Genomic DNA, 57,085 nt, shown 5'->3' with positions numbered 1-57,085 from the left:
CGATGACGGCACGCTGATCCAGCTGCGCAACACCGGCGTGCGCCATGGCCCCAAGGAAGTGCTGGATCGCCTGCAGAATTATGAGCCGGTCGACCCCTCCGAATATTATATGCGGGTGACGCCGCAGTTCGATGCACCGGAAGGGCCGCATGGCTGGCTCAGCCGGACCGTGTTCATCGGCAAGACGGATCGGCAGAAGACCAAGTCCGTGTTCAACTATTGGGCGGTGCTCTGAACATGGCGGAGTCCTCTGCAGGGCTGTTTCCGGTGGATCGGGCGATCGCGCAGGGCGCGGTCGTCGATCCGGCACAGGCCGGGAGCGCCGATCATGTCGCGCTGACGGCGCGTAACCGGGCGTTGATGATCGACTTCGTGACGATCCTCTATGAACAGCGCGATCCCCGCCGAGCCTTTGAGCGATATGTCCATGAGGATTATATCCAGCACAACCCGATCATCGCCGACGGCCGCGAGAATGCGCTCAAATGGCTGGAGCCGGTCTTCTCCAAGGCGGGCACGGAGATTCAGGTCCGGCGGGTGCTGGTGGATGGCGATTATGCCACCGTGCAGATCATCGGACGGATGGGGCCGGAGGATGGCGGCAGCGCGGTCATGAACATCTTCCGCATCGAGGACGGGATGATCGTTGAGCATTGGGACGTGACGCAAGCGATGCCGGCGGAAACGGCAAGTGGGCGGCCTTTGGGTTGAGGGCAGCGCCAATAACTTGAGCCGTCATTCCCGCGAACGCGGGAATCCAGAACCCAGCCGCATTGCCATCGCGCCTCTGGATTCCCGCGTCCGCGGGAATGACGAGAGTGTGATGGTGTCAGCCGCTCGCCGACGCTAGGCTGGGCCGAACGAGAAACACAGGAGAGGCAAGCCATGGATCTGGGCATCAGGGGCCGCAAGGCGATCGTCAATGGCGCCAGCGCCGGCATGGGCAAGAGCGCGGCGATGGCGCTGGCCCGCGAGGGCGTGGACGTGTTCATCTCGGCGCGGGGCGAGGACCGGCTGATGCGCGCGGCGCAGGAGATTGCCGATGAGACCGGCGCGCGGGTCCTGCCAATCGTCGCCGATCATGCCAGCGCCGAGGGGCGCGAGCGCATTCTGGCGGCCTGCCCGGAGCCGGACATTCTCGTCGGCACCTGCGCCCCGCCGCCGATGACGCCGGACTATCGCGCGATCACCGGTGAGCAATGGCAGAGCGCCATCGAAATTTCGCTGCTCTCGCCCATCGAGTTCATGCGCCGCGTGCTCGATGGCATGGTGGAGCGCCGATGGGGCCGGGTGGTGAATATCGCTACGGTGGCGGCGAAATATCCTGGCGAAATCCGGGCGCTCTCGGGCAGCACGCGGGCGGCGCTGGTGAACTACAGCGTCGCCGTCTCGAAGGTGGTCGCCAAGCACAATGTCGTCATCAACAACCTGCTGCCGGGCATGCACCACACCGCGACAGTCGAGGACCAGTTCAATGCCCGCGCGAAGGCCAAGGGCACGACCTATGAGGATGAGGTCGCCGAGTTCGTGCGGGACTGGCGGATCGCCAGCGGGCGCTTCGGCAATGCGGAGGATGTCGGGGCGTTCGTGGCGATGTTCTGCAGCGAGTTTGCCAACTACACCACGGGGCAGAGCCTCACTATCGACGGCGGTGCCACGACCTCGACCTTTTAGAGGAAGGTCGGTCGGTCGGGCGGATTAGGAGACATAAGATCTCCGTTCGTCCGAGCCCGTCCAAGGGCGGTCCTTCTCTGCTCAGCCTCGAGGGTAGAAGAACGGGGCTTCGACAAGCTCAGCCCGAACGGCGTGGGGGAAGGCCGAACCGTGATCGGGGTTAAGGCATAGATCAGTCCGCTCGCCCACCGCACAGCGGGTGACGCGCGCCCGGCGATCTGCTATGGGCGCGCGCCATGACGAACCCCAATAGCCTCGATTACGAACGCCCGGTCATCACGCCGCCCGATGGCGAGAAGAAGGTGCTGCTGCACAGCTGTTGCGCGCCCTGCTCGGGCGAGGTGATGGAAGCGATGACCGCGAGCGGCATCGATTACACCATCTTCTTCTACAATCCGAACATCCACCCCAAGGAGGAATATCTGCTGCGCAAGGAGGAGAATATCCGCTTTGCCGAGCAGCACAATATTCCCTTCGTGGATGCCGACTATGACACGGTGAACTGGTTCAAGCGCGCCAAGGGCATGGAGAATGAGCCCGAGCGCGGCGCGCGCTGCACCATGTGCTTCGACATGCGGTTCGAGCGCACGGCGCTTTACGCGCATGAGCATGGCTTTCCGGTCATCACCTCCTCGCTCGGCATTTCGCGCTGGAAGAACATGAACCAGATCAACGATTGCGGGGAGCGCGCGGCGGCGCATTATCCCGGCATCAAATATTGGACGTTCAACTGGCGCAAGGGTGGCGGCGCGGCGCGGATGATCGAGATCAGCAAGCGCGAGCGCTTCTATCAGCAGGAATATTGCGGCTGCGTCTTCTCGCTGCGCGACACCAACGCGCACCGGGTCGCCCAAGGCCGTGAGGAAATCCGCATCGGCGAGCTGTATTATGGGGACGAGCCTTCCGCGCAGGACTGAGCCGCGCGGGAGGGGTTTGACCACAAGAAACGGGACGCGTCCGTTCGGCCTTCCGTCTAGCTGACCGGCTCCACTTATGGAGCTGGATCATGACATTACTGGATCGCAAAGTCGCCATCATCACTGGCGCGAGTTCGGGGATCGGGCGCGCCGCTGCGCTGCTGTTCGCGCAACAGGGCGCGGCCCTCGTGCTGGTTTCCCGACGCGAGGCGGCGCTTGAGAGCGTGGCCGAGTCCATCAGAGCGCAGGGTGGTCGGGCGGCCATCGTCGCGGGCGACGTGTGCGAGGAGGGGACGCACCGCCGAGCCGTCGCGGTCGCCTGTGAGACCTTCGGGGGGCTGCATATCGCGTTCAACAATGCCGGGCTTGTCGGGACGATGCAGCCGCTGGCAGACCTCACGCCGCAGGATTGGTCGCAGGCGCTGGCGGTCAACCTGACGGCGGCTTTCCTCGGCGCCCGCGCGCAGATTCCGGCCATGCTCGAACAAGGCGGCGGCGCGCTTGTCTTCACCGGCAGCTTCGTGGGCAACAGCGCCGGCTTGCCGGGCATGTCGGCCTATGGGACGGCGAAGGCGGGGCTGCTTGGTCTCGTGCGTGGCATTACGGCCGATTATGGCGCGCAGAGGATCCGCGCTAATGCCTTATTGCCGGGCGGGACAGCGACCGGGATGGCAGGCGATGGCGATCAGCAGGCCTGGGCGGCAAGTCTTCACGCGATGAAGCGGATCGCCCAACCGGAAGAAATCGCGCAGGCGGCGCTATTTCTGGCCAGCGACATGGCGAGCTTTGTGACTGGCTCGGCGCTGTGGGCGGATGGGGGCAATGCCGCCGTCAAATTGTGATGCTGGGGACGTTGATAGTCGGCGGGCGGGCTCTTGAAGGATCGGGCGGCCGTATCAAGGCCGCCCGTGTCACTCTCGCTTAGTTGCCGTCGATCACTTCCTGCCCGGCCTGACCAACCGATTCAATGTCCTTGCCGGCGCCTTTGACAGTCGCGCAAGCCTGGAGTGCGAGGGCCGCGCCGAGCAGCAGAATCAATGTGCCGCGCTGTTTCATGATCGTCTTCCTTCTGTTTGTTCCGGGCGATGAAATGCTTGAGCAACGGTTCGGTTGCGATTCCTGATCGGCAGGCGCAGCTTGCAGGGAAGGTGTCAGGGAACGCGTGCCTCGTCGGGCCGTTCAGGAAGGTGAGACGGCTGCGCCTTGGCCGCGCCGGATGGCAACCAGATGAAAGGGTCAGTGATGAGCGGGAAGATCGATGTCGCGGTAATCGTGGGCAGTCTGCGCAAGGACTCGTATAACCGCAAGGCAGCGCTGGAGCTGGCACGCCTCGCCGATGGCGATATGGCGCTGCGGATCGTCGAGATCGGCGATTTGCCGCATTATGATGAAGATGCGGAGACCGACAGCCCGCCCGGGGCGTGGACGCGCTTTCGCAAGGAGATCGCCCCGGCCGACGCGCTGCTGTTCGTCACGCCCGAATATAACCGCTCGGTGCCGGGCGTGCTCAAAAACGCTATCGACGTTGGCTCGCGGCCCTACGGCCAGAGCGTGTGGATGGGTAAGCCGGCGGCGATCATGACCGTCTCGCCCGGAGCGCTCGGCGGGTTCGGCGCCAATCATCATCTGCGCCAGATGCTGGTGTTTCAGGATACGCCGATCCTCCAGCAGCCCGAGGCTTATGTCGGCAATGCGGCCAAGCTATTCGAGAATGACGGCCGGCTGACGGACAAGAAGACGGAGGATTTTTTCCGCAGCTTCCTCGACGCATTTCGCAAGCTGATCGACCGGGCGGGCTGACCGCCGCTCAGTTCACGATCGACTTGAGGCGTCGCCAGATTCGCGTGCGCAGCGGCGTGCGCGATTCGATGCTGAGGCCACGCGCACGAGCTGCCCGCATGAGATCGCGGGTCAGCGCGCGCAACTGGCGGTCGTTGAGTGCCGTCGAGACCCGGTGATGGCCGCCGCGCATGCCGCTTTCGGCGATATGCAGCGTCAGGATGACGCCATGGTCCGCGCCGCGCCGCTCCCAATCGATAAGCGCCCCGGAAATATACTCCTGCCGCCTGAAATCCTGTTCCGCCATGCCTTCCTCTGTTGCGCCCAGCTTGCGCGCCGTCCTGCTCGTGCAATCCCTGACCGCCGTTTCTTAACGTTTTGGAAAGGCCGGGCCGAGCCGTTGGCGCACCGGGCGTGCATTGTCTATTGCGCATTGCACAATATTCGCATTCACTGCGCGGATGCTCAAAGCTGCAGTCTATCATCGCACGGCCTATCACTACAGCAGGCCGATCCGTCTCGGGCCGCAGATCATCCGGCTTCGACCCGCGCCGCACAGCCGCACCAAGGTGCCGAACTATGCCCTGCGGATCGAACCCGAGGGCCATTTCATCAACTGGCAGCAGGACCCACACGGCAATTGGCAGGCGCGGCTGGTCTTTCCCGATCCGGTCGACCGTTTCGTGGTGGAAGTGGATCTGCTCGCCGATCTCGACGTCATCAATCCGTTCGATTTCTTCGTCGAGCCTTATGCCGAGGAGTATCCGTTCGCCTATGACGAGGCGCTGAAGACGGATCTGGCTGCCTATTTCGAGGTCGAGGCGCAGGGGCCTCTGTTCGAGGCGCTGGTGGCGCAGCATGCGGGCCATCAGGGCCGCACCATCGATTTTCTGGTGGAGATCAATCGCCAGCTCGAACAGCGTATCGGCTATGTCATCCGCATGGAAACCGGGGTGCAGACCCCGGAAGAGACATTGCAGATCGGCACCGGTTCCTGCCGGGATAGCGCCTGGCTGCTGGTGCAACTGGTGCGGCGGCTGGGTTTCGCGGCGCGGTTCGTCTCGGGCTATTCGATCCAGCTCGTTGCGGATGTCGAGCCAGTGGAAGGCCCCAAGGGCGTGACGCGCGACGTGGTCGATCTCCACGCCTGGGCGGAAGTTTATGTGCCGGGCGCTGGCTGGATCGCGCTGGATGCCACTTCCGGCATGTTCGCCGGCGAGGGGCATATCCCGCTCTGTGCATCGCCCCATTATCGCTCGGCTTCGCCCATTGAGGGACTGGCCGAGCCGGCGGAAGTGGACTTCCGCTTCGAGATGCGCGTCTCGCGCATTGCCGAGGCGGTGCGGATCACCAAGCCGTTCACCGATGAGCGCTGGGCCGCCGTGCAGGCGCTGGGCGAACAGGTCGACGCCGACCTCGTCGCGCAGGATGTGCGGCTGACCACCGGCGGTGAACCGACCTTCGTGGCCGAGAATGGCGGGCAGGAGGATGAGTGGAACGGCGGCGCCGTCGGCCCGACCAAGCAGGGCTATGCGGACAAGCTCGTGCGAGCGCTGCGGGAGAAATTCGCGCCCGGCGGGATGCTCCACCACGGTCAGGGCAAATGGTATCCGGGCGAGAGCCTGCCGCGCTGGGCCTATGCGGTCTACTGGCGCAAGGATGGCGTGCCGGTGTGGCGCGACCCGATGCTGATCGCGCGGGAAGAGGCCGAGGGCAAGCCGCTCGCGACGCCGGCGCTTGCCGCGCGCTTTCTGGCGACTATCGCCGCAGGCCTTGAGGTTCAGCCCGATTATGTCGCGCCGGTCTATGAGGATGAGCAGGAGTGGGCGCGCAAGGCGGAAGATTTGCCCGTCAATGTGACGCCAGACGATAACAAGCTCAGCGATGTCGAGGCGCGCGAGCGGATGAAGAAGGCGTTTGCGATGGGGCTGGTCGAGCCCGTCGGCTATGCCTTGCCCATCCAGCGCTGGCAGGCCGCGCAGACTAAGCCCCGCTGGCAGAGCGAGGTCTGGGCGGTGCGCCGAGGCAAGCTCCATGCCGTGCCGGGTGACAGCTCGCTAGGCTATCGCTTGCCGCTGGGCTCGCTGCCCTTCGTGCCGCCGGCCGACTTCCCCTATATCCACCCGCGCGACACGAGCGAACCGCGCGAGCCGCTGGCGGATTATCATGTCCAGCGCGCGGAGCGGGCGCGCCGGCCGGATGTGCGCGAGCAGATGGTTGCCTCCCGCGCGGAGGCCGGCGGCGCGGCAGCGCAGGAGCGGGTGGAGCAGGAGATCATCGAGGGCGCGGTGCGCACCGCGATCACCGTCGAGCCCAAGGCGCATTATCTCTCCGTCTTCCTGCCGCCGGTGCGCGAGTTGGAGGATTATCTAGAGCTGATCGCGCAGGTGGAGGCCGCAGCCTGCGCCATGCGCGTCGAAGTGCGGATCGAGGGCTATGCCCCGCCGCCCGACCCGCGCCTGCAGGTGCTCAAGATCACGCCCGACCCGGGCGTCATCGAGGTCAATGTGCAGCCGGTCGCGACATGGGGCGAGACGGACGAACTGACCGAAACGCTCTACGATGTCGCGCGGTCGCTCAAGCTCACGGCCGACAAGTTCATGGTCGATGGGCGCGCGGTGGGCACGGGCGGCGGCAATCATCTCGTGCTCGGCGGGCCGAGCCTCACCGATTCGCCGTTCATCCGCCGGCCAGACCTGCTCAAGAGCTTCGTGCTCTACTGGCAGCGCCATCCCTCGCTCAGCTATCTCTTCTCGGGCCTGTTCATCGGCCCCACCAGCCAGGCACCCCGCATCGACGAGGCGCGGCATGACGGGCTGTACGAGCTGGAGGTGGCGCTGGCGCAGGTGCCCCATCCCTTTAAATCAGGGCCGGGGGAAGGCGCCACGCCACCCCCCTGGCTGGTCGACCGGCTGTTCCGCAACCTGCTGGTTGACGTGACCGGCAACACGCACCGCACCGAGATCTGCATCGACAAGATGTTCTCGCCCGATGGGCCGACCGGGCGGCTGGGGCTGGTCGAGTTCCGAGGCTTCGAGATGCCGCCGGATGCGCGGATGAGCCTGGCCCAGCAATTGCTGCTGCGCGCGCTCACCGCCTGGTTTTGGCGCGCGCCGCAGGAGGGCAATCTCGTGCGCTGGGGCACGCGCCTGCACGATCGCTTCATGCTGTCCCATTTCGTCTGGGAGGATTTTCTCGACGTGCTCGGCGATCTGCGCCGGGCGGGCTATGATTTCGACCCCAACTGGTTCGAGGCGCAGAAGCAGTTCCGCTTTCCTGTCCATGGCGCGGTACGGGCCGGCGGGCTGGAACTGGAGATTTCCCATGCGCTGGAGCCTTGGCATGTGCTGGGTGAAACCGGCGCGATCGGCGGCACCGTGCGCTATGTGGACAGCTCAACCGAGCGGCTTCAGGTGCGCGTCTCCGGGCTGGTCGAGGGGCGGCATGTCGTCGCCTGCAACGGGCGTCGGGTGCCATTGGCAGCCACTGGCGTGGCGGGCGAGGCGGTGGCCGGCGTGCGGTACAAGGCGTGGGCGCCGTCAGACTGTCTCCATCCCCGCCTGCCGGTCAACGCACCGCTGACCTTCGATGTGTTCGACGCGTGGAGCGGCCGGTCGCTCGGCGGCTGCGTCTATCATGTGGCGCATCCGGGCGGACGCAATTATGACGACGTGCCGGTGAATGCCTATGAGGCGGAGGCGCGGCGCAAGGCTCGGTTCCAGGATCATGGCCATACGCCGGGCTCCATGGCGCTGCCGCCGGATGAGAAAACGGGGGAATTTCCATTGACGCTCGATCTGCGACGGCCCGCGACCCTTTGAATGCGTCGCTTGCCATGACTGCCGGGGAAGAGGACATCGGCCAGGCCCTCGCGCGCTATGCGCGGGAAGCCGGGCGCGGTGACCTCATGCTCGCGGCGCAGGGCGATCCTGCCATGGCGCATCGCTGGGAAGCGATGTTCGGTGCCATTGCCAGCGCCGCGCGGGGCGGCTTCGCCGGTCTGCAGGCCCGGGCCGATCAGCAGGTTGTCGATCTCGGCATGGCCTTTCGCCTGACCGGTGAGGTCGAGGAGCGCGTCTGGCCGCTCAGTCCCGTGCCGATGCTGATCCACGCGACGCAGTGGCAGGGCATCGAGGCGGGTCTGGCGCAGCGGGCCGATCTGCTCGAGCATGTGCTCGATGACCTCTATGGCGCGTGCAGCCTTGTCGCCAGCGGCGAACTGCCGGCGGCGATCGTGGCCGGGGCGCCGGATTATTGGCGGCAGATGCGCGGCCTGCCGCCGCCGCGCGGCCACCGGCTGCAATTCTACGCGGTCGATCTGGCGCGCGGGCCGGATGGCGAATGGCGGGTGCTGGCGGATTATGTGCGCACGCCCGTCGGCGCCGGCTATGCGCTGGAAAACCGCCTCGCGATGACGCGCGCGACGGACGATGCGCTCGGCATCGTCAATTTCGTGCGGCTGGCACCCTTCTTCTCCGATTTCCGGCAAGGCCTCGCCGCCATCTGTGCCCGGCCCGATCCGCGCATCGCGCTGCTGACGCAGGGGCGCTACAATCAGAGCTATGCCGAGCAGGCGCACCTCGCGCGCTATCTCGGCATCCTGCTGGTCGAGGGGCAGGATCTCACCGTGCGCGACGGGCAGCTTTACGTCCGCACCGTCGAGGGCGTGAAGCGGGTCGATGGGCTGTGGCGGCGGATGGGCACGGACCTGCTCGACCCGCTGGCATTCGATTCGCGCTCGACCATCGGCGTGCCAGATATTTTCGAGGCGATGCGCCACGGCGGCCTCGTCATCGCCAACTGGCCCGGCGCCGGGGTACTGGAGACGCCGGCGCTCGCCGCCTTCCTGCCGCGCCTCTGCCGCAAGTTGCTCGGCGAGCCTTTGCGCATTCCCAATGTCGCGACATGGTGGTGCGGGCAGGCGAAGGAGCGCGCCCATGTCCGCGAGCAGGCGGACCGGTTGGCCATCGGCTCTGCCTTCGGCTTGCCGGTGCCGGCGATCCCCCATGGCCGCGCGCGCCTGGCCTCGCGCCTCAGCCCTGCCGAGAATGCCGCGTTCCTCGCCGAGCTGGAGCAGCGCCCGATGGATTATATCGGGCAGGAGCTGGTGCAATTGTCCACCACGCCGGCGCTGGTCGATGGCGTGCTGCTGCCCCGCCCGTTCATCCTGCGCGCCTTCCTCGCCCGCGACGCGCATGGCCAGTGGCGGGCGATGCCGGGCGGGTTTGCGCGGCTCGCAGCGCATGATGACATGCGGGCGGTGCTGATGGGGCAGGGCGACATGTCCGCCGACGTCTGTATTGTCGCTGATGAACCGCAGACGGCAGTGGTCACGCTCGACAGCGGTGCGCCAGTCGCCATTCGCCGGGTCGCGGGCACGCTGCCCAGCAAGGCTGCGGATAATTTCTTCTGGCTCGCGCGCTATCTGGAGCGTGGCGAAATGGTGCTGCGGATGATCCGCGTGCTGATCGGCGGCAGTATCGAAGGCGAGGCAGCCTCCGCGCTCGACCGCCCGACGCTCGGCCGCGTGGCCGATACGCTGGTTGCCTGGGGCAGCGCCCGCAAGGACAAGCTGGGTGAAGGCACCGGCAAGCTTTGCGTCCATGCACTCAGCGATCCGGAGATGCCGGGTAGCGTCCAATCCCTGTTCGAGGCGGCCGAAGCGATCGGTCGCGGCCTTCGCGAGCGGCTGGCGGTGGACTTCTGGCGCCTGCTCAGCCGCCAGATCGACCGGGTGAGCGAAGCGCGCGAGTCGCAGCTCATGGCGCATGTCGCGCGGCTGCTGGATCGTTGCGCGGCGCTCTCCGGCCTGTCTGCCGAGAATATGGTGCGCGGTGCGGGCTGGCGTTTCCTGGAGCTGGGCCGGCGGCTCGAACGCGCGATCCATCTGTGCCGGCTGGCGCGCACCTTTGCCGGAGACGATGCCAATGGGCACGATCTCAATCTGTTTCTGGATCTGTGCGATTGCCAGATCAGCTATCGGACCCGCTACCTCTCCGGTCTGGCGCTGGCGCCGGTGCGCGACATGCTGCTGCTGGAGCCGGGCAATCCGCGGTCGCTGGCTTTTCAGGTCGATGCGATTCTCGATCATCTCCGCGCCCTGCCGACGCTGCGCGACGACGGGATGCCCGAGCCGCCGGTGCAACTCGCCCTGGCGCTCTCTGCCCGTCTGCATGCCGCCTCGGCCGAGATGCTCACGGCGCGCGATCTGGAGGTCATCGAGACGGCGCTGCTCGATCTCTCCGACCGGATCGATGATCGCTTCTTCCTCAAGGGCGAGGATGCGCCGCGCGCCTCCGGCATGACGCGGCTGGCATAGATGAGGCGGATGTATAACAGGCGATGAGATATCGGGTCAGCCACATCATCCGCGTCGATTATGATCCGCCCGTGCGGCTGGCGCATTTCAATTTGCGGCTCGCGCCCATCGCATGGCCGGGTCAGCAGGTGCGGGACTATCGCCTCATCGTCGATCCTGTGCCCGACGTGCGCCAGGAGCGCGTCGGTGCCTATCCGTTCAACCTCACCCGCATCGAGATGCTCAAGCCGGTGGCCTCGCTGGAAGTGCGCTCCACCTTCATTGCCGATGTGAGCGAGGCCGAGCTGGATCTGCTTGGCGCCCAGATGAGCGTGACGAAGGTGGCGCAGGCGGCGCTAGCCGTCATGGATGTCGGGCCGATGTCCCCCGTGACCTATATCTTCCCATCCCGCTTGCTACCACTCGTGCCGCAGATCGCCGCCTGGGCGCGGCCGCACCTGGCGCCCGATGCGGACTGCCTGAGCGCGGCACTGGCGCTGGCCCGGCACATTCAGGCGAGTTTCCATTACGACACCAAGGCGACCGAGGCCGATACGCCGGTGGCCGAGGCCTTCTCGATCCGGCGCGGCGTCTGCCAGGATTTCGCGCACATCCTCATCGTCGCCCTGCGCGCCGCCGGTTTGCCCGCGGGCTATGTGAGCGGCTATCTGCGCACCGATCCGCCGCCGGGGCAGGCGCGACTGGTCGGCGCGGATGCGATGCACGCCTGGGTGGCCTTGTGGTGTGGCCCGCTGCGCGGCTGGGTGGGGATCGATCCCACCAACGGCGTGCTCGCCAATGGCGATCATCTCGTTGTCGGCATGGGCCGGGATTATTCGGACATCTCGCCCATCGACGGCGTGTTCGTCGGCGGCCATTCCCAGAAGACCTTCAATTCGGTCGACGTGTCACCCATGGACAAACGTACCACCACCGCCTGACCGTTGCATGGTCCAAGGCCTCCCTCATGAGCGACCTTTCCCGATCGAGCGGACCTGATCCGATCGACGCATCGGCGCGGAACGTCGCCGCGCCCTGATCGTTAGCGTCGGTGAACAGGGAGATGCGCACATGGATACCGGAGCCAGACTGACGATGCTCGCGCGCGCCGGCTTCGCGACCCGTGGCGCGCTATACATCGTCATTGCCTTTCTCGTGTTGCGGGCCGGGCGGGCCGAGGACCCGTCGGGCGCGCTTGAATATCTCGGCGATGGTGGCGGCATGATACTCCTCGGCCTGATGGCGGCGGGATTGATCGGCTATGGGCTCTGGCGGCTGTCGGATGCCGCCTTCAACATCGAGCAGCATGATGACGATACCAAGGGCAAGATCAGCCGCGTGGGCGCGGCGGCGAGCGGCCTGATCCACCTGTTTCTGGCGTGGCAGGCGATCCGGTTGATGCAGGGCACCTCCGGTGGCTCGGGCGGCGGGACGGAGGAAGGCGCACAGAGCGCCCTCCAACTGCCCGGTGGCTTTATCCTGCTCATCATCGGCGGCCTGATCCTGATCTGTACGGGGCTGTATCAGCTCTTCAAGGCCGCCAAGTGCAGCTACTTGAAGCATCTGGAACCGCAGATCGCGCGCAAGGCCTGGGCACAATGGACCGGTCGACTGGGCTATGCGGCGCGTGGGGCGATCTTCCTGATCACCGGCGGCTTTCTGGTCTCTGCGGGGCTGGATTCTCAGGCGAGCGAGGCCGGGGGCATGTCGGACGCGCTCGCCTGGCTGACTAATCCGTGGGACATCCTGATTGCCATCGGCTTGCTCGGCTTTGGCATGTTCAGCCTGATAGAAGCGCGTTACCGACGCCTGCAGACCGTTTCGGCTGGCCCTTTGGCAAGCGGGGCATCGCGCTTCGGCTGGTGAGCGGAGCCCAACGGCACATTGCGCAGACACCGCGAGGCACTAAGCTGGCGGCGAACGATAAGGGGGATGTCATGACAGTTCAGCAGCGCGAGGCGGATCAGGCACCGCGCGAACGGCAAGGTCCGGGCGCGCGGATGGCCATGGCGACCGTGATCATTCTGGCGGTCGTGGGCACTGCGTGGCTGTTCGTCAAAATGTCCGGCCTGCTGCTGCTGGTCTTCGCGGCTTTGGTGTTGGCGGCCATTCTCGATGCCATAACCCGCGTCATCTGCCGCATCCCAAAGCTGCCGCGCGGACTGGGACTGGCACTCGCGGTGGTGACGCTGCTCGCGGTCATCACCGGCGCTTTCACGCTGTTCGGCACGCAGATCGTGGGCGAATTCGACACCATCCGGGACAGCATTCCGCCCGCCATCGATCAGGTGCAGGCGCTGCTGGAGCGGTTTGGCCTCGGCGACGCCACCCGCGACCTGATCGAGCAGGGGCAGGGCGACCTCTCCAATCTTCTCTCTCAGGCCGGCGGTTATGCGCTCACGGCGGGCAATGGCATCGCCAATCTGGTGCTGCTGTTCGTTGGCGCCATTTTCATCGCCAGCGATCCCGCCGTCTATCGGCGCGGTCTCATCTTGCTGATGCCCCGGCGAGCCGAAGGGCCGCTGGGGGAGGCACTCGATGATGCGGTGCGCGGCTTGCGGGGCTGGATGATGGGACAGGCCGTCTCGTCGGTGGTCGTGGCGGCGTTGACCTGGGCCGGGCTTGCGGCGCTGGGCGTGCCCGCAGCAGGCGGCCTTGGCATCATTGCGGGTCTGCTGGATGTGATCCCGATGATCGGCCCGATCATCGCGGGCGTGCCGGCCGTGTTGCTCGCCTTCACCGTGTCGCCGATGACTGCCCTGTGGACGACTCTGGTGTTCCTCATCATCCAGCAATTGCAGGGCAATTTCCTGCAGCCGATGATTCAGAAACAGGCCGTGGACGTGCCGCCCGCCGTGCTGCTCTTCGCGGTAGTGGCGGCCGGGCTTCTGTTCGGCTTCATGGGCATGCTGCTGGCTGCGCCGCTGACGGTGGTGGTCTTCGTGATGGTCCAGCGCATCTATGTGCGCACGCTGCTTGGGAAGAAGATCAAGATCGCCGGGCAGGACTGACGGGCGCGCGAGAACCGCGGCTGATCATGAGGGACGGGCGGGGCCAGCCGCTCGTCCGGACAACAAAAAAGGCGCCGGAAAGTCCGACGCCGTTCTTGTCTCGAAATCCGCGAGAGCGCTCAGGCCAGGCCGGCCACGCTCTTGGTCAGGCGGCTGAACTTGCGCGAGGCGGTGTTCTTGTGGAGCACGCCACGGGCCACGCCACGCGACAGCTCGGGCTGTGCGGCGGAAAGGGCTGCCTGCGCCGCCGACTTGTCACCCGCTGCGACCGCTGCTTCCACCTTCTTCACGAGGGTGCGGATGCGGCTCATGCGGCTACCGTTGATCTCGGCGCGACGTGCGTTGCGACGAATGCGCTTCTTTGCCTGCGGCGTATTGGCCATGAAATTCCTCGAACTCGAAACTGTTTTTGGGCGCGCGGCCCGACTCGCCAGGCGGAAGCCGCAGGCGCGCGAAGGCCGGGCCATTAGCCCTGATCCGGGACAGCGTCAACCGCCTTGTGGCGACGAAGCCGGCTTCTGCGTGCCTGCCGTATCCGTGCGCAAGCGCGCTTCCACCTCGCCGACCGGGACGGAAGCGGCATCCGGCAGGTCGTCTGGCTCCGTGATGGGGAGCGCGGCCTCATCCTGCCCGCGCATCCCGGCCACGATGTTCCAGGTGGCGATGAACAGGGCAGCGATGACCGGACCGATCACCAGCCCGCTGAAGCCGAACAGTTGCAGCCCGCCCAGCGTGGTGATGAGCACCAGATAGTCCGGCATCCTGGTATCCCGCCCGACGAGGATCGGCCGCAGCAGATTATCCACCATCCCGATCACGAAGATGCCGCAGAAGATGAGGATGAGCGCTTGGGCCAGCGCGCCGCTGACCAGCAGGTAGACCGCGACCGGCACCCAGACGATGCCGGTGCCCACGGCGGGCAACAGCGAGAAGAAGCCCATCATCACGCCCCACAGCAAGGCGCCTTCGACGCCCAGCAGCCAGAACACGACCCCGCCGATGAAGCCCTGCACGATGGCGACGATAATGCTGCCTTTCACGGTCGCGCGGATCACCAGTACGAACTGGCGGAGCAATTCCCGGCGCGGGCCATCGCGCAGCGGCGTCCGCTTGATCACGCTCTCCATCAGAGTCTCGCCATCGCGCAGCAGGAAATAAGTGAGATAGAGCATGACGGTGAACGCGATGAACAGGCTGAACGCACTCTGGCCGATGTTGACGGCCTGCGCTGCCACGAACTGGAAGCTGTCTGCCGCCGCTTCGCGCAGCCGCTCTTGCGCGGCATTGAAATTGTCGAGCCCGTAACGCTGGAGCCAGCTTTCGGACCAAGCGGGCATGCTGGCGCGCAGATCATCGAACAATTGCGCGAAGTTGATCTCGCCGGACTGGATGCGCGCGTAGAAAACGCTCGCTTCCTGAATCAGCGCGATGGTGAGCAGCAGCGCGGGCACGATCACCAGCGCGATAATGAGCAGCAATGTGAGGCCGGCAGCGGCGCTGGGCCAGCGCGGCATGATGTCGCGAATCTCGCGATGCACCGGCTGGAACAGGATAGCGATGATCACGCCCCACAGGATCGCCTGGAAATAAGGCTCCAGAATGAACGCGAAGGCGACCGTGATGAGGATGACCAGCGCGAGAAAGGCGTGATCCTCGATCTTGCGGGGTGGCGGGCTGGCATCCATGATGGGCGAATTCCGTTCAGTTCGTCTGGCGCGACCTCATCGCAAAAACAGCGCAAAGGCAATGTCGATCCGTTGAGGCCGCCAATTCCTCAGCGCGTGTCGACCCCGACGGCCTGGCTGATCGACGTGAACCCATCCCGGCGCAAGAGATCGGCGAGCCCGGCATTGATGCGCGCGGGCAGATACGGCCCCTCATAGACCATCGCCGAATAGAGCTGGATGAGGCTCGCGCCGGCGCGGATGCGGGCATAGGCCTGCTCGGCGGTACGGATGCCACCGGCGCCGATCAACGGCAGCCGGTCGCCCAGGCGCTGGCGGAAATCGCGCAGGCGGCCAAGGGCCATATCATGCAGCGGTGCGCCGGACAGGCCACCCGATTCCCCGGCATTGGCGGAGCGGAGGGAGGCCGGGCGGCTGATCGTGGTGTTCGTTACGATCAGTCCGTCGATGCGGTGCTGCAAAGCCAGTTCCGCGATGTCGTCGATGTCCGCCGGCTCGAGATCGGGTGCGATCTTGAGGAGCATCGGCGGTCCGTCCTCTGCACGCGCGGCCATCACGCGGCCGAGCAGGGCGTCGAGCGCGCCCCTGTCCTGCAGGGCGCGCAGGCCCGGCGTGTTGGGCGAGGACACATTGACGGTGAGGTAATGGCAATGGGGGCTCATGGCCCGCACGCCTTCCTCATAATCGGCAATGCGGTCCTCGGTATCCTTGTTGGCGCCGATGTTGATGCCGATGATCAGCCCCCGTGGCTTGCCGCGTCGACCGAGCCGGGCGCAGGCCGCCGGTTGCCCGCCATTGTTGAACCCCAGCCGGTTGATGATGCCGCCATCCTCGACCAGCCGGAAAATGCGCGGGCGTGGATTGCCGACCTGTGGGCGTGGGGTCAGCGTCCCCAGTTCTCCAAAGCCGAAGCCCAGCGCGCCGACCCGGTCAATCACGTCGCCATTCTTGTCGAACCCGGCAGCGAGGCCAACCGGACTGGCGAAGTCCAGTCCGAACAGGCGTTGGGCCAGAATTGGGTCCGGCTTCGGCGCAGGGGGGAGCGGCAGGCGCAGCGCGGCAAGGGCGAGGCCATGGGCGCGCTCCGCATCGAGCGCGAACAGGAGAGGGCGGAGCTTCTGGTACATGCCGCGCGCTATGCCAGCGCTCAGTCAAGCGGTCAAAGGGCAGCGCGACGGAGCCGTGGCGTGGAACCCCACCGGGCTGCGATTCGCATTATCATGACGATTCCGTCCAATCCAAGATGAACGAATCGCGTTACGGCGAGACTGCGACCCGAAGGGCTCTTTGTCATTTGGCTCAGAGACCTTGAACTTTAGCGGTCTGGCGGGTGATATTGCCTGCCGGGCCGCTTTTTTATTTGCCGCATCAGCGATTTGTGCGAAAGGTCGGTCAGGGTGGAGCACGCGATGGCGTGGCCTTGGCCCTGCCGAACTGCCAGTCCTTCCGATCGAACATTTCGGCTCGTCTTTCCCTGGAGAGTGGTCAGGGTCGCGCGTGCGTCACAGATTCTCCGTTGCCGATACTGCGGACATGGTAGCGCTCAGCTACTTCGTTCCGCCTGTCGATCTGGCCCACTATTTTGGCGCGATGTATCTGTTCACGGCGGACCAGCCGCGCGTGGCGGACCATACCCGTGCGGACTTCGCGCAAATTCGCTTCATGCTCGCTGGTTCGGGTGCCTATCGGTTCGTGGACGGGCACCGGGCGGAGACCCCTGAATGCTGCCTGCTCGGCGCGACCAGCGCGGCAACGCATTTCGATGTGCATGGGCCGCTACAGGTGTTTGGCGTTTCCGTTCTGCCGCTGGGCTGGGCGGCGCTGCGGGCCGGCGATGCGGATGCGGCATCCGATGATGTGGTCGATCTCGCTGCGCGGTTCGGCCCTGGCTGGACCGATATGCTGTCAGCGCTGCGGAGGATCGATGATCCTGGCAACGCGGAAGATATCTTCTGGGCTTTCATCCGCGATCACCTTCATCCCGTCCCGGATGCAGAGCGCAGATTCATCGAGGTTGTGGACCGCTGGCTGGCAGACGAACAGTCGCCCCGGGTCGAGGTGCTGCAGGAGACGACGGGCCTTTCCGCGCGCCAGCTCGCGCGCTGGTGCAACCGCCTGTACGGCGCGCCGCCCAAATATCTGGCGCGAAAGTATCGGGCGCTGCGCTGTGCCCAGGTTCTGGCGCGCGAAGATCTGGAATGGGCGGAAGTGAGCGGTGATGCCTTCTATGACCAATCGCATTTCATCCGCGAGATCAAGCATTTCACGGGCCTCACGCCCACCGAGCTGCGCGAGCGGGCCAGCATCGTGATTCGCCTCTCGATGAAGCGCGCTGAGCTGAAGGACGGGATCGCCAGGTTGAGCCAGATCAGCTGACCCGCCAGCCGCTGCCGCCTTGCCCGCCCGTGATGGCATAAGGCAACAGAGGCCGCTCGCGTCGCGAATTGCTCTGCTTTCGGGCTTGATTTCCGGCGAGCGCCGGCCCATTTGCGCAATCAGACCGATTTACTCCGATTTGAGAGTCGTTTGCAAATATGCGCCTGTCGAGCCTTGCCGATTATGCCGTGCTGATGATGCGGACCGCCGCCTCGCAGTGCGGTGGCGCGCGTGCAAACGCCGCGAGCCTCTCGGCCAAGGCCGGCATTCCGGTGCCGACGGGACAGAAGCTTGCGAGCCTGCTCGGCCGGGCCGGACTGATCAAGGCGACGCGCGGGAGCGGCGGCGGCATCAAGCTGGCGCGCCCGGCGGCGGCGATCACGCTGGCCGACATCATCGAGGCGGTGGATGGCCCGATCGCGCTCACTGGCTGCCTCGAGCCGCACGGGGCGGAATGCTGCGCCCTCTCGCAGCGCTGTGACATCCGCCCGCACTGGATCGGCGTCAACGCGCTGGTCCGCGATGCGCTGGCGCATGTCACGCTGGCCCATCTCATCGCTTCCCCTGAAACGCTGCCGGTTGCGGCTTTCTCGCCCCCGGGCCTGACTGGCCCTGCAAGCGCAACCGCCATGGAGTCCGTGCAATGACTGCCCCGGTCGATACCCGTCCCAAGAATGAAGATGCGCTCGCTGCCGCCAAGAAGGTGAGCGACTATGAGTGGGGCTTCAGTTCGGACATCGAGCAGGAGTTCGCGCCCAAGGGCCTGAGCGAGGACACCGTCCGCTTCATCTCGGCCAAGAAGAACGAGCCGGAATGGATGTTGGAGTGGCGGCTCAAGGCCTATCGCCACTGGCTGACGATGGACTCGCCGGATTGGGCGAAACTCAACGTGCCGCCGATCGATTATCAGGACGCCTATTATTATGCGGCGCCCAAGAAGAAGGTCGAGCTGGGCAGCCTGGACGAGCTCGATCCGGAAATCCGCCGGACTTACGAGAAGCTCGGCATCCCCATCGAGGAGCAGAAGGTGCTCGCCAATGTCGCGGGCGCGCGCCGGGTCGCGGTGGACGCCGTGTTCGACAGCGTTTCCGTTGCGACCACCTTCCGCAAGGAGCTGGAGGAAGCCGGCGTCATCTTCCGCTCGATCAGCGAGGCGATCCGCGAGTTCCCCGAACTGGTGAAGAAGTGGCTCGGCAAGGTCGTGCCGATGCATGACAATTACTTCGCCACGTTGAACTGCGCGGTCTTCTCGGATGGCACCTTCGTCTACATTCCCGAGGGCGTCCGCTGCCCGATGGAGCTCTCCACCTATTTCCGCATCAATGCCGAGAATACCGGCCAGTTCGAGCGGACGCTGATCGTCGCCGACAAGGGCAGCTACGTCTCCTATCTGGAAGGGTGCACCGCCCCGCAGCGCGACGAGAATCAGCTCCACGCTGCCGTGGTCGAGCTGGTCGCGCTCGACGATGCCGAGATCAAATATTCCACGGTGCAGAACTGGTATCCCGGCGATGCTGAGGGCAAGGGCGGCATCTACAATTTCGTCACCAAGCGCGCGCTCTGCCAGGGGCGCAATAGCAAGGTGAGCTGGACTCAGGTGGAAACCGGCAGCGCGATCACGTGGAAATATCCCAGCTGCGTGCTGAACGGCGAGAACAGCGTCGGCGAGTTCTACTCGGTGGCTGTGACCAACAATCGCCAGCAGGCCGATACCGGCACCAAGATGATCCACAACGGCAGGAACACCCGTTCGACGATCGTCTCCAAAGGCATCAGCGCGGGCAAATCCAATGGCACCTATCGTGGCCTTGTGCGGATGAGCGCCAATGCGGAAGGGGCGCGCAACTTCACCCAGTGCGATTCGCTGCTGCTGGGTGACCAGTGCGGCGCCCACACCGTGCCCTATATCGAGGTGAAGAACCCGAGCGCCATCGTCGAGCATGAGGCGACGACGAGCAAGATCAGCGACGATCAGCTCTTCTACGCCCTGCAGCGCGGGCTGGATCAGGAAGCGGCGGTGAGCCTGATCGTCAACGGCTTCGCGAAGGATGTACTCCAGCAACTGCCGATGGAATTCGCGGTGGAAGCACAGAAGCTGCTGGGGATTTCGCTGGAAGGGAGTGTGGGGTGATCTCTGCCTTGTCCTTCCACGTCATGCCGGACCTGATCCGGCATCCCGCTTCTTACGACGCAGCGCCGAAAGGCAGCTGGACCCCGGATCACGTCCGGGGCGATAAACATTAAACACCCTCTCCCTGAGCGGGCTTGTACAGGAACGAGACTTTTGAGCGACGAAGACGATATCCAGGATGCCCTCGCCGATTTCGCGGAAGATGTCGGCAACGGCCAGTCATGGACGGCGGCGATCCGCATCCTGACCGAGGATTACGAACTGGAAGAGGGCGAGCTTCAGCCGCGTGCCGTCAAGGATTTCGGCGATCTCGATGCTTATCAGGCGCAGTGCCGCGAGGCGCTGGCCAAGGGCGATGCGACGTTCACCGAGCGGCTGCGCACGGACAAGGCGTTCCACAAGGCCAAGGCGCCCAATCTCGCGCGCATGGGGCCGGTGAGCGAGTTCGTCGTGGGCTTGCTGGAGAAGGGCGCACCGGAGCCTGGCGCCGACTGGTGGCCCTATATGCCGATCAAGCGGCACATCGACACGCTGTTCCCCGCCCCCGGCGATGTGCGTGACATGGCCTTCTGGACGGCCCGCACGCTCATCCGCCAGCACGAGCAGGAAGGCGCGCGCTGATGCTGACCATCGACAATCTCCACACCGAAATCGACGGCAAGGCCATCCTCAAGGGCCTCAGCCTCTCGATCAATGCGGGCGAGATCCATGCGATCATGGGGCCGAACGGGGCGGGCAAGTCCACGCTGGCCTATACGCTTGGCGGTCGGCCCGGCTATGAAGCGACGCAGGGCAGCGTCTCGTTCAACGGTGCCGATCTGCTCGACATGGCGCCGCACGAGCGCGCCGCCGCCGGCTTGTTCCTCGGCTTCCAATATCCGGTCGAGATTCCCGGCGTCTCCAATGTCCAGTTCCTGCGCGAGGCGCTGAACAGCCAGCGCCGCGTCCGCGGGGAAGAGCCGCTGTCCGCCGCCGATTTCCTGCGGCTGGCGCGCGAGAAGGCGGCGCTGCTCGGCATGGACATGGAGATGCTCAAGCGCCCGGTGAATGTGGGCTTTTCCGGCGGCGAGAAGAAGCGCGCCGAGATGGTCCACATGGGCATATTGGACCCCAAGCTGGCGATTCTCGACGAGACCGATTCCGGCCTCGATATCGATGCGCTCAAGACCGTGGGCGCAGGGATCAACGCGATCATGCGCGCGCCGGACAAGGCCGTGCTGCTCATCACCCATTATCAGCGCCTGCTCGATTATGTGCAGCCGGACTTCGTGCACGTGCTCGCCGCCGGCCGCATCGTGAAATCGGGCGGACCGGAACTGGCGCTGGCGCTGGAGAAGGACGGCTACGCCGAGGTGGTCGCGGCATGAGTCTGATGGCCGCCTTGGTGCTTGCCCAGAGCGCCGTCGCCGCGCCGCCTGTGCCGATTGAGGGCGCGACCGACGAGGACATCACCGTCATCGCGCAGCGGCTGCGCGGCATCCAGGTGGGCATTACCCGTGACGCAGCGGGCAAATATCACTGCGGGTTGAGTGAATCGACCGGCGTGCGCAAGCTCGACGCGGCCTTGTGCAAGGCCACCACGCAATGCGTGCGCAAGGGCAAGGCGTCGCAGGACGAGGTGCGTGCCTGTGTGGACAAGGCCCGGCCCTCGTTGGTCGCGCGCATTCGCGCGTATCTGTCGACCGAGCGGGCGGGAGGCGGCGCATGATGGCACCGGCAACGCTCCCCAGGCGCCGCGACGAGGCCTGGCGCTATAGCGATCTCGACGCTGCGGCGCAGGTCTGGCCCGTAGGCGCGCCCGAGCGGATCGTCGTCGCTCCCGGTGAGGTGCGCACGCTGGCGCTGCTGCAGGATGGCGCGGACGGCGAGAGCATCGTGCGCGATCATCTGGTCGAGATCGGCGCGGGCGGCACGCTCAACGTCCATCTGCTGAACAGCGGCGGCACGCTGGGCCGTGTCACCTTCGACGTGACGCTGGCGCGCCATGCGCATTTCGAGCTGAAGGCGGCGTTGATCGGTGGCGCGTCGCAGACCATCGAGCTGGTGACGACGCTCAACCATGCCGAGCCGGAAGCGACCAGTGCACAGACCGTGCGGGCGATCGCGGCGGGCAAGGCGACGGCCAATTATCTGGGCCAGATCCGCGTCGCGCGCGATGCGCAGAAGACCGATGCCGCGCAGAGCTTCAAGGCGATGCTGCTCGGCCGCACCGCCACGGCCAATGCCAAGCCGGAGCTGGAGATCTTCGCCGATGACGTGAAGTGCGCCCATGGCGCCAGCATCGGCCAGCTCGATGCCGCGGCCCTGTTCTACATGGCCTCGCGCGGGATCGATCCGGCAAGCGCCAAGGCGCTGCTGCTCGAAGCCTTCATCGCCGGACTGTTCGACGACATGGCCGACGAGGCCGAGCGCGAGCGGTTCGCGACGGTAGCGCGGGGCCGGTTGGAGGCACTGGGATGATGGGGCGTGCTGCTCTTCTGAATGGGTCGCAGGCCTCTGCCGCCCCCGTGCTCCTGCGAAGGCAGGAGCCTAGGGCGCAACCGACTGCCCTTGCCGCCCTGGGCTCCTGCCTTCGCAGGAGCACGGGAAGGGACGGTGCTGGGCGTGTCTCGACTTCGCTCGACACGAACGGGAGGGTGGGCGTGATCGGGTTATTCCGGCCTCGGGTTCGCGCTCGCGCGCTCTATTTGGAGTTATCGGCGTGATGACGACCAAGACCCCGTTCGTGTCGAGCGAAGTCGAGACACCCTCCGCCGCAACCATGAACGCGCTCCTCAGCCGTCGCGCCGATTTCCCCGGCCTCGTCACCACTGACGGCAAGCCCTGGCACTATCTTGATACCGCCGCCACGGCACAGAAGCCGCAGGCGGTGATCGATGCCACGGTGCGGGCAATGGGTGCGGACTATGCGACGGTCCATCGCGGCGTCTACGCGCGGTCGGCGGACATGACGCTGGCGTTCGAGGCCGCGCGCCGTCGCGTGGCGCGCTTTATCAACGCGCCGAGCGAGAATGAGATCGTGTTCGTGCGCGGCGCGACCGAGGGAATCAATCTCGTCGCGCAGAGCTGGGGCGGCGCCCATCTCAAGGCCGGCGACCGCATCCTGCTCTCCACGCTGGAGCATCACAGCAATATCGTGCCCTGGCAGCTCATTGCCGAGCGGACCGGTGCGCAAATCGACGTCGCGCCGCTTACGCCGGATGGCCGCATCGATCTGGATGCCATGGCGGCGATGATCCGCCCGGAGCACAAGCTCGTGGCACTTGCCCATGTCTCCAATGTGCTCGGCAGCGTGCTGGACGTGCGGCGCGCGGCGGAGATTGCCCATGGCGCCGGGGCGCTGCTGCTGGTCGATGGCTGTCAGGCCGCGCCGCGTCTCGCCATCGATGTGCAGGCGCTGGGATGCGATTTCTATCTCTTCTCCGGCCACAAGTTGTACGGCCCAACCGGCATCGGCGTGCTGTGGGCGCGGGGCGCAATCCTCGAGGCCATGCCGCCTTATCATGGCGGCGGCGCGATGATCGACAAGGTGACCTTCGCGCGCACCACTTATGCACCGCCCCCCGCGCGGTTCGAGGCCGGGACACCCGCGATCATCGAGACGATCGGGCTGGCGGCGGCAATCGATTATGTCGAGGCGATCGGGCTCGATCGCATGGCTGCCCATGAGGATGCACTGGTCGCCCGCACGCGCGAGGCGTTGCGCGGCATCAACACCATCCGCCTGCTCGGGCCGGAGGATGCGGCGGGAATCGTCTCTTTCGTGATGGAGGGGGTTCATCCCCACGACATCGGCACTATCTTGGATGAGAGCGGCGTGGCGATCCGCGCGGGCCATCACTGCGCGCAGCCGCTCATGGCGCATCTCGGCGTCGAGGCGACGGCGAGGGCCAGCTTCGGGATTTACAATGATGAAAGCGATATCGAGGCGCTGCTGCGTGGCCTCGATCGGGTCAGGACGATATTCGGATGAATGACGAGAGCAGAATCAGGACCGAGGAAGTCGAAGGCGTCGCCCCGCCGCCGCGCGCTCGCGTGAGCGATGTGGTGGAGGATGCTTCCGGCGTGGCGGAAAACGCCTCGGACAAGGTCGCCCGCAAGCGCGACTATCTGGAGGGCTTTCTCGCCCAGAAGCCCAGCGATGCGCCCGCCGGTGAGCCGGGCGGCGCGACCTATGATGCGGTGATCGATGCGCTCAAGAGCATCTTCGATCCGGAAATCCCCGTGAACATCTACGATCTGGGGCTGATCTACGGGGTCGAGGTGGGCGAGGACAATCATGTCGCCGTCACCATGACGCTCACGACGCCGCATTGCCCGGTCGCAGAATCGATGCCCGGCGAAGTGGAAATGCGCGTGGGGTCAGTGCCTGGCGTCGGGCTGGTGGACGTCAATCTCGTCTGGGACCCGCCTTGGGACCCGCAGAAGATGAGCGACGAAGCCAAGCTGGAACTGGGGATGTTATAAACACTTAGCCCCTCCCCTTCAGGGGAGGGGTTGGGGTGGGGGTGGCGGTTATTTCCCCGACCTGCCCGACCGTAGTTACTGTGAAGGACGGAGCCATGACCACGACCACCACCAAGCGCCCTCTGCCTGCCGCCGTCACGCTGACGCCGGCCGCCGAGCAGCGTGTTGCGGACCTGATGGCCAAGGCGCCTGAGGGCACGATGGGCGTCAAGCTCTCCACGCCGCGCCGGGGCTGCTCGGGGCTGGCCTATTCCGTCGACTATGTGAGCGAGGTCGCGCCGTTCGATGAGCGCATCGAGACGCCCGGCGGCCTGTTCTTCATCGATGCCGCCTCGGTGCTCTACCTCATCGGCTCGACCATGGACTGGGTGGAAGACGATTTCACCGCCGGCTTCGTGTTCAACAATCCCAACGCCAAGGGCGCCTGCGGCTGCGGCGAAAGCTTCACCGTCTGAAGGCGGGCAGTTCTCCCCTCTCGTCATTCCCGCGCACGCGGGAATTCAGGGGCGCAATCGCAGTTCGGCTGGGTTCTGGATTCCCGCGTTCGCGGGAATGACAGGAACAGGGGGGCTCGGTTTGGCCAGCCCACGTTCGGCAGCAGTCGAGCCTCAGAACCCTACCGACCAACGCAGGGCCATGCCCAGTTCATCGGGTATGGCCGCGATGTTGCCGCCCTGCTCGCGCAGGAAGAGGTTGGCGCCCAGCCAGCCGGGGCCGATGCCGCGCCCATAGCTCAGCTCATAATCGCGCTGGCGGCCGCGCGGCACAAGGTTGAGCGGTACGCGCGCGTCGGTCGCGATTTCCTGCTCCCAGTCCCAGGTCTGCGGTACGATCAGCGTGAAGCGGCTGGCGATGACGCGCAGCGGCTGGGAGATGCGCAGACCCAGCAGATCGCCGGGCGCGAAGAGATCGCCACGGGCCAGATCGGCCGACCAGCTTTGGCTGACCAGCGATCCGCCTTCGCGCAAGGCTCCGCCGGCCGCGGCGCGGGTCCAGCCGCGCTGCCAGTTGGCCGAGAGGCGGACGGCGCCCGGCAGGTCGGCGCGCGCACCCAACCGCGTAAACAGGCTGCGCGCCGACTGCGCGCCGAAATTGGCGGAGAAGCGGGCGCCGAGCAGCGTGGCCTGCTCGTCCAGCATCGTCGTCCCGGCAGTGAGGCCGATCGCCCCGCGCTGATAGTCGAGCGAGAGCGACGCCGCATGATAGGGCGTGGCGCGCCACTGCTCGGCATCCGCGAGAGCGGCACGTTGCATATCGCCCCGCTCGAACCCGCCGATGATGGTCAGCGCCGGTGACAGCTGCTGCGAGACGGTGAGGGCGGCTTGCGCCTGCCGGTCGGCATGATCGGCATCGAAGCCATGGCGCGCCATCAGGAAGCTGGGGCCGGCACGGTCGGCGAGGCGCTGTTCCAGGGCGGCGATGCCAGTCCGCAAGCCCAGCATCACGCGGGCCTGGGGCGCGATCTGCGCGCTCAGCGTGCCGGAGAGCAACCGGGTGCGGGCCTCGTCCGACTGCCGGAACGCGAAGGGATCGCGGGTGGTGACGGCCTCGACGGTCGGGCGGAGATTGAGCGACAGGCTGAGCGACTGCGTCCCGAGGTTGAGATGGCGCTGGGCGGTGTCGAGCGCGGCGGAAAACTCACGGCGCGGTGCAGGGCGGGCGAAGCGCGGGGTCAGGTCCACCCAATAGGCGCGCTGATAATCGTCCAGCGCAACCCCATCCAGCGCGGCAGGCGCAGCGTCGCCCATCGGTGCGGACAGCGTGCTGGTTGAAAGGGGTGAGAGCGCGATCTGTGTGCCGGCCATGCTGAGCGCGCCGACCGGCTGGAAGGCCTTGGCGATATCCAGGATGCCCACGCCATAGCGCGCATCCGCGCCCGGCGCGCCGACATCGCGCGCGCTGTTCTTGAGCAGCGCAACGATCTGCGCGCTGGTGAGATTGGGGAAGGCATCCGCCAGCAGCGCAGCGGCGCCGGCCACCTGCGGCGCTGCAAACGATGTGCCGGAGTAGAGATAGTCGGTGCCGGTGTGATCGAAGGACAGGACGCGACTGCCGAGCGCGGCGATGCTCACGCTCTCGAAGCCGGCGACACCGGCCGAGAAGCTGCTCACCGTATCATTGCTGTTCACGGATGGCGCGATGATGACGAGGCCGTTGCTATAGGCCGGGTTGGCAAAGGATTGCGCCAGCTCGTCCGGCGCGGCCATCATGGGCTGGCCGTCCTCGTTATTGCCGGCGGAAATGACGATGATGATGCCGGCCTGGGTGGCGCGCTTCACCGCCTGCAGCAGATAATTGGGGGCCGCGCCACCGCCGAGCGAGACGTTGATGATCCGCGTGCCATTGATCCGGGCATGGTCGATGGCGTTGGCAATGGCCGTGGTGCTGTGCTTGCAGCTATCGGCATCGCAGTCGGACTGGTCGTCGGTCCGCAGCGCCATCACGGTCGCGCCCCAGGCCATCCCCATCACGCGCCGGTTGTTGCGCCCTGCAGCAAGCACCGCCGAGACCGCCGTGCCATGGCCCTCCACATCCGTGTAGCTGCTATTGCCGGCAAAGTCCGCGGAGGCGGCGCTAATCCGGCCGGTGAACTCGCCGGTCGGATCCGACAGGCCGCTGTCCACCACGCCGACCGTCACGCCCGCGCCGCTGGCGCCCGCCTGATAGGCAGTAATCGCGCCATGATAAGGCAGGCCGGAAGAGTTGCGGTATTCGCTGGTGTCGTAATTGACCGTGCTGGGGGTCGGCGCGGGCGTGGGTGCCGGGGTTGGAGTCGGTGTCGGTGTGGGAGCCGGTGCGGGTGTGGGCGTCGAGTTAAGCGCGCCGCCGCCACCCCCGCAGCCGGCCAGCGTCAGCAGCGCCATCACTGAGCCGAAAGCGATCCCATGTCGCATGATTGCAGGTTCCCCGTCCGCGCGACGATGCGCGCCGCGACATTAGCGGCGCCTGGTTAACGAGCTGTTTCGCAAAAACAGGGCTGCGAGGGCGCGGTTGCCAGCCTGTCCAATCAGGCGACGAGATGATCCAGGCGCGTGTTGCGCTCGATCAATTTCTGCGGATGCGCGGGCCGGTAGATCAGGCGCGAGAGAGAGAATCGAGGAGAGCGACGCATGGCCCATTTCCCCAACACGTTCGGTTTCACCGGTACACTTCGCCCGCTCCGTTTGCAGGGCGACATTCACGACGTCGAGATCGAGGGGGAAGTCCCCGCCGATCTGGATGGCGCCTTCCACCGCGTCCACCCGGACAATCAGTTCGCGCCCAAGTTCGAGGACGACCAGTTCTTCAATGGCGACGGCATGGTCAGCATGTTCCGGGTCAAGGACGGCAAGGTCGATTTCCGCCAGCGTTATGCGCAGACCGACAAGTGGAAGCTGGAGAACAAGGCCGGCAAGTCGCTGTTCGGCATGTACCGCAATCACCTGACCGACGATCCGAGCGTCGAGGGGCAGATTCGCGGCACCGCCAATACCAATGTGCTGGTCCATGCCGGCAAGCTCTACGCCATGAAGGAGGACAGCCCCTGCCTGCTCATGGACCCGAACACGCTGGAGACCCATGGCTACACCGATTTCGGCGGGCGGATCGACAGCAAGACCTTCTGCGCCCACCCGAAGATCGACCCGGCCACCGGCAATATGTGTGCCTTCTCCTACATGTCCAAAGGGCCGATGACCCATGACATGAGCTATATGGAAATCTCGCCAACCGGTGAGTTGCTGTTCGAGATTCCCTTCCAGAACAAATATCTGTGCATGATGCATGATTTCGGCGTGACGGAAGATTATGCGGTCTTCTCGGTCATGCCGCTGCTCACCAGCATGGAGCGGCTGGAAAAGCGCCTGCCCTATTTCGGGTTCGATACCACCCAGCCGGTCTGGCTTGCCGTGCTTCCGCGACAGGCGGGCGCCACGGCCGCGGACATGCGCTGGTTCAAGGCGCCATCCAACTGCTTCGTGGGGCATGTGATGAATGCCTTCAACGAGGGCACGCGGATTTACTTCGATCATCCGGTGGCGGCCAACAACAGCTTCCCCTTCTTCCCCGATATCCACGGCGCGCCGTTCGATCCGATTGCGGGCCTGGGCTATCTCAGCCGCTGGAGCGTCGACATGGCGTCCAACAGCGACGAGTTCGAAAGCATCGAGAAGCTGACCAATCTCGCCGACGAGTTCCCCCGGATCGATGACCGCTACGCCACGCAGGCCTATCGCCATGGCTGGATGCTCGTGATGGATCGGGAGAAGCCCTATGAAGGGCCGGGCGGTCCGTTTGTCGGCATGATCAACAGTCTGGCTCATATCGATCTGGCGACCGGGAGCACCAAGATCTGGTGGCCTGGGCCGCAATGCGGCATCCAGGAGCCCTGCTTCGTACCCAAATCAGCGGATGCGCCGGAAGGCGAGGGCTATGTCATCGCGCTGGTCGACAATCATGTGACCAATTATTCGGAGCTGTGCTTCTTCGATGCCCAGCATGTCGACGAAGGACCGATCGCGCGGGCCAAGCTGCCGGTGCGCATCCGGCAGGGGTTGCATGGGAACTGGTCGACTGGGGCGCAACTGGCGGGGATTTGAGGGCGAGGTTGCACTCCCTCTAAAAGCGTCCGTTCCAACACCCCGTTCGTGTCGAGCCCTTCGACTGCCCGCAGGGCGGGCGCTCAGGATAAACTTCAGCCGTTAGGCTGAAGTCGAGACACGCCCAGCGCTGCGCTCTGGTGTCTCGACTTCGCTCGACACGAACGGGGGACGGGCGCGCATTAGGGCGGGAGGTTTTAGTCCCCCGCCCGCATGTCTTCAGAACGAGACCTTCACCGTCGCCCCCCAGGTGCGCGGGTCGCCGGGCAGGCCGGCGATCAGGCCGGTATTGCCGGGGCCGACGAACAGCTGCTCGTAATAATTCTCGTTAAAGGCATTTCGCACCCATCCGAAGATGTCGAGGCCGGCATCCGTCCGGAAGCCCAGCCGGACGTTCGACAGGCTGTAGCCATCGATCCAGGTATAGGCCGAGGGCGAGGCGTTGGACGAGAAGTTGGAACGATAGCTGCCGTCGTAGCCGAGATACACCTCGCCGGTCTGGCCCAGCAGCGTTGCCGGCACATTGCCTTCCGCGCCGAAGGAGAGCGCCCATTTGGAGACGCCCGGCAGGCGCTGGCCGGAGATGTCGCAATTGGCCGGGCTCAAGCCCCCGGGCGTGCCCGGCGCGCTCGGCGCGCTCGGCGCATTGCTCCCGGCCGCCGTGCCGCCCGAAAGCTCCGGCGGGCAGGGCGCGTCGACGAAGCGCCGATAGGTCGCGTCCGTGTAGGCGCCATTCACATAGGCATTGAAGCGCTGGCTCGGGCGCACCGAGAAGTCGACCTCCACGCCCTGAGTGCGGACCTTGTCGGCATTGGCGAGGTAACCGCGCAGCACCCCGAACTGGCCGTTGTTCACCGTGGCCTGATAGTCCTTAATGTCGGTGCGGAAGGCTGAGAGGTTGAGCGTCGCGCGGCGATCCCAGAACTGCGCCTTGATGCCGGCCTCGAAATGCTGGACCTGCTCGGGCCGGATCTGCCCGGCGGCGAGGATCGGGTTGCCGGCGGCATCCGTTGGCAGGCCGTTCTGGTTGATGCCGACCGTCTTGAAGGTCTTGGCATAGGTCGCATAGGTCAGGATGTCCGGGGCGACGCGGTAGCTCACTGTGAGGTCGTAGCTGAAGTTCCAGTCGCTGGCCTCCGGCGCGCTGAGCTGCGGGGTGAAGACACCGAGCTGCGCCGCACGCACAGTGCCCGTGTCCGTCGCGAAGATTTCCACACCCTGCCCATCGAAGACGCGGCGTTGATAGAAGCCTTCCTTCTTGTCATAGTTGAGGCGAAGGCCCGGCTGGATAGTCAGCGCGTCGGTGGCCTTCCAGGCCAGCTGGCCGAACAGCGCCAGGCTGGTGCTCTTGAGATATTGCGTGTTGCGCGCGGTCAGCCCATTCAGCACCGCCGGGTTGCTGGCGAGCGCACTGGTCGGGTTCAGCGTCCAGCGGCTGGATGCCGCGCCATGCTGCTCGGTTCCCTGCGTGTCGATCCGCTGGTTGAAGGCAAAGGCGCCCAGAACGAAATCGAACTGCTTGCCGCTGTAATTATAGCGCAGCTCCTGCGTGTACTGATCCTGCTGGGAAGGGTTCTGGGAGAGCGTGACGATCGGCAGGCCGGTGAAATCGCGGTCGTTCTCCGGTTTCCAGTTCCAGCTGCGCCAGGCAGTCACGGAAGTCAGCGTGCCAGGGCCGACATCCCACTTCAGCCGCAGGGCGACGCCGCCGATGACGTTGCCGGCATTGAGGCTGGCATCGAGATCGGTCAGGCGGTCAAAGCCATTGAGGCTGGGTGGCGCATAGTTCTGCGCGGCAGCTAAGGCGGCGAACTGGCGATTGAGCGGGCGCTGGGTGGCGCCGGTGCGCACGAACACCGAGCCGCAGCAGGCTGCATCCTGCTCGCTATAGTCGCCCACAAGGGTGGCGCTGAACGTGTCGGTCGGCTTCCAGAGCAATTGCCCGCGCAGGCCGATATTGTCCTGGCTCTGAATCCACCGGTCGGTCGTGACATTGTAGATCGTGCCGCGCCGGCTGGTGCTGGAGACGGCGATACGCGCAGCCAGTGTATCTGAGAGCGGGCCGGAAATGGCGGCCTTGGCCTGCTTGAAGTTCAGGCTGCCCACGCTGACCTCCGCCTTGCCCTCAAAGTCGAAGGTCGGCTGGTTGGTGGTGATGTTGATGGCGCCAGCTGTGGTATTCTTGCCGTAAAGCGTGCCCTGCGGTCCGCGCAGCACTTCGATCTGCGCAACGTCGAGAAAGTCGAAGGTGGCCGAGGCGACACGTGAATAATAAACGTCGTCGACATAGATGCCGACCCCCTGCTCGAAGCCGTCGCTGGTGAGGCCGAACGGCACGCCGATGCCGCGGATGTTCACGGCCGTGTTGCGCGGGTTCGAGGAATAGAATTGCAGCGTTGGCGCAAGCTGCTGGAGACGGCCGACGTTGAAGGCCCCGGTGCTGTCGAGCTGGGCGCCGCCGACCACGGAGACGGCAATCGGAATTTCCTGCGAGGTTTCGGAGCGCCGGCGCGCCGTCACGACGATATCCTGCGGGGCGCTGCGGTCTTCATGCGCTGCGGCCGTGCTGCGGGAGCCGGTAGCGGGCGCTGGGCCCGCGGTTTCGTCCGCTTGCGCGGTGCCATGAAAGAGAAGAGCTGCGGCGAGCGCGCTCAGCGAAAGAAGCGGTCTGTTGACCATGGTGAAATCCCCTTGTTCGGAAAAAAAGGGATGCCTCCAGTGGTCCGGTCAGCATCATGCTATGGGTCTGTTATCGCGCGGGCGGCCAGGCGGCCCGACGGAAAGGGTTAGGCGGTCAGCCTGGTCTTCTCGGTCACCTCGATCTGGACGAGGCGGCCTTCGTGCACAGTCAAATGCACGGCGCCGAATTTGAGGCGGTCAAGATGCTGCCGAATCAGAGAAAGCGCGCTGCCATGGGGATCGTCCCCGCTCTGGGCGGCGGAATGGGTCGTGGGTGTGGACATCGGCCGTTCCTCCTGTTGTGCCGGGTCGGAGGCGCCAACTTAACTCAATCGATTATATTGACAATAGGATTGCGATGAACATTTGCTTTTCCGCGAGGAACAGCAGCTTCCTCCTGCGCCGCCCAATCTTCGCTAAGGTCGGCGTGCAGGCATGAGCCCCTTCACAGACCGGCGCGCGAAGACCCAGCGGCCGTCCTCCCGCACCAGATCGTCCTCATAGGCGGCCATGAGCATGGGCGTGGGCCGGTTCCGCTCATCCGGCACGACGTAGAGCGACATGGACGTCGCCCTCGCGCTGTCCGCGCCGGTGAAGGTCACGACCTCGTTGAAGAACAGGTGATAATTCGGCTCTGCAAAGCCCATGGCATTGCCGGCGAAGACCTTGCGCATCATCTCGCCGGCAGCCTGCCCCCGCGCTTCTGCGCCACCGCCGGCGGCATAGACGCCATCCTTACCGAACAGTCGCCCGAACCCCGCGAAGTCGCGCGCATCGAGCGTGCTGCCATAAGCGACGAGCAGCGCGTGGATGGCGGCGCGATCGGCGGTTTCGTCGCGCTGGGCGCTGGCCGGAAGAGCCGCGCCGGCGAGCAGCGCGATCGCGGCGATGGAGCGCAGCGCGATCATTGCGCGGCCTGACGCGCGCGGACGACCTTCATCCATTCCTCGGCTGTGGGCATCACCGGATAATCGACGCGGCGCCGGATCTTCCATTCGCCATTCTCGCGGATGAATTCGTCCTCATAGCGGCCCGCGAGCGCCGGCACCGGCTCGCCATTCGGGCCGCGCCAGATGAGCAGGTGGCGCGAGTGCGCGGTCGCCCGGTTGCCGTCGATGTCGATCTGGATATTGGACGTGAGGTGATAGTTCTCGTTGTTCACGAAGCCCGCGGGCGGCGTGCCGTAGAGGTTGATGAGCAACTGCCGGATTGCCCCGCGCCCCTTGTGGACGGCCTTGCCGTTCGCCCATTCGCCGTCGGTGGCAAACAGATTTGCATAGGCGGCATAGTCGCGGGCATCCTGCGTGGCGGCATAATCGACGATGATGCGCCGGATCGCCAGCTCATCCTCCACCCGCTGCAGCCGTTGCTCGACGGTGAGCGGCGCTTTTGGCGTCTCCGCCAGGCTCGCCCCGCTCAGTCCGGCCATGGCCAGCAGGCCTGCAGCTATAATTGCATCACGCATCGCACTCTCCCTCTGTTCTGTGCGCCCTTGCCGGGCATCATCGAGCGGAGGCTAATGGCCGAAGGTGGAAATTTGAATGGATGCGCTGTCCTCAAGGCTGACGGCGATTGCTTAGCATGGTAGCGATTGCCAATCGCACGATCGTGTCAGGAGGGAGAGGAGAGGGACTATGGACTATCGCTATCTGGGGCGCAGCGCCCTCAAGGTCTCGCCGCTTTGCCTCGGCACCATGATGTTCGGCGGCGCGACCGACGAGCCCACGGCGACGCGGATCATCCACAAGGCACGCGACCAGGGCATCAATTTTCTCGACACCGCCGATGGCTATAATGACGGCCAGTCTGAGGAAGTGGTGGGCCGGGCGATCCGCGACCATCGGCATCATTGGATCGTCGCCACCAAATTCGGCCATGCCTTCGGGAAGGGGCCGAATGAGGGCGGGCAATCGCGCAAATGGATCGTGCAGGATGTCGAGGCGAGCCTTAAGCGGCTGGGCACCGACTATATCGACCTCCTTTATTTCCATAAGGCCGATCCTCATGCGCCCTTCGAGGAAGGGCTGCGGGCGATCGACGATCTGATCGCGCAGGGGAAGCTGCGTTATTATGGCGTGTCGAACTTTCGCGGCTGGCGCATTGCCGAGATCTGCCGCGCGGCGGACGCCATTGGCATGGATCGGCCGATTGCCAGTCAGCCGCTCTATAATATGGTCGATCGCCTCGTTGAGGTGGAGCAGATGCCCGCCGCTGGCCATTATGGCCTGGGCGTGGTGCCCTACAGCCCGCTGGCCCGGGGGGTGCTGAGCGGCAAATATGCCGGTGACGGGCCGCCGCCGGCGGACTCTCGCGCCGCGCGGGGCGACATCCGTCTCAAGCAGACCGAGTGGCGCACCGAATCGCTGGCCATTGCCGAGGCGGTCAATGCCCATGCCGCTGCCAAGGGCGTGAGCACCGTCGCCTTCGCGCTGGCTTGGGTGCTGCGCAACCGGTTCGTCAGCGCCGCAATTGCCGGCCCGCGCACCGAGGCGCAGTGGGATGCCTATCTGGATGCACTGAGCGTGCCGATGGGCCCAGAGGACGAGGCCTTTGCCGACGGACTGGTGGCGCCCGGTTATGCCTCCACCCATGGCTATACCGATCCGGCCTATCCCATCGAAGGCCGGCAGGTGCGCAGCTGAGCATGGCCGCTGCGGCGGATATCTACGCGGCTCCGGCGGTATCGGTCGATGCGCTGCATGACCAGCTCTATCGCGGCGATATCGTCCGTTTCCGGGCGCTGCCGGCGATGCGCGCGCTGGCGGATCATGCTCGCGCCTTCGTGGAGCAGCACCTCGCGCCCCACGATCCGGAGCGCATTCACGAGGCGCTGGACAGGGTGGCGCTGGCCGAGACGCTGGACGCCGTGCAGCGCGCCTTCTCCAATGACGCGCAAGCCAAGCACTTATGGCGCGCGCTGTTCGAGGCGGTGGGATTGCAGGCCGACGACGTGGCTCGGGATCGGCTGCTGCTGCGCTTCCAGCCGCCCGTGCCGCCGGATAACCAGCCGCACAGCGCGCGCAGCACAGCGACGGTCGGCTTTCATCGCGATAGTTGGGGCACCAATCTGGCGGCGCAGGTCAACTGGTGGGCGCCGGTCTGGCCGATCACAAGCGGGCGCACCTTCGCGTTTCTGCCCGAATTGTTCGACCGGCCGATCCCCAATGACAGCGTCGATTTCGATCTCTCCGAGGCGATGGCCCGGCGGCGCACCGGCAGCGCCTCAGCCGATCGCGGGCGCATGGCGCCGCGCCCGCTCGTCCCCATCGATGCCGCCCAGGGCACGCCGGTGCTGATCGCGCCGGGCGAGATCATCGCCTTTTCGGCACAGCACGCTCATGTCGGGGTGGAGAACCGGACCGGGCTGACGCGCATCTCGCTGGAGACGCGCACTGTTCGGATCAGCGATCATCTGGCAGGGCGCGGCGCGCCGAATATCGATAGTCGCGCGCGCTGGACTGCCTATGCGCTGTTCCGGCGGCTCAGCGATGGCAGACCGCTGGCCGATGTGCTGGGGGTCAGCCCGTTGATGCCCTTTGGCGAGGGGCCGGCGGTTCCCGGGATTTAGGACCCGAGCACGGCTTTCACCGGTTCCACCTCATAACCCAGCGCCTCCGCGACGGCGGGGCAGGTGACCTTGCCGGCATGGACATTGAGGCCATTGGCCAGATGCGGGTCGCGGGCAAGCGCGGCGCGCCAGCCGAGATCGGCGATGCTGAGCGCATGGGGCAGGGTGACGTTGTTCAGCGCGTAGGTGCTCGTCCGCGCGACGGCACCGGGCATGTTGGCGACGCAATAATGCACGATGCCGTCCACGATGAAGGTCGGCTCGGCATGGGTGGTGGGCCGGCTGGTCTCGAAACAGCCGCCCTGATCGATCGCGACATCGACGAGCACCGCGCCGCTCTTCATGGATGAGAGCATGTCGCGTGAGACCAGCTTCGGCGCGGTGGCACCGGGCACCAGCACCGCGCCGATCACCAGATCCGCATCCACAAGGCTTTCCGCAAGCGCCGCCCGGCCGGAGAAGCGGGTCTTCGCGCGCCCCTCGAAGTGGGTGCCGAGACGCTCCAGAACATCCGGATTGCGGTCGAGGATCGTCACGTCGGCGCCCAATCCTGTGGCCATTTGCGCGGCATTGAAGCCGACCACGCCGCCTCCGAGAATGACCACCTTGGCCGGCAGGACGCCCGGCACGCCGCCGAGCAGAACGCCGCGCCCGCCATGCGCCTTCTCAAGCGCGGTCGCGCCGGCCTGTATGCTCATCCGCCCGGCCACCTGGCTCATCGGTTTGAGCAAGGGCAGCGTGCCCTGTGGGCCGGTCACCGTTTCATAGGCGATGGCCGTCACACCGGAGCGAACGAGATCGGCCGTCTGGGCGGCATCGGGGGCGAGATGGAGATAGGTGTAGAGAATCTGCCCGGGCCGAAGCATTGCGCGCTCCTCCGCCTGCGGCTCCTTGACCTTGACGATCATCTCGCACTGCTCGAACACCGTCCGCGCATCGGGCTGGATGATCGCTCCGGCGGCGCGATAGTCCTCATCGCTGCTGCCGATGCCTAGACCCGCGGCCTGTTCGACCCAGACCTCATGGCCATGCGCCACCAGTTCGCGCACGCTCTCCGGGGTGAGACCGACACGATATTCGTGGTTCTTGATTTCCCTAACTGTCCCGATGCGCATCGAATTTCTCCTGTCTTCTGCACATAGGAGAGGATGTGTTGGAGACAATGAGGCGGCGGGCCGCGCGGGGGCGACGATGCGCCGCCTGGATCTCAGGTGCCCCGCGCGTAGGCCCGCATGAAGATGTGCGTGAAGCGCAGCGCATAGACGTCAATCTCGGCGTCGTTCAGTCGCTCGAATCCCCAGATCGCCCGCATGTGCTGGCCGATGCACAGGCCCATCAGGGCTTCGACCATGACTGCGGGGTCTTCCTCGATCAGCGCGCCGCTGGCGACTTGCCGGGCAAAGAAAGCCTGCAATGCGCCTTGGACGGGCCGGGCGGCCCGCTCATGGAAAATCTTGCCGACCTCGGGAAAGCGCCCACTCTCCGCAACGACCAGCCGCCAGGTGGCCTGCCCATCGGGTGACGTGATCTTGCGCAGGAAGGCGCGACAGAAGGCGATGAGCGTGCACTCAAGATCGGCTTTCGTTGCCAGCACATCCTGAATCTCGGCGCGAAACTGCAGGCTGACTTCCTCAACGACGGCGGCGAACAGGTCTTCCTTGGATCGGAAATAGCCCCACAACGTCGCTTTGGAGCCGCCAAGCGTCTTGAGCAGGCCGGACATCGACGTGCCGGCATAACCATGCTCCAGAAATGAGGTGCGCGCAGCATCGACAATGGCCTGCCGGCGGTCCTGCTTGCGGCTTTCCCGGCGCGTGACGGCGAGTGTTTCAGTATCCTGCTCCATAACCGTACTATACAGTACAGTTTTCTGTTGACAACCCCGTCATTGAGGATCAGAGCGCTGACTGTACCCAACAGTACGGTTTTTCGACTCATGGCCACGACTTTCCTGTCCCGACGCGCTGGTGCCCTGCTCGCGATGCTGGCTCTCCCCGGCTGCGCGGCCGTCCCCCATATGGGGCCGGCACCGGCCATCGCGCCGGCCGACCATTACGCGGCGAGCCAGAGCCTGACTCCGACCGCCCCAGGCGCGCCTTGGGTCAAGGCGGATTGGTGGACCAGCTATGGCGACCCGCAGCTCGACGGGCTGATTCAGGAGGCGCTGGCCGGATCGCCGGATCTCGCGGTCGCGTTAGCGCGCGTCCGCCGGGCCGAGGCGATCGCCCAGCAGTCCGGCGCGGCCCGCTTGCCCTCGCTCGATGTGTCGGCCGGCGGCTCCGCTGCCAAGCAAAGCTATAATAACGGCATTCCGCCGGCCTTCGTGCCGCAGGGCTGGAACAGCTCGGGCAATGTCCACGCCGCGCTCGGCTTCGATCTTGACCTCTGGGGTCGCAATCGCGCGGCCTATGCCGCTGCCCGCTCGGATGCCGAGGCGGCGCAGCTCGATTATCAGCAGGCGGCACTGATGCTCTCCACCAATGTCGCGGATGCCTATGCCGATCTGGCGCGGCTGTTCGCGCAGCGGGCGGTTCTGCAGACGGCGCTGGAGGTGCGCGAGAAGACGCAGGGCCTGGTGAGCGATCGCGTGACCTCCGGCCTCGATACCCAGGCAGAGCTCAAGCAGGCCAGCGCTGCCGTTCCGGCCGCCCGCAGCGATCTCGCCGCGACGGATGAGCAGATCGGGCTGGCTCGCAATCGGCTGGCGGCCCTGCTCGGCGCCGGCCCCGATCGCGGTCTGGCGATCATGCCGCCGGCGGTGACCATCGCGGCGCGGGGCATTCCCGAGAATGTCACCACCGATCTGGTCGGTCGCCGGCCCGACATTGCCGCCGCGCGGGTGCGGGTAGAGGCCGAGGCGAGCCGCATCAAGGTTGCCCGCGCCGATTTCTATCCCGCTATCAACCTGTCCGCGATCTTCGGCTTTCAGTCGCTTGGGCTATCCAACCTGTTCAAGAGCGGCTCCGACTATGGCAGCGTTGGTCCGGCGATCACCCTGCCGATCTTTCGCGGCGGCGCGCTGCAAGGGCAGTATAAAGGCGCCCGCGCCGGCTATGACGAGGCCGTGGCGAGCTACGACCGGACAGTGACCGACGCCTATCGCGCCGTCGCAGATGCCGTCGTCAGCCAGCGCGCGCTTGCCGTTCAGCTTGAGCAATCGCGCAAGTCGCTCGCGGATTTCGAAGCGGCTTATGCGATTGCCACGCAGCGTTACGAGGGTGGGCTCTCCACCTTTCTCGATGTGCTGACCGCGCAGGACCGTGCGCTGCAGGCCAAGCGCACCGTGGCCGATCTTCAGGCGCGGGCCTTCACGCTCGACGTCGCACTCGTCCGTGCGCTCGGCGGCGGATTTACCGATACGGGCACGGCTGCCCAAACGACGCCCACCAAGGATGCTACCCATGGCTGAAGCTGACCCTCACTTCCCCGCCGCTACTGCAACGCAAACGTCGGACGCTGCGCCCTCCCGCAGTCGGCGCAAGACGGCTTTGCTGGCGATTGCCGGCGCGGTTCTGCTCGCGGGCATCGGTTATGGCGGATGGTATGCCGCCATCGGCAGCCACTATGTCGAGACCGACAATGCCTATGTCGGCGCAGATACCGCGCAGATTACCCCCATGGTCGGCGGACAGGTGGCGGCCGTGCTCAAGACGGACACGGACAGCGTGAAGGCGGGCGACATCCTTGTCCGGCTCGATGATCGCGATGCGCAGATTGCCCTCGCGACCGCGCAGGCCGAATTGGCCAAGGCGCGCCGCCAGTTCGGGCAGGCGAGCGCGACAAGTAACGCGCTGTCCGATCAGGTTCTCGCCCGGGGCGCGGACATCCGCAGCACGCAGGCCCAACTCGTCGCGGCGCAGGCCTCGTTCGAGAAGGCGCAGGTCGATTATAGCCGGCGCAAGGCGCTCTCCGCCAATGGCGCAGTCTCCGGTGATGAGCTGACGGCGGCGACCAACGCGCTGGCCAGCGCGCGTGCCGCGCTGGAGCAGGCCAAGGCCGCCATGGCGCAGGCCAACGCCTCGCGCGGGGTTGCCGCGGGCAATCTCGCCGCCAATGATGCGTTGATCCAGGGCAGCACCGTGGAGACCAATCCGGATGTGCTCGCCGCAAAGGCAAAAGTGCGTCAGGCCGAGCTCGATCTTGAGCGAACCGTCATCCGCGCACCCATCGATGGCGTCATCGCCAACCGGACCGTGCAGGTGGGCCAGCGCATCGCGCCGGGCGCGACGGTGATGCGCGTGGTCCCGGTCGGTCAGGTGTATGTCGATGCCAATTTCAAGGAAAGCCAGCTCACCAAGGTGAAGCCGGGCCAGCCGGTGACGCTGGTCTCCGACCTGTACGGCAGCAACGTCGAATATCATGGCCGCGTCGTCGGCTTTTCGGGTGGCACCGGATCGGCCTTCGCGCTGATCCCCGCCCAGAATGCGACCGGCAACTGGATCAAGGTGGTGCAGCGCCTGCCGGTGCGCGTCGCGCTCGACGCCAAGGAGCTGGCCGCGCATCCGCTGCGGGTTGGGCTCTCGATGACCGCCGAGGTCGATACATCGGCGCGTTGAGCGCGACCGGATAGGAAGGGCACAGACATGGCCAGCAAGGCGGACGATTTCACGCCGCTCTCGGGCGCTGCGCTGGTGATTGCCGGCGCGGTGCTCGCGCTCAGCAATTTCATGATCGTGCTGGACACGACGATCGCCAATGTCTCGGTGGCGCACATTGCCGGCTCGCTCGGCATCTCGGCCTCGCAGGGCACATGGATCATCACATCCTATGCGGTCGCGGAAGCGATCTGCGTGCCGCTGACCGGCTGGCTTGCGGGGCGCTTCGGCACCGTGCGCACCTTTACCTTCGGCATGATTGGCTTTGGCATCTTCTCGGTGCTCTGCGGCCTTTCGAGCAGCCTCGGGATGCTGGTCGCCTTCCGCATCGGCCAGGGGCTGTGCGGTGGGCCGCTAATGCCGCTCAGCCAGACCTTGCTGATGCGCATCTTCCCCAAGCATCTGCGCGGGCAGGCAATGGGCCTGTGGGCGATGACCACCGTTATCGCGCCGATCCTCGGCCCTATCCTGGGCGGAACCATCAGCGATAGCTGGTCCTGGCACTGGATTTTCTTCATCAATATTCCGGTTGCCGCGCTCTGCGCTTATGGCGCGACCCGCTTCCTGCGCCACGCGGAGACCAGAACCGAGAAGATGCGTGTCGACACGATCGGGCTGGCGCTGCTGATCCTGTGGATCGGCGCGCTGCAGATCATCCTCGACATCGGCCGCGAGCATGACTGGTTTGGGGACAGCAAGATCGTGATCCTGGCGATCATCGCGTTGATCGGCTTCGCGCTGTTCCTCGCCTGGGAGCTGACCGAGGCGCAACCGATCGTCAATCTGCGGGTGTTCCGGCATCGCGGCTTTTCAGCGGCGGTGCTCAGCCTGTCGCTTGCCTTCGGGACGATGTTCTCGGCGGTGGTGCTCATCCCCCAGTGGCTGCAGACCGACCTTGGCTATACCGCCACCGATGCGGGCTATGTGACCGCCTTTATGGGCGTGGCTGCCGTCATCATGTCGCCGATTGTCGGCAAGCTCACCAACAAGGTCGATCCGCGCATTTTGGTGACATTCGGCATCCTGTGGCTCGGGCTCACGTCGCTGCTGCGGGCGCACTGGACGTCGGGCGCCGACTTCTGGACGCTGGCCTTCCCGCAGCTGATGCAGGGCATTGGTATGCCCTTCTTCTTCATTCCGCTCACCACCATCGCGCTTTCGGCGGTGGACCCGGACGAGACCGCGTCGGCGGCGGGCGTGATGAGCTTCCTGCGCACGATGGCGGGTGCCATCGGCACTTCCGTCGCGACGACCATGTGGGCCAATAGTGCCGTGACAGCACGCAGCGAGATGGTCGGCGCCATGAACAGCGAGGCGACGCGCGAGGCGCTGCAAGGCGCCGGCTTTTCGCTGGATCAGGTACGCGGGGTGATCGAGCAGACCGTCCAGCAGGAAAGCCTGACGGTTGCGATCAACCACATGTTCCTGCTGTCCGCAGCCGCCTTCGTGTTCGCTGCCGCAGCAGTATGGTTCGCCCCCCGGCCGAAAAGGGCCGTCGATCCGGGCGCGGCACACTGATGGACACCCTCAGCCGACTCGATATCGAGCGGACCGAGGGTGCCTCATTCCAAGCTGGTTAGTGAGGGCGCCTCAAACGTCGAGATTGGCGACGTTGAGGGCGTTGTCCTGGATGAACTCGCGGCGTGGTTCGACGATGTCGCCCATCAGGCGCGTGAAGATCTCGTCGGCGACGTCCGCCTGCTCGATCTCGACGCGGAGCATCGAGCGCACATTGGGGTCGAGCGTGGTTTCCCATAGCTGGTCGGCGTTCATCTCGCCAAGGCCCTTATAGCGCTGGATCGAGAGGCCCTTGCGGCCGGCGGCCAGCACGGCGTCGAGTAGCTCGGACGGGCGGGTGATCCGCACGCCGCGGGCCTGCGCAGCGGTGGGTGCGGCGGTCTCTTCGCCGTCGCTGTCTTCCGCCTCGTTCTCGGCCTGCGCCTGCGCGGCGGCCGCGCGTGCGGCGAGCAGATGGCTTGGGCTGGCGTAGAGGCTCGCCTGCTCCTTGGTCAGCGTGTCCAGTTTGCGGGCTTCGGCGGAATTGAGGAAGGCCGGCTCGATGATGTGGTGATCGGTCACGCCGCGCACCAGCCGCTCGAGATGATAGCCGCCCTCGGCCGAGAGGCGGCCGGTCCAGCGGCCTTCCTCGTCGGTCCGGTCCAGCCATTCCGCCGCGCGGGCGAGGGCCTGCGCGCGGGCATCGTCGGAGAGATCGAAGGCCAGCGCGCCGGCCAGCGCCAGCGCCTCGACGATCGCACCGTCATAGCGACGCGGCACATAGCGCATCAGCGCGCGGCTGCGCCGGGCATGGTCGATGAGGTCGCGCAGGTCCTGACCCGAGCGGGTGCCGGTTTCCGTCTCCAGCACCAGTGTATCGACGCCATTGTCGACCAGATACTGGTCGAGCGCGGCCTCGTCCTTCAGGTAGACTTCGCTGCGCCCGCGCGTGGCTTTGTAGAGCGGCGGCTGGGCGATGTAGAGATGGCCTGCCTCGATGATCTGCGGCATCTGCCGGTAGAAGAAGGTCAGCAGCAGCGTGCGGATGTGCGCGCCGTCCACGTCGGCGTCCGTCATGATGACGATCTTGTGGTAGCGCAGCTTCTCCAGATTGAAGTCGTCGCGAATGCCGGTGCCCATCGCCTGGATGAGCGTGCCGATCTCGCGGCTAGCCAGCATCCGGTCGAACCGGGCCCGCTCGACATTGAGGATCTTGCCGCGCAGGGGCAGGATCGCCTGGAAATGCCGGTCGCGGCCCTGCTTGGCGGAGCCACCGGCCGAATCGCCCTCGACGAGGAACAGTTCGGACTTGGCGGGATCGCGCTCCTGACAGTCGGCGAGCTTGCCGGGCAGGGAGGCGATGTCCATCACGCCCTTGCGGCGAGTCAGTTCGCGGGCCTTCTTGGCAGCCTCGCGCGCGGCGGCGGCATCGACGACCTTCTGGATGATCGACTTGGCGTGGCCGGGATTTTCCTCGAGCCACTCCTGCATCTTGTCGGCCATCAGGCTTTCAAGCGGCTGGCGCACCTCGGAGGAGACCAGCTTGTCCTTGGTCTGGCTGCTGAACTTGGGATCGGGCAGCTTGACCGAGACAATGGCGGTCAGCCCCTCGCGCATGTCCTCACCGGTAAGACTGACCTTCTCCTTCTTGAGCAGGCCGGACTTGTCGCCATAGCTGTTGAGCGTGCGGGTCAGCGCGGCGCGGAAGGCGGCCAGATGAGTGCCGCCGTCCCGCTGCGGGATGTTGTTGGTGAAGCAGAGGACGTTTTCGTAATAGCTGTCGTTCCACTCCAGGGCCACATCGATGCCGATGCCGTCCCGGTCGGCCGAGATGGCGATGGGGTCGGGCATCAGCGCGTTCTTGTTGCGATCAAGATATTTCACGAAGGCCGCGATGCCGCCCTCGTAGAACAGGTCGTGCTCCTTCACCTCTTCATGGCGCTTGTCGCGCAGCAGGATGCGCACGCCTGAGTTCAAGAAGGCAAGCTCGCGATAGCGATGCTCCAGCTTGTCGAAATCGAACTCGGTGACGTTCTTGAACGTGTCGGTCGAGGCGAGGAAGGTGACGCGCGTGCCCTTTTTGGGCTTGCCGTCGACCACAGGCGCATCGCCGCGCACGACGAGCGGGCCTTCCGCATTGCCATAACGGAAGCGCATCCAGTGCTCCTTGCCTTCGCGCCACACGGTTAGCTCCAGCCACTCGGACAGCGCGTTGACGACGGAGACGCCGACGCCGTGCAGGCCGCCGGACACTTTATAGGCATTGTCGTCGGAGGTGTTCTCGAACTTCCCGCCGGCGTGGAGCTGGGTCATGATGACCTCGGCCGCCGAAACGCCTTCCTCGCGGTGAATGTCCGTCGGGATGCCGCGACCATTATCCTCGACCGAAACGGAACCGTCCGGGTTCAGCTCGATCAGCACCAGATCGCAATGTCCGGCCAGCGCCTCGTCAATGGCGTTGTCGCTCACCTCGAAGACCATGTGATGCAGGCCGGAGCCGTCATCGGTATCGCCGATGTACATGCCGGGGCGCTTGCGCACGGCGTCCAGGCCCTTGAGCACCTTGATGCTGTCGGCGCCGTAATCATTTGCGTTCTGAGCGGGGGTCGTATTGCTATTGTCCGTCATGCCCCAGCCTATAGGAAAAGGGGGCGACGAACGGAAGCGAAATGCTGTTTTTTCACCGCGCGGGAAGGGGCGCTCATGGCCCATTCAGGCAGAAGAGGGTAGAGCGGCAATCGGGCGCGGGAAATGGGAAACCGGAAAGGACGCAGGATGCGTTTCATGTCTCGCCTGTTCACAGGCATTATCGGGGTCGCGATGGTCGCTACGGTGCCCGCCGCTGCCCAATCGACTCGCGCAGCAGAGGCGCAGGCCAAGGCTGACGCCAAGCTCGCCAAGGCGCTGGAAGGGCGCACCGCCGGAGAGCCGGTCCGGTGCATCAGCCTGAGCAGCGTGCGCTCAACGCAGATCATCGACAAGACGGCGATCATCTATGAAGTCGGCGGCAAGCTTTACGTCAACCGGCCGGTGAGCGGCGCCTCGTCGCTCGACGATGACGATATTCTCGTCACCAAGACGAGCAGCTCGCAGCTGTGCGATGTCGATATCGTACGGCTGGTGGATCGCGCCGGGCACTTCCCGCGCGGGTTCGTCAGCCTGGGCAAGTTCGTTCCCTATGAGAAGGTGAAGACCGCGAGCTGAACTCATTCCGACATGATTATCATAAAAAAGAGGCTCCCGGCGGTGCGCTGGGAGCCTCTTTTGTATCTGCGGGCCCCGTGCACGGGGCCAAACGATCAGGCGGCGCTCTTCGCGGCCTTGTTCTGCTGGTAGCGCTCAATGGCTTCCAGCGTGATCTGGCGAGCTTCCGCGCTGTTGCCCCAGGTGCCGACACGCACCCACTTCTCGGCCTCAAGATCCTTATAGTGCGTGAAGAAGTGCTCGACCTGCTTGAACACGATGTCGGGCAGATGCTCCTTCTCGGTCACATTGGCGTAATAAGGGAAGGTCGCGTCGTCGGGAACGCAGAGCAGCTTCTCGTCACCACCATGCTCATCCTCGAGATTGAGAACGGCGATGGGGCGGGCGCGCACCACCGAGCCGGGGATGAAGGGCGAGCGGGCCACGACCAGCGCATCGAGCGGATCGCCATCGGGCGAGAGCGTGTGCGGCACGAAACCGTAATTTGCGGGGTAGCGCATCGGCGTGTGCAGGATGCGATCGACGAACAGGGCGCCCGATGCCTTGTCGAACTCATATTTCACCGGCTCGCCACCGGTCGGCACCTCGATGACGACATTGAGGCTTTCCGGCGGATTGCTGCCGACAGGAATCATATCGATGTTCATGGTTTTTCGCACCCACAGGTTAATTGACGGAAGTCTCGCCGGTCCGCGCTGTCAGCAGTCGGTCGAGACTGGTTGAACCCTCTTGTGATTTTTCGAGGCGCGGATAGCGCAGGCCGCCGGAATAATCGAGCGTGATCGTGCGATATCTTTTGTCCCGCCTCAGGGTCAGGACGAGCGGATGTTTTTGGGCCGTTGCCCGGACCCCCTCGCGGAAGACATCGGCGGAAAACTCGGTGTCGCCAACCGCCGTGATCGAATCGCCGACCGCGATGGCGGCCTTGAAGGCGGGGCTATCCCAGATGACGGAGCGCACGACACCATCTTCCCCGACGATCAGCCCGGGGCCGAAGCTCTGGTCGACATATTTGCCCACGGTCTCGGCGGCCCGAATCGTCGAGTTGGTGATAAGGCCGTAGGTCAGCTTGTAGCCGCCTAGGTCGAACCCAGCCTTGGTGACCTCGCTATTGGTCTGCTCTATCCGCTCGCGCAGTAGCCCGTCCCAATCATAAGCGACGACGCCGTTCAGCGTGTCGATCACATCCTGGCGATTGTAGGTCAGCACGCCCCAGTCGCGATCGTTCACGCCGAAGAAGGCCTTGGCGAAATCATCGATGCCGCGCGCGCCAGCGGTTTCGCGGCGGATGATGGCGTCCACTTCCAGCCAGATCATCAGGCCTTCATTATAATAATCTTCCGAGCGCTGCCAGCTCGTCCAGGCCTTGGGGCGGCGGGCCGCGATGATCGGATCGTATGTGGTGTCGATCACTGGGCGCCAGGTGCGGCCTCTGGTCGCGTCGAGCCGCGCCGCGATGGCGGCCAGCGCATCGAGCGTCTCGGCCTTGCTCAGCAGTCCCGAGCGGGCGGAGAGCACATAGCCCCAGAACTGGGTCTGTCCTTCATACACCCAGAGCAGATCGTCCTGCATGGGGGTCGCGAAATCGGGGGTCCAGAGCATCTCCGGGCGGCGATATTTGCCGTTCCAGCTATGGGTGAATTCGTGCGCGAGCAGGTCGCGGTCGCCCAGCGCAGCCTCCCACTGCGTGAAGTAGCCCAGCGAGACGCCATTTTCGCTGAGCCGGTGATGCTCCAGGCCGATGCCGCCCAGCTTGTCCGAGATGGAGAGCAGGAAATTATAGCGATCATAATGGCGCGCGCCGAACAGCGCGACGGCTTCATCGACAAGGCGGCGGTGCAGATTGATCTGCGGCTCGGTGGCTTTGAGCTCTTCCGGCGTATCGGCAAAGACGCTCAGCCGCACGTCTGGCGCCAGCGCGATCTCGCGGCTGTGGAGCCCTGCGAAGATCGGCGAATCGACCAGCGTTTCATAATCGGTCTCCTCGTAGCGGACCGTCTTGCCGTCGCGCTCACTGGCCAGCGCAGTCGCCGCGGTCCAGCCTTCCGGTAGCGTCACGCTGGCCTGAATCGGGATGCGGCGGGTGTAGAAGCCGGCCGGATAAAGCGAGACGCTGTCCCACTGCAGGTTGAGCAGCGAGTCGGTCATCACGATCCGGCCCTGATTGCCCGCGGTGGGCGCCAGAAACTGGAAGTTGGCGATTACGGCGCCTGCCCCGTCCGGCACGGAGAGGTGAAAGGCGTAGACGTTGAGCGGGTCGCGCTTCCAGCGCAACGGCCGGCCGTCCGCGGTCGTGAAGCTAAGGCCGGCGATCTTCTCGATCTGCCCGCGTGGGGCGTGGTGGCCCGGCAGCCATTCCGGCAGCAGCAGGGTCAGCGGGCCGCCGGTTGACATGGGGATGGTCTCGCGAATGGTGATGATGCGCCGGTCCACATCCGTCGCGTCCACCTCCAGCTTGAGCGTGCCGCTGGTCCAGGCGATGTCCCGCGCTTGCGGCACGGTGCTCAGGATCGGCAGCGCGGCGGGGGCCGAGCGCGGCGGCGGCGCGGCGGCATCCTGGGCGAGAAGGGCGCTCGCGGGCAGGGTCAGCAGGAGTAGGGCAGGCAAAAGGCAACGGCGCATCATGGCACTCCGGGGAAATAGATGCGCCCAGCATGACAAGGGGGTGGCAACGCGTCCACCCCCTCGGTCGATATCCTACGCTTGGTCTTTAGGCTGCGCGCGGCAGCTTGCTGGCGTCCGCCCAATTGCCATGCAGGCCCGAGCGGATGCGGATCGGCAGCTTGGCGCGGGCGATCGGCCCGGCGGGCAAGTTGAGCGCGTCGAGCACCACCAGGTCGGAATAGTTGGTGATGAGATTGTCCACGAGCGCGATGATGTAGCCATCGCCCTCCGGCGCATCGGCCGAGCGCGGCACGAAGCAGGGTTCCTGGATGATCGATTCCGGCCCCGCCCACCAGCAGTCCTCGGTGCGGGCAACGAGATCCCAATGGCCGATCTTGTTCATCTTGAAGCCGCTGGCGCGCCCGCGCAGGAAGTCCATCGGCATGTCCGGGTCCATGACAAGGCCCCAGCCGTGGCGATAGGGCTGGCCGACGAAGCGCTCGTCGATGCGGGGAAATTCGTCGATCCAGTCGGTGAGCTTCTCGATGCTGGCGAATTCTTCACCGTTGGAGGCCAGGTCGACCGTCCAGCGGGTCAGGAAGGGACGCGCCGCGACCGGATCGAAGCTGTCGTCATGGATATCCGGGAAGAAGGGGAAGCTGTTCCCTTTCGCCTCGCAGGTGTCGAAGTGAATCTTGGTGCCATCCTGATAGGCGTTCATGACATGGCTGGCGAAACAGTTGTCGCGCTTGAACCAGCGAATGTCGGAGCCATCAGCGCCGCGCTTCAGCACGCCAAGGTAGACCGGGAGCGTCTTGTCGAAGCCGAAATGCGGCTTGCCGGCCTTCAGCCGATCCCAATTGCCGGTGATCGGCACGATGTGGAAGATCACATAATCCTGCGTCAGGCCGAAGTCGTGCATCATGCAATAATAGGGCACCTTGAAGAAGGTCTCGAACAGCACATTGCCCTGCGGGTCGATCTCGAAATAGCTGACATCATCGGTCAGCACGCCGGTCGCGGCATAGCCATGGTTGCAGAAATTGCCGGTGACGGGGTCGATCTTGCCATGGCCGGAGAAGGTCTGGTTTTTGATCTTGCCGTCAAAATTCGTGTAGCCCTCGGTTTCCAGGCTGAGCGGATCCATGATGAGGCAGGGGCTGTCCTCCTTCATCGCATAAAGCTTGCCGGCATGGACCATGACGTTGGTGTTGGCCGTGCCGCGGATCATGCCCTTAACGCTCTCGTCATCGGTCAGCGGATTGCGATACATGCCGAACAGCGACTTGCCGGCGGCCCGCTCGGCCTTCCACTTGTCGGTCTGCGCGTAGCGCTGGCGGAAATCGACCTTGCCATCATGGAAGTGGAACAGGCTGACCATGCCGTCGCCATTGAAGAACTGGTCGTTCTCGAACATCGGCGGGAATTGCGCATCGGGGTGGACGCGATGGAAGGTGCCATTGAGTTGCGCGGGGATTTCTCCCTCGACTTCCATATCCAGAATGTCGCCTTCGATGCGCAACGGGCGCAGCACGCCTGTCATGCCGGGCGTATTGGGGTAGTGGGCCATCCGACTCTCCTTGATTGATCTCTCAACAAGTCGAGTGAATGGGCGCTTTCGGCAGGGGCGGCGTTGATCCGTGTCAAACCCTCCGCCTCGTCGCGCTTCAGGTGAAGTGGATGGGGCGAACCTTATTCGCCAGGAAAGCGCGCGAAGCTCGGCAGGGCATCCAGCGTGATCATCCAGTGCGGCCGCTCGGCGGTCTGGATCTGCACTTGCGGCGGCAGCGCCTCGGGATCGTCGAACGTGGCGGCCTGGATGTCGATCAGCCCGGGCAGCGCCTCCGGATTTGTGAAGAACAGGCCCGTGCCGCAGACGGGGCAGAAGCTCCGGGTCACGGACGGGGAGGAATGATAATCGCTGACATTGCCAGTCAGCACCGTCACCGCCTTTTCCGCAAAGGCGGCCCAGAGCACCATCGGCGCGCCGGATGATTTGCGGCAGTCCGCGCAATGGCAGAGCGCCACATGCTCGGGCGTTCCTGTTGCCCGGTAACGCACCGCGCCGCATTGACAACCGCCTTCGAAGCTGTCGCTCATCATCGTCTCCTCAAGTCCGCTTTGGAACATAAAGAGAACAAGCTGCCCTTGCAAGCCGGTTTCCTTAAAGCGCGATTCCCGCTAGAGGCGCGGCCATGGCGAAAATCGAGACACCCCGGCCCGTTCGCGGCACTCAGGATATGATCGGCGACAGCGCGGACCGCTTCGCGCATGTGGTCGAAACGTTCGAGAAAGTCCGCAAACTCTATGGCTTCCGGCGGATCGAAGTACCGGTATTCGAACAGACGGCGGTCTTCTCCCGCTCGCTGGGCGAAACCACCGATGTCGTCTCCAAGGAGATGTACAGCTTCGAGGATCGCGGCGGGGATTCGCTCACGCTGCGTCCGGAGTTCACCGCCGGCATCGCGCGGGCCTATATCACCGAGGGCTGGCAGCAATATGCGCCGCTGAAGGTTGCGACGCACGGGCCGCTGTTCCGCTATGAGCGGCCGCAAAAGGGGCGCTATCGCCAGTTCCACCAGATCGATGCCGAGATCATCGGCGCGGCCGAGCCGCTGGCCGATGCCGAGCTGCTGATCTTCGCCGATCAGTTGCTCAAGGAGCTGGGCATCAGCGAGGGCGTGACGCTGACGCTCAACACGCTGGGCGATGCCGCAAGCCGCGATGCCTGGCGCGCTGCGCTGGTCGCGCATTTCGAGGGGCACAAGGCGAGCCTGAGCGAAGACAGCCTGACCCGGCTCGAAAAGAACCCGATGCGCATCCTCGACAGCAAGGACCCGCGCGATCAGGCGATCGTGGCGGACGCGCCGGATATCGACGCCTATCTGACCGAGGAGGCGCAGGCCTTCTTCGAGAAGGTGACCGACGGGCTGAAGGCGGCCGGCGTGGCGTGGACCCGCAATGCCCGGCTGGTGCGCGGGCTGGATTATTATCGGCACACCGCGTTCGAGTTCGTCACGGATCGGCTGGGCGCGCAGGGGACGGTGCTGGGCGGCGGACGTTATGACGGGCTGATCGAGACGCTGGGCGGGCCGGCGACCCCGGCGGTCGGTTGGGCGGCGGGGATTGAGCGGCTGGGGATGCTGCTGGGTGACGTCCAAAGTGGTACTTTGGACGTAGTTGTCGTGGCAGAAAATGCCGCGCGTGAACTAGATGCAGTTGCCTTGGCAGCCGAATACCGCCGACAGGGCTTCAGAGCCGAGGCGTTGGTTTCTGGTAGTCCCCGCAAAAGATACGATCGGGGGCAAAAGCTCTCGCCGGTGCTCCTCATTTCTTACGACGTGCGCGATGGTCATGACTCAGGAGGCGCGCGGCTGGTGCGTAGTGATGATCCCGAGTTGGCGGGTAAACTCCATGGGATTTTCGACGGGTTTAAACTTCGACCAAGTTGGAATCGACGATGATGTGCGATTGCTCAGATCGCCATATTTTCTATTTTAGCCCCTCCCTTTCAAGGGAGGGGTTGGGGTGGGTGACGCGCGCGAGCGCGTTCCTGCTCCATTGCGTTTCGGTGGTGCCGCTGCGCGGCAGCCCCACCCCTTCCCCCTCCCCTGAAGGGGAGGGGCTTATGAGACTGTGCTGATGCAAATCTCCCCCGATCGCATCGCTGCGATCCTCCGGCGGCAGGAGGAGGTGCAGGCGCAGATGGCGCGGCCGGATCTTGATCCGGCGGAGTTCGTGCGGCTCTCCAAGGACTATGCCGAGCTGGAGCCGGTGGTGCAGGCCGCGCGGGCGGTTGTGGCGTTGCGCGCCGAGCAGGGTGAGCTGGAGGCGATGCTCGCCGATCCCGAAATGAAGGCGATGGCGCAGGAGGAACTGGAGAGCCTGCGCGCGCGGCTTCCGCAGGCCGAACATGCGCTGGCCGTGGCGCTACTGCCCAAGGATGCGGCGGATGCCCGTCCGGCCATGCTGGAGATTCGCGCCGGCACGGGTGGAGATGAAGCCGCGCTGTTCGCGGGCGATCTGTTCCGCATGTATCAGCGCTATGCCGAGACGCAGGGCTGGCGCGTCGAGATCATCTCGGCCAGCGCGTCCGAGGCGGGCGGTTTCAAGGAAGTAATCGCCAGCGTGACCGGCACTGGGGTGTTCGCGCGCATGAAGTTCGAGAGCGGCGTCCATCGCGTGCAGCGCGTGCCGGTGACGGAGAGCGGCGGGCGCATCCATACCTCGGCGGCGACCGTGGCCGTGCTGCCCGAGGCCGAGGATGTCGACGTGCAGATCAACGAGGCGACCGACCTGCGGATCGACGTCTATCGCTCGTCCGGCTCGGGCGGGCAGCATGTGAACACGACTGACAGCGCCGTGCGGATCACGCATTTGCCGACGGGTCTCGTCGTGACGCAGCAGGACGAGAAGTCCCAGCACAAGAACAAGGCCAAGGCCATGAAGGTGCTGCGCACCCGCCTTTATGAAGCCGAACGCGAGCGGACGCAGGCGGAACATGCGGGCGCCCGCAAGGCGATGGTCGGCTCAGGCGATCGCTCGGAGCGCATCCGCACCTATAATTTTCCGCAGGGCCGCGTGACCGATCACCGCATCAACCTGACCCTGCATCGCCTGCCGGAAATTCTGGAAGGCCCCGGGCTGGACGAGGTGATCGCCGCGCTCATCGCCGAGGATGAGGCTGCGCGGCTGGCGCAACTCGACATGGCGGCGTGAGCGGCGGGAGTGTGTCGACCATGAAGCCGGGAGCGGGGGGCTGCTTTGCCCTGGGCTCCTGCCTGCGCAGGAGCACGAGCTTGTGAGCGGGCTGGGCGATTGGCTGCGGGCCGCCACGACCGCTCTGGGCGCGGTCAGCGATACGCCCCGGCTCGATGCTGAACTGCTCGCCGCCCATGCGCTAGCGATGAGCCGCGAGGAGATGATCCTTGCCCTGCCCCGGCTCTCCTGCCCCGAGGGCGCCGATGCGCTGCTCGCCCGGCGGCTGGCGCATGAGCCGATCGCCTACATCACCGGCACGCGGGATTTCTGGACGCTGACCCTGAAGGTCGCGCCGGGCGTGCTAGTGCCGCGACCGGACAGCGAGACCCTGATCGAGGCGGCGATCGCGCAGTTCGAGGGGAGGCGGGCGCCGGGTCGCATCCTCGATCTCGGCACCGGCTCGGGGGCGCTGCTGCTGGCGGCGCTGGATGTCTGGCGGGAGGCGAGCGGTGTCGGCGTCGATGCCTCTGCGGCTGCGATCGAGATCGCACGGGCGAATGTCCGGCTTTGCGGGATGGAGGCGCGGGCGGAGATCCGCGCGGGGGACTGGGCCGACGGGATCGAGGAGTGCTTCGACCTCATTCTCTGCAACCCGCCTTACATCAGCACGTCCGCCATGCTGCCCCGGCAGGTGCGCGATCATGAGCCAGCCAGCGCCCTGTTCGCAGGAGCCGATGGGCTGGACGATTATCGGCGGCTCGCCGCGCAGACGGGCGACCGCCTCGCCGCAGGAGGCGCAGCGATCTTCGAGATCGGTTTCGACCAGGAGGAGACGGCCGGCGCACTGTTTCGGGAAGCCGGCTTCCATGTCGCGGTGCGCCGCGATCTGGCCGGGCGGGCGCGGGCGCTGGTGCTCACCAGGGCATAGGGCTGCGCTTTTTCACGGCTCCCAACGATTTTCGCTTGGTTTGATGCACGGGAACGACTATCTGCCAGTTTCAGGATCACTGTTGCAAACGCGCGAAGCGCTTGCGTGAGTGGTCTGCTCCCACAGTTTTGGCGGCGTTCTGGAATTGGAGCCGTTGGCCGAAGCGCGGGGCGAGAGCGGTGTCAAAACCGTTCCGCCAACGATGTGTTGTATAGCGCTTGGGGCCATTGATCGGGAACGCCGGGTTTTAGTCGAGAGCATAGGGACGAACCTTTGATCAATAATCGTCAGGCCGGTCGCCGTCGCGGTCGGAATAACCCGCGCCAAGGGGGCGGAGGCAATCGCGGTAACGGCGATTCGGGCAACCGGATCGACAGCCGCGCACGGGGCAATGCGCCCCAGCTTCTCGAAAAATATCGCAATCTGGCGCGCGACGCCCAGATGTCCGGCGATCGGGTGAACGCGGAATATTATCTGCAGTTCGCCGATCACTATTTTCGCGTCCTCGCCGACAACCGTGCACGGCAGGAGGAGCAGCAGGGGCGCTTTCGTCGCAACGACGATGGCGATCAGGACAGCAGCTTCGACAATGACGAGCTGATCGACGGCAGCGAGGACGGCGACGAGTTCGCGCCGCGCCATCAGGACTTCCGTCAGCAGGACAATCGCAATCAGGACGAGCGCCCGCGCCGCGATCGTGGGCGGGATCGGGACGGTCAGGATCGCCCGGCACGGCAGGACCCGCGTCAGGACCAGGGCGAGCGTGCGGAACGGGCAGAGCGGCCCGAGCGTGCTGAACGCCCGGAACGCGCCGAGCGCCCGGAGCGTGCTGAACGCAAAGAGCGTCAGCCGCGCCGTCCGCGCGTTGCCAATGATGACGAAACCGATCGGGATGAGGGCGAGATCGGCCTTCCCGGTCTGCCGCCCTCCATCGCCCGCATCGAATCGGACGAGTCCGAGGATCAGGCCGAAGCGCCGGCCGAGGTAACCGAGGCCACGGAAGCGCCCGCAAAGCCGCGCCGGGGCCGTCGCCCTCGTGCGACCGAAGCGGCGGAATGATCTGATCCGGAGCCGCGCTCTTTGAGGGTGCGGACGTCGCGGGCCGGGCTGTGATCCGGTTCGACCAAATCAAAAGAGCACGATCGGCCATATAGCTGATCGTGCTCTTGTCGTTTCAGGCGCTGAGTGGGCCTAGCGCTCGGTTGCCTCGAGCAGATCGTCGCTCAGCGGATCTTCGACGCTCTGGTCATGTCCCGTCCCGCTCGAGAGGAACATCAGGCCCATGAGCGCCGCCGCCATCATGATGGTAGCGAACACGCCGCCGACGACCATGCCGAGGAAGACCCAGGGCAATGGGCCGCGCAGCCACCAGAGCAGCCCGGCGACCGCAAGACCGACCAGCAGCGACACGCCGGCGATCAGCCACAGGATCTTGCGGAAGCGTGCCCAAGCAAAGCGGGCGTAGCGGGGATCATCAAGAGTGGAAGGTTCGGCCATATGCCGCCCATATGGGAGAGCGGCGGTGCGGATCAACCATCGCGAGCACGCCTCCTTTGACGCTCGCGCCTGACGCGCGCATAGTCTGTCGCAACGAGACCGTGCATCCGGTCTGCAGCCAGGATGTCGACCGGCCGGTCCGTGCAGCGCCCTCATTTGGAAGGGCTGCAAGACAGAGGAGAGGCCGATGACCATCAGAACATTGCTGGGCGCATCCTATAAGGACGTCATCTGTGCAGCGCGGACGGACAGCGTCGGCCATGTCGTCGCGTTGCTGGCGGAGCGCCGCATCGGATGTGTGCCGGTTGTGGAGGACGGAAAGGTGCTCGGCATCTTCTCCGAGCGCGACGTGCTTTATGGTCTGGCCCGGGAAGGCGCGCAGCTGCTCGACCGCCCGGTCGAGAGTGTCATGACCAGCCCTGCCGTCACCATCGATCTGGATACGCCGATCATCGCCGCCTTGTCCCTGATGACGACGCGGCGGATCCGGCATCTGCCTGTCATGGCAGACGGGGAGATGGTGGCGTTCGTCAGTATCGGCGATCTGGTGAAGCACCGCATGGACCGGATCGAGGCGGAGGCCGATGCACTACGCCATTATATCCAGAGCGCCTGAGGGAGCGGAGCGGATGCGGGGGTTGTCGCCCTGACGGGCGGTGAGATTCGGGTGAGGGGGGTGGCGTTCCGATTCAACGGCGCAATTCCGCCATTTCTGAATGATGAGGCGTAGGACTGGCGGGAGCGTTGGCACGCATTTCTCTTGTCGACGCGGCCTGTCTGCAAACGCGTAAGTGGGGATAGGTCGCCGGTCCGCTTATGGTTTTGCGCGGATATCTGCGGCTTTCCGGATGGTGAGCCCAGGGGCCGCAACAAAAATGCAAAAAGTGTTTGACGACTCAGGGAGGCCCCCTTAGAGACGCCTTCACCGACGCGGTGGTGCCACACGGTTCTCGCCGCAATCGGTCGCCAACATAACCGGACACTAAGTCCCCCGAAAGAAAAATCGGGGAACCTTCAGTGTCCGCTTCTAATGTTGAGTGGTTCTTTGACATTGTAGGTATTGATGAAGGGACATGTGGGCGGCGGCCCCGGGTCCGACGGTTTTTAGGCGTCGGGTGCTCGGTAAAAATAGGCCGTTCCTAACATGTCCTACACACCATGTAAGATTTGTGCAGGAATGGCTCCTAGAAATGAGCGGTTCTTGGGTGGCTTATTCCGCTGCCCTTGGACTGGACATCAAACTTGAGAGTTTGATCCTGGCTCAGAACGAACGCTGGCGGCATGCCTAATACATGCAAGTCGAACGAGATCTTCGGATCTAGTGGCGCACGGGTGCGTAACGCGTGGGAATCTACCCTTGGGTTCGGAATAACAGTTAGAAATGACTGCTAATACCGGATGATGACGTAAGTCCAAAGATTTATCGCCCAGGGATGAGCCCGCGTAGGATTAGCTAGTTGGTGAGGTAAAGGCTCACCAAGGCTACGATCCTTAGCTGGTCTGAGAGGATGATCAGCCACACTGGGACTGAGACACGGCCCAGACTCCTACGGGAGGCAGCAGTAGGGAATATTGGACAATGGGCGAAAGCCTGATCCAGCAATGCCGCGTGAGCGATGAAGGCCTTAGGGTTGTAAAGCTCTTTTACCCGAGATGATAATGACAGTATCGGGAGAATAAGCCCCGGCTAACTCCGTGCCAGCAGCCGCGGTAATACGGAGGGGGCTAGCGTTGTTCGGAATTACTGGGCGTAAAGCGCACGTAGGCGGCTATCTAAGTCAGAGGTGAAAGCCCGGGGCTCAACCCCGGAACTGCCTTTGAGACTGGATAGCTAGAATCTTGGAGAGGCGGGTGGAATTCCGAGTGTAGAGGTGAAATTCGTAGATATTCGGAAGAACACCAGTGGCGAAGGCGGCCCGCTGGACAAGTATTGACGCTGAGGTGCGAAAGCGTGGGGAGCAAACAGGATTAGATACCCTGGTAGTCCACGCCGTAAACGATGATAACTAGCTGTCCGGGTTCATAGAACTTGGGTGGCGCAGCTAACGCATTAAGTTATCCGCCTGGGGAGTACGGTCGCAAGATTAAAACTCAAAGGAATTGACGGGGGCCTGCACAAGCGGTGGAGCATGTGGTTTAATTCGAAGCAACGCGCAGAACCTTACCAACGTTTGACATCCCTATCGCGGTTAGTGGAGACACTTTCCTTCAGTTCGGCTGGATAGGTGACAGGTGCTGCATGGCTGTCGTCAGCTCGTGTCGTGAGATGTTGGGTTAAGTCCCGCAACGAGCGCAACCCTCGCCTTTAGTTGCCAGCATTTAGTTGGGTACTCTAAAGGAACCGCCGGTGATAAGCCGGAGGAAGGTGGGGATGACGTCAAGTCCTCATGGCCCTTACGCGTTGGGCTACACACGTGCTACAATGGCGACTACAGTGGGCAGCTATCCCGCGAGGGTGAGCTAATCTCCAAAAGTCGTCTCAGTTCGGATCGTTCTCTGCAACTCGAGAGCGTGAAGGCGGAATCGCTAGTAATCGCGGATCAGCATGCCGCGGTGAATACGTTCCCAGGCCTTGTACACACCGCCCGTCACACCATGGGAGTTGGATTCACTCGAAGGCGTTGAGCTAACCGCAAGGAGGCAGGCGACCACAGTGGGTTTAGCGACTGGGGTGAAGTCGTAACAAGGTAGCCGTAGGGGAACCTGCGGCTGGATCACCTCCTTTCTAAGGATCGGTACGAAAGCGCTCTGTTCATTCAGGGAAGAGCTTCGCACCTTCCAAAGAACATAGCCGCCGTCCTCATGTCCCTTCATCACTAGAGATTGTTACGATCGTAAGATCGTGGCGATAGCTGAGCAGGCTGCGAGCGCCTCTGGCTGCTGTAACGGCAGTCTGT

Annotated in this window: 51 protein-coding genes and 1 rRNA gene (1 of these 52 only partly in view); 34 read left to right on the top strand and 18 right to left on the bottom strand. The window is 64.9% G+C overall.

Annotated elements, in window-relative coordinates:
• The 5 genes from M2336_RS02430 to M2336_RS02410 all read left to right on the top strand — a co-directional run.
• Positions 1-235, top strand: partial view of a DUF3237 domain-containing protein gene (locus tag M2336_RS02430; RefSeq protein ID WP_181558391.1) — the 3' portion only. It extends 230 nt beyond the left edge of the window; only the last 235 of its 465 coding nucleotides appear in the window; the start codon falls outside the window, past its left edge; its stop codon occupies positions 233-235.
• Between the two features lie 2 nt (positions 236-237).
• Entirely contained in the window at positions 238-711 is a 474-nt protein-coding gene (locus tag M2336_RS02425) for a nuclear transport factor 2 family protein (protein WP_264573836.1), read from the top strand.
• A gap of 174 nt (positions 712-885) precedes the next feature.
• The gene (locus M2336_RS02420; RefSeq protein WP_264573835.1) at positions 886-1,674 is read left to right on the top strand and encodes an SDR family oxidoreductase; all 789 of its coding nucleotides are present in this window, start codon (positions 886-888) and stop codon (positions 1,672-1,674) included.
• Positions 1,675-1,910: 236 nt separating this feature from the next.
• A complete protein-coding gene (locus tag M2336_RS02415) occupies positions 1,911-2,591 on the top strand; it encodes an epoxyqueuosine reductase QueH (protein ID WP_264573834.1) in 681 nt (226 codons plus the stop codon).
• Positions 2,592-2,680: 89 nt separating this feature from the next.
• Positions 2,681-3,433, top strand: a complete 753-nt coding sequence (locus M2336_RS02410; RefSeq protein WP_264573833.1) for an SDR family oxidoreductase — start codon at positions 2,681-2,683, stop codon at positions 3,431-3,433.
• Positions 3,434-3,512: 79 nt separating this feature from the next.
• On the opposite strand, the gene M2336_RS02405 is transcribed toward M2336_RS02410, so the two are convergent.
• Complete coding sequence (locus M2336_RS02405; protein ID WP_181558396.1) at positions 3,513-3,647, bottom strand: entericidin A/B family lipoprotein; 135 nt, start codon at positions 3,645-3,647, stop codon at positions 3,513-3,515.
• Positions 3,648-3,833: 186 nt separating this feature from the next.
• Here M2336_RS02405 and M2336_RS02400 point away from each other — a divergent pair, with 186 nt between their 5' ends.
• A complete protein-coding gene (locus tag M2336_RS02400; RefSeq protein ID WP_264573832.1) occupies positions 3,834-4,391 on the top strand; it encodes an NADPH-dependent FMN reductase in 558 nt (185 codons plus the stop codon).
• 7 nt (positions 4,392-4,398) lie between these two features.
• Here M2336_RS02400 and M2336_RS02395 read toward each other — a convergent pair whose 3' ends face one another.
• Positions 4,399-4,677, bottom strand: coding sequence for a hypothetical protein (locus M2336_RS02395; RefSeq protein ID WP_181558398.1), 279 nt, complete (start codon positions 4,675-4,677; stop codon positions 4,399-4,401).
• Positions 4,678-4,831: 154 nt separating this feature from the next.
• Here M2336_RS02395 and M2336_RS02390 point away from each other — a divergent pair, with 154 nt between their 5' ends.
• The 5 genes from M2336_RS02390 (at position 4,832) to M2336_RS02370 (ending at position 13,679) form a co-directional block, all read left to right on the top strand.
• The gene (locus M2336_RS02390) at positions 4,832-8,191 is read left to right on the top strand and encodes a DUF2126 domain-containing protein (protein ID WP_264573831.1); all 3,360 of its coding nucleotides are present in this window, start codon (positions 4,832-4,834) and stop codon (positions 8,189-8,191) included.
• Positions 8,192-8,205: 14 nt separating this feature from the next.
• Positions 8,206-10,689 carry a circularly permuted type 2 ATP-grasp protein gene (locus tag M2336_RS02385; protein ID WP_264573830.1) on the top strand — a complete coding sequence of 828 codons (2,484 nt, stop codon included), beginning with the start codon at positions 8,206-8,208 and terminating at the stop codon, positions 10,687-10,689.
• Positions 10,690-10,712: 23 nt separating this feature from the next.
• Positions 10,713-11,609 (top strand): transglutaminase family protein, encoded by an 897-nt coding sequence (locus tag M2336_RS02380; RefSeq protein ID WP_264573829.1) that lies wholly within the window; start codon positions 10,713-10,715, stop codon positions 11,607-11,609.
• A 130-nt stretch (positions 11,610-11,739) separates the two neighbouring features.
• On the top strand, positions 11,740-12,534 hold the full coding sequence (locus M2336_RS02375; RefSeq protein ID WP_264573828.1) for a DUF1206 domain-containing protein: 795 nt from the start codon (positions 11,740-11,742) through the stop codon (positions 12,532-12,534).
• A 71-nt stretch (positions 12,535-12,605) separates the two neighbouring features.
• Positions 12,606-13,679: an AI-2E family transporter gene (locus M2336_RS02370; protein ID WP_264592531.1), complete on the top strand. Its 1,074-nt coding sequence runs from the start codon at positions 12,606-12,608 to the stop codon at positions 13,677-13,679.
• Between the two features lie 119 nt (positions 13,680-13,798).
• Here M2336_RS02370 and rpsT read toward each other — a convergent pair whose 3' ends face one another.
• The 3 genes from rpsT to M2336_RS02355 form a co-directional block, all read right to left on the bottom strand.
• Entirely contained in the window at positions 13,799-14,062 is a 264-nt protein-coding gene (gene rpsT / locus M2336_RS02365; RefSeq protein WP_181558404.1) for a 30S ribosomal protein S20, read from the bottom strand.
• Between the two features lie 105 nt (positions 14,063-14,167).
• Positions 14,168-15,364: an AI-2E family transporter gene (locus M2336_RS02360; protein WP_264573826.1), complete on the bottom strand. Its 1,197-nt coding sequence runs from the start codon at positions 15,362-15,364 to the stop codon at positions 14,168-14,170.
• An 89-nt stretch (positions 15,365-15,453) separates the two neighbouring features.
• Positions 15,454-16,491 carry a quinone-dependent dihydroorotate dehydrogenase gene (locus tag M2336_RS02355; RefSeq protein WP_264573825.1) on the bottom strand — a complete coding sequence of 346 codons (1,038 nt, stop codon included), beginning with the start codon at positions 16,489-16,491 and terminating at the stop codon, positions 15,454-15,456.
• 370 nt (positions 16,492-16,861) lie between these two features.
• Here M2336_RS02355 and M2336_RS02350 point away from each other — a divergent pair, with 370 nt between their 5' ends.
• From M2336_RS02350 to M2336_RS02305, 10 genes are all read left to right on the top strand, one after another.
• Entirely contained in the window at positions 16,862-17,740 is an 879-nt protein-coding gene (locus M2336_RS02350; RefSeq protein WP_264573824.1) for an AraC family transcriptional regulator, read from the top strand.
• A 158-nt stretch (positions 17,741-17,898) separates the two neighbouring features.
• Positions 17,899-18,387: an RrF2 family transcriptional regulator gene (locus M2336_RS02345; RefSeq protein WP_264592530.1), complete on the top strand. Its 489-nt coding sequence runs from the start codon at positions 17,899-17,901 to the stop codon at positions 18,385-18,387.
• The gene (gene sufB / locus M2336_RS02340; RefSeq protein ID WP_264573822.1) at positions 18,384-19,871 is read left to right on the top strand and encodes a Fe-S cluster assembly protein SufB; all 1,488 of its coding nucleotides are present in this window, start codon (positions 18,384-18,386) and stop codon (positions 19,869-19,871) included. Before M2336_RS02345 ends, sufB begins: the two co-directional genes overlap by 4 nt.
• 153 nt (positions 19,872-20,024) lie before the next feature.
• On the top strand, positions 20,025-20,492 hold the full coding sequence (locus tag M2336_RS02335; protein ID WP_181558410.1) for a hypothetical protein: 468 nt from the start codon (positions 20,025-20,027) through the stop codon (positions 20,490-20,492).
• On the top strand, positions 20,492-21,238 hold the full coding sequence (sufC, locus tag M2336_RS02330) for a Fe-S cluster assembly ATPase SufC (RefSeq protein ID WP_264592529.1): 747 nt from the start codon (positions 20,492-20,494) through the stop codon (positions 21,236-21,238). Before M2336_RS02335 ends, sufC begins: the two co-directional genes overlap by 1 nt.
• The gene (locus tag M2336_RS02325) at positions 21,235-21,579 is read left to right on the top strand and encodes a hypothetical protein (protein WP_264592528.1); all 345 of its coding nucleotides are present in this window, start codon (positions 21,235-21,237) and stop codon (positions 21,577-21,579) included. Before sufC ends, M2336_RS02325 begins: the two co-directional genes overlap by 4 nt.
• Positions 21,579-22,331 (top strand): SufD family Fe-S cluster assembly protein, encoded by a 753-nt coding sequence (locus tag M2336_RS02320; RefSeq protein WP_264593240.1) that lies wholly within the window; start codon positions 21,579-21,581, stop codon positions 22,329-22,331. Before M2336_RS02325 ends, M2336_RS02320 begins: the two co-directional genes overlap by 1 nt.
• Before the next feature lie 301 nt (positions 22,332-22,632).
• Complete coding sequence (locus M2336_RS02315; protein WP_264593239.1) at positions 22,633-23,844, top strand: cysteine desulfurase; 1,212 nt, start codon at positions 22,633-22,635, stop codon at positions 23,842-23,844.
• Positions 23,841-24,338, top strand: coding sequence for an SUF system Fe-S cluster assembly protein (locus M2336_RS02310; RefSeq protein ID WP_181558413.1), 498 nt, complete (start codon positions 23,841-23,843; stop codon positions 24,336-24,338). Before M2336_RS02315 ends, M2336_RS02310 begins: the two co-directional genes overlap by 4 nt.
• A gap of 95 nt (positions 24,339-24,433) precedes the next feature.
• A complete protein-coding gene (locus tag M2336_RS02305) occupies positions 24,434-24,793 on the top strand; it encodes a HesB/IscA family protein (RefSeq protein ID WP_181558414.1) in 360 nt (119 codons plus the stop codon).
• A 153-nt stretch (positions 24,794-24,946) separates the two neighbouring features.
• On the opposite strand, the gene M2336_RS02300 is transcribed toward M2336_RS02305, so the two are convergent.
• A complete protein-coding gene (locus tag M2336_RS02300) occupies positions 24,947-27,232 on the bottom strand; it encodes a S8 family peptidase (RefSeq protein WP_264592527.1) in 2,286 nt (761 codons plus the stop codon).
• A 216-nt stretch (positions 27,233-27,448) separates the two neighbouring features.
• On the opposite strand from M2336_RS02300, the gene M2336_RS02295 reads away from it, so the two are divergent.
• The gene (locus M2336_RS02295; protein WP_264573818.1) at positions 27,449-28,915 is read left to right on the top strand and encodes a carotenoid oxygenase family protein; all 1,467 of its coding nucleotides are present in this window, start codon (positions 27,449-27,451) and stop codon (positions 28,913-28,915) included.
• Between the two features lie 219 nt (positions 28,916-29,134).
• On the opposite strand, the gene M2336_RS02290 is transcribed toward M2336_RS02295, so the two are convergent.
• The 4 genes from M2336_RS02290 to M2336_RS02275 form a co-directional block, all read right to left on the bottom strand.
• Positions 29,135-31,594: a TonB-dependent receptor gene (locus M2336_RS02290; protein ID WP_264573817.1), complete on the bottom strand. Its 2,460-nt coding sequence runs from the start codon at positions 31,592-31,594 to the stop codon at positions 29,135-29,137.
• A 107-nt stretch (positions 31,595-31,701) separates the two neighbouring features.
• Positions 31,702-31,878 (bottom strand): YezD family protein, encoded by a 177-nt coding sequence (locus tag M2336_RS02285; protein WP_264573816.1) that lies wholly within the window; start codon positions 31,876-31,878, stop codon positions 31,702-31,704.
• 132 nt (positions 31,879-32,010) lie between these two features.
• The gene (locus tag M2336_RS02280; protein ID WP_264573815.1) at positions 32,011-32,502 is read right to left on the bottom strand and encodes a nuclear transport factor 2 family protein; all 492 of its coding nucleotides are present in this window, start codon (positions 32,500-32,502) and stop codon (positions 32,011-32,013) included.
• Positions 32,499-33,059 (bottom strand): nuclear transport factor 2 family protein, encoded by a 561-nt coding sequence (locus M2336_RS02275; RefSeq protein WP_264573814.1) that lies wholly within the window; start codon positions 33,057-33,059, stop codon positions 32,499-32,501. Before M2336_RS02275 ends, M2336_RS02280 begins: the two co-directional genes overlap by 4 nt.
• Before the next feature lie 169 nt (positions 33,060-33,228).
• Between M2336_RS02275 and M2336_RS02270 the strand changes: the two genes are divergently transcribed.
• Both M2336_RS02270 and M2336_RS02265 read left to right on the top strand, forming a co-directional pair.
• Positions 33,229-34,236: an aldo/keto reductase gene (locus M2336_RS02270; RefSeq protein ID WP_264573813.1), complete on the top strand. Its 1,008-nt coding sequence runs from the start codon at positions 33,229-33,231 to the stop codon at positions 34,234-34,236.
• 2 nt (positions 34,237-34,238) lie between these two features.
• The gene (locus tag M2336_RS02265) at positions 34,239-35,162 is read left to right on the top strand and encodes a hypothetical protein (RefSeq protein ID WP_264573812.1); all 924 of its coding nucleotides are present in this window, start codon (positions 34,239-34,241) and stop codon (positions 35,160-35,162) included.
• On the opposite strand, the gene ald is transcribed toward M2336_RS02265, so the two are convergent.
• Together ald and M2336_RS02255 are read right to left on the bottom strand one after the other, a co-directional pair.
• Positions 35,159-36,277, bottom strand: coding sequence for an alanine dehydrogenase (gene ald, locus M2336_RS02260; RefSeq protein ID WP_264573811.1), 1,119 nt, complete (start codon positions 36,275-36,277; stop codon positions 35,159-35,161). The genes M2336_RS02265 and ald overlap by 4 nt on opposite strands.
• A gap of 92 nt (positions 36,278-36,369) precedes the next feature.
• Entirely contained in the window at positions 36,370-37,008 is a 639-nt protein-coding gene (locus M2336_RS02255; protein WP_181558424.1) for a TetR/AcrR family transcriptional regulator, read from the bottom strand.
• A gap of 90 nt (positions 37,009-37,098) precedes the next feature.
• Here M2336_RS02255 and M2336_RS02250 point away from each other — a divergent pair, with 90 nt between their 5' ends.
• From M2336_RS02250 to M2336_RS02240, 3 genes are read left to right on the top strand one after another with little or no spacing between them, the layout of a single operon-like run.
• The gene (locus M2336_RS02250) at positions 37,099-38,571 is read left to right on the top strand and encodes an efflux transporter outer membrane subunit (RefSeq protein WP_264573810.1); all 1,473 of its coding nucleotides are present in this window, start codon (positions 37,099-37,101) and stop codon (positions 38,569-38,571) included.
• Positions 38,564-39,718, top strand: coding sequence for an HlyD family efflux transporter periplasmic adaptor subunit (locus tag M2336_RS02245; protein ID WP_264573809.1), 1,155 nt, complete (start codon positions 38,564-38,566; stop codon positions 39,716-39,718). The genes M2336_RS02250 and M2336_RS02245 overlap by 8 nt, the downstream gene beginning before the upstream one ends.
• Positions 39,719-39,745: 27 nt before the next feature.
• Complete coding sequence (locus M2336_RS02240; protein WP_264573808.1) at positions 39,746-41,275, top strand: DHA2 family efflux MFS transporter permease subunit; 1,530 nt, start codon at positions 39,746-39,748, stop codon at positions 41,273-41,275.
• Positions 41,276-41,347: 72 nt separating this feature from the next.
• Here the strand turns inward: M2336_RS02240 and gyrB are convergent, their stop codons facing one another.
• Entirely contained in the window at positions 41,348-43,882 is a 2,535-nt protein-coding gene (gene gyrB / locus M2336_RS02235) for a DNA topoisomerase (ATP-hydrolyzing) subunit B (protein WP_264573807.1), read from the bottom strand.
• Between the two features lie 156 nt (positions 43,883-44,038).
• On the opposite strand from gyrB, the gene M2336_RS02230 reads away from it, so the two are divergent.
• Positions 44,039-44,458: a hypothetical protein gene (locus tag M2336_RS02230; protein ID WP_181561271.1), complete on the top strand. Its 420-nt coding sequence runs from the start codon at positions 44,039-44,041 to the stop codon at positions 44,456-44,458.
• A 95-nt stretch (positions 44,459-44,553) separates the two neighbouring features.
• Here the strand turns inward: M2336_RS02230 and ppa are convergent, their stop codons facing one another.
• From ppa to M2336_RS02210, 4 genes are all read right to left on the bottom strand, one after another.
• Complete coding sequence (ppa, locus tag M2336_RS02225) at positions 44,554-45,105, bottom strand: inorganic diphosphatase (RefSeq protein ID WP_181558429.1); 552 nt, start codon at positions 45,103-45,105, stop codon at positions 44,554-44,556.
• Positions 45,106-45,124: 19 nt separating this feature from the next.
• Positions 45,125-47,080, bottom strand: coding sequence for a M61 family metallopeptidase (locus M2336_RS02220; RefSeq protein WP_264574936.1), 1,956 nt, complete (start codon positions 47,078-47,080; stop codon positions 45,125-45,127).
• 88 nt (positions 47,081-47,168) lie between these two features.
• Positions 47,169-48,632, bottom strand: coding sequence for a carotenoid oxygenase family protein (locus tag M2336_RS02215; RefSeq protein ID WP_181558430.1), 1,464 nt, complete (start codon positions 48,630-48,632; stop codon positions 47,169-47,171).
• A gap of 122 nt (positions 48,633-48,754) precedes the next feature.
• Positions 48,755-49,162 (bottom strand): GFA family protein, encoded by a 408-nt coding sequence (locus M2336_RS02210; protein WP_264573806.1) that lies wholly within the window; start codon positions 49,160-49,162, stop codon positions 48,755-48,757.
• Positions 49,163-49,257: 95 nt separating this feature from the next.
• Here M2336_RS02210 and hisS point away from each other — a divergent pair, with 95 nt between their 5' ends.
• The 4 genes from hisS (at position 49,258) to M2336_RS02190 (ending at position 53,750) form a co-directional block, all read left to right on the top strand.
• Positions 49,258-50,526 carry a histidine--tRNA ligase gene (hisS, locus tag M2336_RS02205; RefSeq protein ID WP_264573805.1) on the top strand — a complete coding sequence of 423 codons (1,269 nt, stop codon included), beginning with the start codon at positions 49,258-49,260 and terminating at the stop codon, positions 50,524-50,526.
• A 175-nt stretch (positions 50,527-50,701) separates the two neighbouring features.
• Positions 50,702-51,781 (top strand): peptide chain release factor 1, encoded by a 1,080-nt coding sequence (gene prfA, locus M2336_RS02200; protein ID WP_264574935.1) that lies wholly within the window; start codon positions 50,702-50,704, stop codon positions 51,779-51,781.
• 82 nt (positions 51,782-51,863) lie between these two features.
• Positions 51,864-52,691: a peptide chain release factor N(5)-glutamine methyltransferase gene (prmC, locus tag M2336_RS02195; RefSeq protein WP_264573804.1), complete on the top strand. Its 828-nt coding sequence runs from the start codon at positions 51,864-51,866 to the stop codon at positions 52,689-52,691.
• Between the two features lie 273 nt (positions 52,692-52,964).
• Positions 52,965-53,750, top strand: a complete 786-nt coding sequence (locus tag M2336_RS02190; protein ID WP_264573803.1) for a DUF4167 domain-containing protein — start codon at positions 52,965-52,967, stop codon at positions 53,748-53,750.
• A gap of 132 nt (positions 53,751-53,882) precedes the next feature.
• Here M2336_RS02190 and M2336_RS02185 read toward each other — a convergent pair whose 3' ends face one another.
• Complete coding sequence (locus tag M2336_RS02185; RefSeq protein ID WP_264571838.1) at positions 53,883-54,188, bottom strand: hypothetical protein; 306 nt, start codon at positions 54,186-54,188, stop codon at positions 53,883-53,885.
• Between the two features lie 187 nt (positions 54,189-54,375).
• Here M2336_RS02185 and M2336_RS02180 point away from each other — a divergent pair, with 187 nt between their 5' ends.
• Both M2336_RS02180 and M2336_RS02175 read left to right on the top strand, forming a co-directional pair.
• Positions 54,376-54,804 (top strand): CBS domain-containing protein, encoded by a 429-nt coding sequence (locus tag M2336_RS02180; RefSeq protein ID WP_181558438.1) that lies wholly within the window; start codon positions 54,376-54,378, stop codon positions 54,802-54,804.
• Between the two features lie 622 nt (positions 54,805-55,426).
• Positions 55,427-56,913: ribosomal RNA gene (locus M2336_RS02175) — 16S ribosomal RNA — on the top strand.
• Positions 56,914-57,085 lie beyond the last annotated feature (172 nt).

Source organism: Sphingobium sp. B1D7B (genome assembly GCF_025961965.1).
GTDB lineage: Bacteria > Pseudomonadota > Alphaproteobacteria > Sphingomonadales > Sphingomonadaceae > Sphingobium.
Note: the sequence above shows the minus strand (reverse complement) of the source record. Positions and strands in the feature narration are given on the sequence as shown.

Coding starts and splice junctions, on each gene's coding strand:
- M2336_RS02425 (WP_264573836.1), top strand. CDS start 238: ATGGCGGAGTCCTCTGCAGGGCTGTTTCCGGTGGATCGGGCGATCGCG.
- M2336_RS02420 (WP_264573835.1), top strand. CDS start 886: ATGGATCTGGGCATCAGGGGCCGCAAGGCGATCGTCAATGGCGCCAGC.
- M2336_RS02415 (WP_264573834.1), top strand. CDS start 1,911: ATGACGAACCCCAATAGCCTCGATTACGAACGCCCGGTCATCACGCCG.
- M2336_RS02410 (WP_264573833.1), top strand. CDS start 2,681: ATGACATTACTGGATCGCAAAGTCGCCATCATCACTGGCGCGAGTTCG.
- M2336_RS02405 (WP_181558396.1), bottom strand. CDS start 3,647: ATGAAACAGCGCGGCACATTGATTCTGCTGCTCGGCGCGGCCCTCGCA.
- M2336_RS02400 (WP_264573832.1), top strand. CDS start 3,834: ATGAGCGGGAAGATCGATGTCGCGGTAATCGTGGGCAGTCTGCGCAAG.
- M2336_RS02395 (WP_181558398.1), bottom strand. CDS start 4,677: ATGGCGGAACAGGATTTCAGGCGGCAGGAGTATATTTCCGGGGCGCTT.
- M2336_RS02390 (WP_264573831.1), top strand. CDS start 4,832: ATGCTCAAAGCTGCAGTCTATCATCGCACGGCCTATCACTACAGCAGG.
- M2336_RS02385 (WP_264573830.1), top strand. CDS start 8,206: ATGACTGCCGGGGAAGAGGACATCGGCCAGGCCCTCGCGCGCTATGCG.
- M2336_RS02380 (WP_264573829.1), top strand. CDS start 10,713: ATGAGATATCGGGTCAGCCACATCATCCGCGTCGATTATGATCCGCCC.
- M2336_RS02375 (WP_264573828.1), top strand. CDS start 11,740: ATGGATACCGGAGCCAGACTGACGATGCTCGCGCGCGCCGGCTTCGCG.
- M2336_RS02370 (WP_264592531.1), top strand. CDS start 12,606: ATGACAGTTCAGCAGCGCGAGGCGGATCAGGCACCGCGCGAACGGCAA.
- rpsT (WP_181558404.1), bottom strand. CDS start 14,062: ATGGCCAATACGCCGCAGGCAAAGAAGCGCATTCGTCGCAACGCACGT.
- M2336_RS02360 (WP_264573826.1), bottom strand. CDS start 15,364: ATGGATGCCAGCCCGCCACCCCGCAAGATCGAGGATCACGCCTTTCTC.
- M2336_RS02355 (WP_264573825.1), bottom strand. CDS start 16,491: ATGTACCAGAAGCTCCGCCCTCTCCTGTTCGCGCTCGATGCGGAGCGC.
- M2336_RS02345 (WP_264592530.1), top strand. CDS start 17,899: ATGCGCCTGTCGAGCCTTGCCGATTATGCCGTGCTGATGATGCGGACC.
- sufB (WP_264573822.1), top strand. CDS start 18,384: ATGACTGCCCCGGTCGATACCCGTCCCAAGAATGAAGATGCGCTCGCT.
- sufC (WP_264592529.1), top strand. CDS start 20,492: ATGCTGACCATCGACAATCTCCACACCGAAATCGACGGCAAGGCCATC.
- M2336_RS02325 (WP_264592528.1), top strand. CDS start 21,235: ATGAGTCTGATGGCCGCCTTGGTGCTTGCCCAGAGCGCCGTCGCCGCG.
- M2336_RS02320 (WP_264593240.1), top strand. CDS start 21,579: ATGGCACCGGCAACGCTCCCCAGGCGCCGCGACGAGGCCTGGCGCTAT.
- M2336_RS02315 (WP_264593239.1), top strand. CDS start 22,633: ATGAACGCGCTCCTCAGCCGTCGCGCCGATTTCCCCGGCCTCGTCACC.
- M2336_RS02310 (WP_181558413.1), top strand. CDS start 23,841: ATGAATGACGAGAGCAGAATCAGGACCGAGGAAGTCGAAGGCGTCGCC.
- M2336_RS02305 (WP_181558414.1), top strand. CDS start 24,434: ATGACCACGACCACCACCAAGCGCCCTCTGCCTGCCGCCGTCACGCTG.
- M2336_RS02300 (WP_264592527.1), bottom strand. CDS start 27,232: ATGCGACATGGGATCGCTTTCGGCTCAGTGATGGCGCTGCTGACGCTG.
- M2336_RS02295 (WP_264573818.1), top strand. CDS start 27,449: ATGGCCCATTTCCCCAACACGTTCGGTTTCACCGGTACACTTCGCCCG.
- M2336_RS02290 (WP_264573817.1), bottom strand. CDS start 31,594: ATGGTCAACAGACCGCTTCTTTCGCTGAGCGCGCTCGCCGCAGCTCTT.
- M2336_RS02285 (WP_264573816.1), bottom strand. CDS start 31,878: ATGTCCACACCCACGACCCATTCCGCCGCCCAGAGCGGGGACGATCCC.
- M2336_RS02280 (WP_264573815.1), bottom strand. CDS start 32,502: ATGATCGCGCTGCGCTCCATCGCCGCGATCGCGCTGCTCGCCGGCGCG.
- M2336_RS02275 (WP_264573814.1), bottom strand. CDS start 33,059: ATGCGTGATGCAATTATAGCTGCAGGCCTGCTGGCCATGGCCGGACTG.
- M2336_RS02270 (WP_264573813.1), top strand. CDS start 33,229: ATGGACTATCGCTATCTGGGGCGCAGCGCCCTCAAGGTCTCGCCGCTT.
- M2336_RS02265 (WP_264573812.1), top strand. CDS start 34,239: ATGGCCGCTGCGGCGGATATCTACGCGGCTCCGGCGGTATCGGTCGAT.
- ald (WP_264573811.1), bottom strand. CDS start 36,277: ATGCGCATCGGGACAGTTAGGGAAATCAAGAACCACGAATATCGTGTC.
- M2336_RS02255 (WP_181558424.1), bottom strand. CDS start 37,008: ATGGAGCAGGATACTGAAACACTCGCCGTCACGCGCCGGGAAAGCCGC.
- M2336_RS02250 (WP_264573810.1), top strand. CDS start 37,099: ATGGCCACGACTTTCCTGTCCCGACGCGCTGGTGCCCTGCTCGCGATG.
- M2336_RS02245 (WP_264573809.1), top strand. CDS start 38,564: ATGGCTGAAGCTGACCCTCACTTCCCCGCCGCTACTGCAACGCAAACG.
- M2336_RS02240 (WP_264573808.1), top strand. CDS start 39,746: ATGGCCAGCAAGGCGGACGATTTCACGCCGCTCTCGGGCGCTGCGCTG.
- gyrB (WP_264573807.1), bottom strand. CDS start 43,882: ATGACGGACAATAGCAATACGACCCCCGCTCAGAACGCAAATGATTAC.
- M2336_RS02230 (WP_181561271.1), top strand. CDS start 44,039: ATGTCTCGCCTGTTCACAGGCATTATCGGGGTCGCGATGGTCGCTACG.
- ppa (WP_181558429.1), bottom strand. CDS start 45,105: ATGAACATCGATATGATTCCTGTCGGCAGCAATCCGCCGGAAAGCCTC.
- M2336_RS02220 (WP_264574936.1), bottom strand. CDS start 47,080: ATGCGCCGTTGCCTTTTGCCTGCCCTACTCCTGCTGACCCTGCCCGCG.
- M2336_RS02215 (WP_181558430.1), bottom strand. CDS start 48,632: ATGGCCCACTACCCCAATACGCCCGGCATGACAGGCGTGCTGCGCCCG.
- M2336_RS02210 (WP_264573806.1), bottom strand. CDS start 49,162: ATGAGCGACAGCTTCGAAGGCGGTTGTCAATGCGGCGCGGTGCGTTAC.
- hisS (WP_264573805.1), top strand. CDS start 49,258: ATGGCGAAAATCGAGACACCCCGGCCCGTTCGCGGCACTCAGGATATG.
- M2336_RS02185 (WP_264571838.1), bottom strand. CDS start 54,188: ATGGCCGAACCTTCCACTCTTGATGATCCCCGCTACGCCCGCTTTGCT.
- M2336_RS02180 (WP_181558438.1), top strand. CDS start 54,376: ATGACCATCAGAACATTGCTGGGCGCATCCTATAAGGACGTCATCTGT.